Consider the following 57,671-nt stretch of genomic DNA (forward strand, 5'->3'; position numbering starts at 1 on the left):
GTTCCTAAGCAATACGAAAACATGTACTTCTCTTGGATGCGTGACGTTCAAGACTGGTGTATCTCTCGTCAGCTATGGTGGGGACACCGCATCCCAGCTTGGTACGACAACCAAGGCAATGTTTACGTAGGTCGTGACGAAGAAGAAGTTCGTAAGAACAACAACCTAGAGTCAGTCATTGAACTTCACCAAGACGAAGACGTACTGGACACATGGTTCTCTTCTGCACTATGGACGTTCGGTACTCAAGGTTGGCCTGAGCAAACTGACGATCTGAAAGTATTCCACCCTTCAGACGTACTAGTGACTGGTTTCGACATCATCTTCTTCTGGGTTGCGCGCATGATCATGATGACCATGCACTTCGTGAAAGATGAAAACGGCAAACCACAAGTACCATTTAAGACGGTTTACGTTACTGGTCTGATCCGTGACGAAAACGGCGACAAGATGTCTAAGTCGAAAGGTAACGTACTTGACCCAATCGACATGATCGATGGTATCGACCTAGAGTCTCTAGTAGAGAAGCGTTGTGGCAACATGATGCAGCCTCAGCTAGCGAAGAAGATCGAGAAGAACACTCGTAAGACGTTTGAAAACGGTATCGAAGCATACGGTACAGACGCACTACGTTTCACTCTTGCAGCAATGGCATCAACAGGTCGCGATATCAACTGGGATATGAAGCGCCTTGAAGGTTACCGTAACTTCTGTAACAAACTATGGAACGCAAGCCGTTACGTAATGATGAACACAGAAGAGCAAGATTGTGGCTTCCATTCTGCAAACGAACAGGGTGGTGAGATTGAATACTCACTAGCGGACAAGTGGATCGAGTCTCAGTTTGAACTAGCGGCGAAAGCGTTCAACAACCATATCGACAACTTCCGTCTAGATATGGCGTCTAACACGCTTTACGAATTCATCTGGAACCAATTCTGTGACTGGTACCTAGAGCTAACTAAACCCGTTCTATGGAAAGGTACTGAAGCCCAACAACGTGGTACTCGCCGCACACTAATCACGGTTCTTGAGAAGACGCTACGTCTGGCTCACCCAGTGATTCCTTACATCACTGAAACTATCTGGCAAAGCATCAAGCCACTGGTTGAAGGTGTGGAAGGCGAGACAATTATGCTTCAAGCACTGCCTCAATTCGACGAAGCAAACTTCAACCAAGAAGCGCTAGACGATATTGAATGGGTGAAAGCGTTCATTACCAGCATCCGTAACCTACGTGCTGAATACGACATCAACCCAGGTAAGCCGCTTGACGTTATGCTGAAAGCAGCAAACGCAGAAGACGCAGCGCGTCTAGAAGCAAACAAACAAGTACTGATGTCTCTAGCGAAACTAGAATCTGTACGCGTACTTGCTGCTGACGAAGAAACGCCAGCGTGTGCAACTGCATTGGTTGCTAAGTCTGAGCTTATGATCCCAATGGCGGGTCTGATCGACAAAGACGCTGAACTTGCTCGTCTAGATGGCGAAATCAAGAAAACTCACGGCGAAATCAAGCGTATCGAAGGCAAACTAGGTAATGAAGGCTTCGTAGCGAAAGCACCTGAAGCTGTTGTTGCTAAAGAGCGTGAGAAGCTTGAAGGCTACAAAGAGACACTAGCTAAGCTAGAAGAGCAAAAAGCGACAATTGCAGCGCTTTAATTCTCAAAGTCTGAATAAAAGAAAGGCAGCGAATATGCTGCCTTTTTTATAAGCACTACTCTCTAGCAGATTTAATTCGCTGTTCAGAATCCGGATGAGAGCTTAACCAACTCGGTATATCAACTGTATCCTGTTTTTGGAATAACTCGAACATTTCAGCCATTGGCTCACTTGAACCGTATAGCTGTATCATTGCCTGTTTAGCATATTCATCAGCTTCGCTCTCTGCCATCCTTGAATGACCGTTAGATATGATGAATACACCTATGCTGACAAGGTTATCGACAATTCCTGAACTTTCTCCGAATAGCATCACCACACCAACAGAGATAAGACTCGAGTGCACCAGCTTTTCCATCATATGACGATGATAAACATGACCAAGCTCATGCAAAATAATGCTATCTAGTTGTTGGTCATTTTCAGCAAGTTCAATCAACTCATCGAGCAGAACCACTTTACCACCCGGTAAAGCAAACGCATTAGCCCCCATATCAGATGAACGAAAGAGTATTTCAATCGTATACGGTAGCGCCTCTAGTTGTTGCAAATGTTGACTCACCCGCTGACGAATAACCTCTTGTTGTTTCTCAGGTAATTCACTGGGTAGCCAACGGCTCTCAAAGGCTTCTAGTACTTTATTGCCAAGAGAAACTGATATAGAGCTAGGGATCAATTTCGCGACTTTTTCACTCCCCCAAGGCAACGCATAATAATACCCACCCAATAAAACACTAATGCTAACAACCAAACCTATAAACCAAGCTATGATGCTGGATTCAAGTTTATCTGCCCTTCCAGATTTGCTGTTACGTTTTAGCCATTGACTCACTTCATCAGTACGCTCAGCAACAAACATCCAACCACTCGGGAAAATAAAACGAATAGGGAGATTACCCACTGGTACACTGATTTCCACATCTTGTTGCTGACAGCTGAATATATCGCCATTTACGTGTAGAGATAGGCAATTTGATTGGCTGACATCTAATTCAGCCTCATAGCGAATTGAGCTACGAGGTGGGAATGCTGTTCCTTGGACCCGCATTAACCGATCCCAATACCTATATCGAATGCCTCAGCTACTTCATCTGTAATCGCTGATTTGACATCTGAATCTTGATCAATAGAGGTAAGGAGTGACAAATCACCAATCACTTTGGTATTTTCTGCAAAATAATTCGTTGTCCGAACCATAACCCAAGGACGAGCGATCCCTAACGAGACAATTTGCAATAAAAAATTAGAAACGACCAGCCAGACATAACTGGCGATCGTAAGGCTCGAACTGAGCTGATAATTGTTTTCTGTATTTTGATCATGATTGACACATAGTTGGCCGAAAACATAATTACGAACACAAACGGTAGTATAGGCGCTTAATACAATAGATAAGGTGATTAAAGAAACATAGACAAAAACAAATACACCGCCACCAGCTAACGAGCTAAAATCACCACCTTGCAATGCATGAAAATCGATTCCATTCAGTACAGTTCCGAACATAACAATACAAAGTAAGATAGATGAAACCACACCAAATAATAGCGCCTTCAGGTACATTTTTATGAAAAATCCATTAGTTATCTCAGCACTGAGTTTCCAATCACCGTACTGATAACTATTGGCAAACAGCTTCTGTACACCAGCAACAACCCAACCATAAAGCACAGCTAAAAGGATTAAAGAGCTCGCCCCCAAAACAACCGCAGCGATGACAGATTGTGATGCAATGGTCACGACGATAAAAAAGTAGATCATCGCCACGATCAAAGCACTTAAGCCACGCCCTAATAACGTCACATAGGCCTCTTTTACTGTTGCTGTAAATGAAAAACGGACATTCCGATAACTTGTCATCGCGGCATCAAAACGCGCATTACTCCACAGCAACCACGGCAGAGCAACATAGAAAGCGAGTAAGAGCACCATACTAACCACGGGCGCAACACCATTAACCACAGACCAAATTAGTACGACGATAAGTGCGACAATACGACCTTTTAGAATTTGTATCGGCGTCGCGTGATATTCAAAGTTATCACCAGCAATGGACGTATTACCGTAAAAGTAACGCTTAGTTCGAACCTTAGCCCAAGCAGAATAAATACCGAGAGTTATGATCGAGAGAAGGATATTAACAATCCATATTCCAAAAAATTCACTACCTCGTCCATTAAACGAAACGGGGTTAACAGATGGTTTCTGACTCATACTTAAGATTCCTGACGTTAGATTATTAGTAGTATTAAAGTCTTAATTTCTTACACTTTTTCTATTTCGTCTACAAATGTAACAAGAATCGTATACAAGCATAGACATAGCTCACAACTAATAACTCAACTAAGAATCCATTGCTCTCTTCAATCATATCGAAGCATAAATCACACCACGCGATTCTGCTCTCTGCCTTCCATAAAAACCACGATATTATCCATAAGAATATCGGTTAAACGCTGAATTGCAGAATCACTCCCCCATGCGATATGAGGGGTTAACAATAAATTAGGCAAGTCGATATTCGCCAGCAGCGGATTTGTTTCATCTGCAGGTTCTTTGCTAAAAACATCGCAACCCGCAGCCCCGATCACGCCCTGTTTTAAAGCCTTTATTAACGCCCACTCATCCACCAAGCCCCCTCTCCCGGTATTGATTAAAATGGCATGTAAAGGCATCAGGTTAAGCTCTGCTTCACCAATCAAATTTTGTGTTTGCTCATTTAACGGACAATGCAGTGAGAGCACATCGGAAGTTTTTAATACCTGCTCAAAAGACAAGTATCCCTCACGAATTTGCGTGGCTCCCTTTCGCTCAGCAAACTGCACCTTCATGCCAACAGCTTTTGCCAACTCTGCAGTGGCTAAACCTAACGTACCGGAGCCAATAATGCCCAGTGTCGATCCCGCAATATCACCGATGGAATGAGTAAAGAAGCAAAATTGTTTGTTGCGCTGCCACTCTCCATTTTGAATGTCATTGTGATAGCCCCTTAAATTGCGTTTAAGAGAGAAGATCATCGCTAATACATGTTCTGGGACAGACTGAGTGGCATAACCTTGAACATTGGTTATGGCAATACCATTTTTTCCACAATAATCAATATCGACGTTATTAAAACCCGTTGCCGCAATCGCGATGAGCTTTAAGTCCGGTAACTGGGTCAAGATCGCTTGATCTAACACGACTTTATTGGTGATCACAATATCAGCACTTTGAAGGCGTTCGACGACTTGTGTTGAAGACGTGAAGTCATATTCAACCCATTGATGTTGGAAAGGCAATGGCGGGATAGGAATATGAGCAGGAATAGTCGCTCTATCGAGAAAGACGACGGTTGGGGAAAGCATAGGCAGCGACATAAGTTCTCCTTTCGCTGCCTAAGTGGAGTTCAGTTAAGGACGTGGCAGCGTTTTGTAATCCGGTAATTTTCGCACAGGATCGAAATAATCAAAGATCATCTCCTCAGCTTCAAGATAGAAGTCACAAGGAACAAAAATACTGCGAAGCCAATGGCTACGAGGGTGATAAAAACTCAGCTCTGCAGCATGAAGTTCAAGGCGATCCGAAAACTCATACGCTTCCCCTTCGGAATAGAATTCATCACCAACAATTGGGTGCCCTAATGCCTGCATATGAACCCGAAGTTGATGCGAACGCCCCGTCACTGGTAGCAAGCGAACAATCGTGGTTTTATCTTCTCGCTTCGCAACCTGAAACAGTGTTTTTGATGGTTTTCCATCGTCAAAGCAAACTTTTTGTTTGGGGCGATTTGGCCAGTCACAAATCAATGGCAACTCGATCACCCCTTCTTCTTGTTCCACATGACCCCAAACTCGCGCGTAATACACTTTATGAGTCAAACGAAACTGAAACTGTTTTTTCAACGCACTTTCTACATGCTTATTTTTTGCCAACACCATTAAACCTGACGTCGACATATCTAAACGGTGCACAACCTGAATATCTGGATAGGTTTCCCGAAGACGTGACCACATGCTGTCATAATGCTCAGGCGCACGTCCGGGTACAGATAACAGTCCGGAAGGCTTATTGACTGCAAGGATATGCTCATCTTCAAATACAATATCAACCCAAGGCTCACGGGGCGGGTTGTACTCTAGCATTGCCATTGTTTACTGAATCCGTTTTCTTTTGATATGACGCTACAGCCGTTAGAGACTGTAGCGTTTGGTCACCAAGCGTTAATTGTGCGATACGACGATCATGCGCAGCGAGTCCAGTTGATACTGAGCTTGACTAATGTAGCCTGTAAGCTCTTTAATTTGCGCATCAATTGCCTCGATCTCTTCGTCACGGATATTTGGGTTAACCGCTTTCAGAGCCTGTAAACGCTCTAGCTCAGCATTCAAGCTGACTTGCATTTCCTGCTGAGCCTGTTGGCGAATTGCTGCCACTTTATCAACAATCAACTTATCCCCTGCCGCAATCAATGCATGGACTTGGTTTTGTACCGATGTGACAAGCTTACTCGCAATATGACGACCTACTGGGCTAAGCTGACGGTTGAAATTTTCAAACTCCACCTGTTCAGACAAATCGTTTCCATTACCGTCCATCATTAAACGAATTGGCGTGGTTGGTAGGAAGCGACCTATACCACTTCGTTTAGGCGCCTGCGCATCCACTTTATAAACAAGCTCAAGTAACATCGTGCCAACAGGCAACGCTTTGTTCTTAAGTAGCGAGACAGCCGCCGCCCCAACGCCTTCACTCATCAACAAATCAATACCACCTTGGATCATTGGGTGCTCCCAACTGATCAAGTGCATATCTTCACGCGACAGTGCTGTTTCACGATCGAAAGTGATGGTCGCCCCTTCATAAGGCAGCCCTGGATAACTAGGTACCATCATGTGCTCAGATGGTGTAACCACTAGAGCATTTTCACCTTTATCATCTTGATTGAGACCGATGGTATCAAACAGACTAAGCGCAAAAGTGACGAGATTGGTATCGCCATCTGTCGCGGCAATTTTCTCAACAATCGCTTGCGCTTTTTCCCCGCCGTTAGAGTGCATTTCAAGCAGACGGTCACGTCCCTGCTCTAACTGCGCTTTCAATTCTTTGTTCATGACCGCAGACTGGGCGATCACATCATCAAGTTCAGCCGTATCACCTGAAGCCAGCATTTCGATCAATTGATCAGAAAACTTGTCGTAAACGGCACGTCCTGTCGGACAAGTTTCAGCAAACGCATTTAGACCTTCATCAAACCAGCGTGCTAAAATCGCCTGGGATGTCCCTTCAAGATAAGGGACATGAATGTCGATATCACGTTGCTGCCCGATACGATCCAAGCGGCCAATACGCTGCTCTAATAAGTCTGGATTGAACGGCAAATCAAACATCACCAGTTGATTCGCGAACTGGAAGTTACGACCTTCAGAGCCGATCTCACTACAGATCAGAACCTGAGCTCCCCCTTCCTCTTGCGCAAAATATGCAGCAGCTTTGTCACGCTCAAGGATCGACATACCTTCATGGAATACAGTAGCCCGAATGCCTTCACGTTCACGTAACGCTTGTTCAAGTTGCAATGCGGTGCTTGCTCGCGACGCAATCACCAAAATTTTCTCGCTACGTTTGTCTTTAATTTTCTCAAGCAGCCAGTTCACACGGCTATCAAATTGCCACCAGCTGGAATCTTCGCCTTCAAATTCTTGGAAGATCTCTTCTGGATATAGATTTTTCACGGCGCGCGCTTCTGCACTCATCTTACCGCCGATCATCCCAGAAACACGCATTGACGTGGTGTATTGCTGTGGGATTGGCATCGCGAGTAAATTCACGTTGCGAGTCGGGAAACCTTTAACCGCCGCACGCGTATTACGGAACAGAACTCGGCCCGTACCGTGACGGTCCATCAGGTTATCGATCAACTCTTGGCGAGCAGCCGCTTTAGCTTCTTCGTCACTATTACTTTCGATAATACGGAATAGCGGTTCGACATCTTGTTCAGACAGTAGCTCAGTGATCTGGTTTTTCGCCGTATCTTCTAACTTCTGCCCCGAGAAAAGAGCACTGACTGAATCAGCAACTGGAGCGTATTGTGCTTCTTCTTTAACAAACTCTTCGTAATCAAAGAAACGGTCTGAATCAAGCAGACGCAAACGCGCAAAATGGCTTTCACGCCCTAACTGCTCGGGTGTTGCGGTCAGCAGCAGCACACCCGGCGTGCGTTCAGCTAATCCTTCAATCACCTGATATTCACGACTTGGGCTTTCAGGGCTCCATTCGAGGTGGTGCGCTTCATCCACCACCAACAAATCCCATTCCCCTTCAAGGGCTTGTTCAAAGCGTTTGCGACTCTTACGCAGAAAGTCTAATGAGCACAGCACATACTGCTGCGTATCAAATGGATTATCTGCATCGGCAAAGGCTTCAATGCAGCGCTCTTCGTCAAAAATAGAGAAATGCAGATTAAAACGACGCATCATTTCCACTAACCACTGATGCTGTAGCGTCTCGGGAACCACAATCAAGATACGCTCAGCACGACCTGCCAACACTTGTTGGTGAATGATCATGCCTGCTTCAATGGTTTTACCTAGACCCACTTCATCAGCCAACAAAACACGCGGCGCATGACGACGCCCGACTTCATGGGCGATGTATAACTGATGCGGGATCAAGCCAGCTCGCATGCCACACAGGCCACGCATTGGGCTCTTATGTTGCTCATATTGATTAGTTAAAGCGCGGTAACGCAGAACAAAGTTGTCCATGCGGTCAATTTGACCGGCAAACAATTTATCTTGAGGCTTATTGAAGCGGATCTGGTTGCTCAGCATGATTTCACGCAGTGCAACCCCTTCTTCTTCGGTATCTTCTCGCTTACCCACGTAGGTAAACAAGCCATTGTCTTCCACCACTTGCTCAACGATCAGTGACCAACCTTGCTGGCTTTCTACCACATCTCCGGTATTAAAGGTCACTCGGGTTACAGGGGCATCATTACGTGCATAGACTCGGTTTTCTTCGGACGCTGCAAACATCAGCGTAACAGTACGAGCATCCAATGCTACGACGGTTCCTAAACCTAAATCGCTTTCCGTATCGCTGATCCAGCGCTGACCCAAAGCAAATGTCATGAATCGACTACCTCATTTGTTGGTTAGGGGAATAGTTCTTATCTTAGTCGCTCTCTGGCCACATAAAAGACAACCAGCATAAAGAAATTAATGACTGGTTATGGCTCAGAAAAAGGTCGCTAATATTACTTGAAGCCGTGACACAGGTCACGTACAAAGCCCGCAAAAAACGACAATTTTTTCTGCACCTTTCAGGTGACATCAAATTGTAAGAAAAACATGGCACTTCTAAGCAGGCGTGTTGTGAGAATGACTTATAATCGTAATAAGCGTGCAACAGAAAAGGTCAATAAAATGACCATGGCATAAAGGATGCATGCTTACCGAGAAGATCAACACGGGTTTGCAGAGGTAGTACAACCAGTCGATCTCCAACCGATAGCGTCGGCTACACCTGCAATCTAGCGCAGACCTCTCTGGCTTTGCGAAAGACTCGCTCTTACGTCTTGCACAGAGAATGCACGCCGCGAAACGGCAAGGAGATGCTTATGGGTGATACTGACCGGAAATTATTCGTACTGGATACCAATATCCTGCTGCACGAACCTCTCGCCATCTACTCTTTTCAGGAACACGATGTCGTCATCCCCATGACGGTTTTAGAAGAACTCGACCGAATTAAAGACAGCAAACGCGATGTCGCCAGAGATGCTCGCGTCGCTATTCGCGCCTTAGAAGCCCTATTTAAAGAAGCAACGCCGGATGAAATTTCGGAAGGGATCCCTATCTCACGTGAGAAAGAATCCGCAGGTCACATTGCAATCTTGGCAGACTTTGAACTGCAGGAAACAGTCAAAGCTTTTGCCGATAAAGCCGGTGACAACCGCATTCTCAACGCCGTGCTTTATTTGCAAAACAAACGAGCACCACGAGAAGTGGTACTGATCACCAAAGACATCAATATGCGGCTGCGCGCAAAAGGGGCAGGTGTTCGATATGTTGAAGACTATCGCACCGACCAGTTGATTGATGATGTGCAATACCTCACCAAAGGCTTTCAACAATGTGAAGGGAACTTCTGGAACAGTGTCTCCGAAGTAGATAGTCGCAACTTAGGTGGTGATACCTTCCACACCCTCTCACGAGAACCTTTTGAACCCACATACATCAACCAATACGTCATTGACGAGGAGAGTGACTTCGTTGGTCGGGTCGAAGCCATTAACGAAGACTGCATCACCTTAAAAGATCTCAGCCGTGAAAGAATGATGAACCGCCGGGCGTGGGACATTACCCCAAAAAACATCTATCAAGGTATGGCAATGGACGCATTGCTCGATCCTGAAATTGACTTGGTGATCCTAACTGGTGCTGCTGGGAGTGGTAAAACACTGCTTGCGCTGGCTTCTGCGTTGGAGCAAACCATCGAGAAAAACATGTTCGATAAGATCATTGTGACCCGAAATACCCCTGACATCGGTGAATCCATCGGTTTCTTACCCGGAACAGAAGAAGAGAAAATGCTGCCTTGGCTGGCAGCTGTCACCGATACATTAGAAGCGCTTCACAAAAACGATCACTGCACTGAAGGTTCGCTCAAGTACATCTGTGACAAAGCAAATATTCAGTTTAAGTCAATCAATTTCATGCGTGGTCGTTCTATCCAAAATGCCTTCGTGTTATTGGATGAATGTCAGAACCTCACCGCATCACAAATCAAAACCATCATTACTCGCTGTGGTGAAGGCACGAAGATCGTCTGTTCTGGTAACCTCGCCCAAATTGACTCTCACTACCTCACCCCCGTCACATCAGGACTCACCTACATGGTTGAGCGGTTCAAAAACTTCGAAGGGAGTGCCAATATTCACCTCAACGGCGTCGTTCGAAGTCGCTTAGCTGAATTTGCCGAAGAGAATTTATAGTCACAAAAGGCGAGATAAAATTCACATCTCGCCTTATTTTTAAAATAATTATTCACAAAATCTTCATTTTTATGTTTTACTAATGTCATTGACCGAACGAACTCAAGGATTGGAGCACACAATGGCTTTTAATTTACGTAACCGCAACTTTCTTAAGCTGCTCGATTTCTCACCAAAAGAGATCCAATTTCTCCTCGACCTTTCTGCTGATCTTAAGAAAGCAAAATACGCAGGTACTGAGCAGAAAAAACTGGTGGGCAAAAACATTGCTCTAATCTTTGAAAAAGCGTCTACCCGTACCCGATGCGCTTTTGAAGTTGCCGCTTTTGATCAGGGTGCTCAGGTTTCCTACATCGGCCCTTCTGGCTCACAGATCGGCCATAAAGAATCGATGAAGGACACCGCACGTGTACTCGGAAGAATGTACGACGGCATTGAGTACCGAGGCTTTGGTCAAGCTATTGTTGAAGAATTAGGAACTCATGCTGGCGTCCCCGTTTGGAATGGTCTCACCAACGAATTCCATCCAACTCAAATTCTCGCTGACTTTCTGACCATGTTAGAACATGGCCGCGGTAAGCAATTGCATGAAATTAAGTTTGCTTACCTCGGAGATGCCCGCAATAACATGGGAAACTCTCTTCTAGTTGGGGCTGCTAAAATGGGTATGGACATTCGCCTTGTCGCGCCTAAGGCCTACTGGCCGGAAGAAGAGTTGGTCACAACATGTCAGTCCATTGCCAAACAGACTGGTGCAAAAATCACTCTTACTGAAAACGTCGAGGAAGGGGTAAAAGACTGTGATTTCCTTTACACCGATGTGTGGGTGTCTATGGGTGAAGCGCCAGATGCTTGGGATCAACGTGTGGCTATGATGACGCCTTATCAGGTCAACATGGAGGTTATTGCCAAAACTGGCAATCCAAATGTGAAATTTATGCACTGCCTACCAGCTTTTCACAATGATGAAACTACCATTGGTAAAGAAGTGGCTGAAAAATACGGCATGAATGGGCTTGAAGTGACGGAAGAGGTTTTTGAATCGCACCACTCTATCGTCTTTGATGAAGCAGAAAATCGAATGCATACAATTAAAGCGGTGATGGTGGCAACACTTGGCAGTTAAGCCCCCTGAAGTAGCGCATAATTCCTTGATGTAATCGCTTGCGCTCACAAATCTTCGGCGTATAATGCTCGGCAATTTGTCTGGAGATAGTGAAACATGCCACGTCATTCGTGTTCTACAATGCGCTTTACCATTGATAAACGCAGTCGTTTATCTGCAAGCCATTTCGCTATTTCTATTGATTTCTAAAGCCTCCCATTTTGGGGGGCTTTTTTATTGCCTAAAGGGAAGATGATTATGACTAACTCGCTTTACCGCAAGCACATTATCTCAATACCAGAGCTTTCACGCCAAGAACTTGAATTGATAGTGGAAACCGCTGGTCAGCTCAAAGCAGAGCCCAAACCTGAGCTGATAAAAAACAAAGTCGTCGCGAGCTGCTTTTTTGAGCCTTCAACGCGTACCCGTCTTTCCTTCGAAACCGCCATTCAGCGCATTGGTGGTGACGTGATTGGGTTTGATAATGGTGGTAATACGTCATTAGCTAAAAAAGGAGAAACGCTAGCGGATTCAGTCCAAGTCATCTCCTCTTATGTTGACGCTTTTGTCATGCGTCACCCGCAAGAAGGGGCTGCTCGCCTAGCCTCTGAATTTTCAAATGGCGTCCCAGTAATTAACGCAGGTGATGGTGCAAATCAACATCCAACTCAAACGCTGCTTGACCTATTCTCTATCGCCGACACTCAAGGTCGTCTTGATAACCTGAACGTGGCGTTTGTCGGTGACTTAAAATATGGCCGCACGGTCCACTCGCTGACTCAAGCGCTGGCGAAATTCAATAATGTACGTTTCTTCTTCATCGCCCCAGAAGCCCTTGCGATGCCAGATTATATCTGTGAAGAGCTAGATGAGTCAGGCATTGAATATAGCCTGCACACAGACATGGAAAGTGTCATTCCGGAACTGGATGTCCTTTACATGACACGCGTACAAAAAGAGCGCTTTGATGAGTCTGAATACGCTCACATCAAATCGGCATATATCTTAACGGCGGCACTCTTAGAGGGTGCACGTGAAAACCTGAAAGTGCTACATCCACTGCCACGAGTTGATGAAATCACAGTAGATGTTGATAAAACACCACACGCTTACTACTTCGAGCAAGCCGAAAACGGCGTGTATGCGCGTGAAGCCTTATTGGCTCTTGTACTGAATGAATCTTTGTAATTGGGAGAAGGAACATGACTAAAGAAACGCAATTGCAAGTTGAGGCAATTAAAAACGGCACCGTCATTGACCACATTCCAGCGCAAATTGGGATTAAAGTACTCAAGCTGTTTTCGATGCACAAATCCGAGCAACGTGTCACGGTGGGGCTAAACCTACCGTCATCTGCACTTGGCCATAAAGATCTATTAAAAATAGAGAACATTTTTATTAGTGAGGAGCAAGCGAGCAAACTGGCGCTGTATGCTCCGCATGCGACCGTGAATCAAATCGAAAACTATGAAGTAGTGAAGAAACTGGCTCTTGAACTGCCAGAACAAATTAATAACGTGTTCGAATGTCCAAACAGCAACTGTATTACCCACGATGAGCCAGTGGAAAGTAGCTTTAAAGTGTTTGAGAAAAAAGACAACATTACCCTTAAGTGTAAATACTGCGAGAAGGTATTCTCTCGTGAAATCGTCACTGAACGTTAAATAAAAATGCTTTGTCAAAAGCCTGAAATACCTCGCTATGGCGAGGTATTTTGCCCTTTACCTTATAAAAAATTGAAGGCACACTGGCTCTCCTAACCTAATCCGCGAATCAGTCATTTCACTGGTTACGCTAACAAGATGGAATATAACAATGACTAAAGTACTTCACACAGAATCTGCTCCAGCAGCAATTGGCCCATACGTACAAGGTGTGGATCTTGGCAACATGGTACTGACTTCGGGCCAAATCCCAGTAAACCCTGCTACTGGTGAAGTATCTGCAGACATCGCAGAGCAAGCACGCCAATCTTTAGAAAACGTAAAAGCAGTGGTAGAAGCATCTGGCCTAAGTGTTACTGACATCGTGAAAATGACGGTTTTCGTTAAAGATCTCAACGACTTCGGCACCGTTAACGAAGTGTATGGAAAGTTCTTTGATGAGCATAATGTGGCAAACTACCCTGCTCGCTCATGCGTTGAAGTTGCTCGTCTACCGAAAGATGTCGGTATCGAAATTGAAGCTATTGCTGTGCGTAAATAATGGCAATAGATTCAAAAAAGGCGAGCATGTGGCTCGCCTTTTTTATACCAAATCAATTACTTAAAACCTTTCACTTTCTTAATTAAGTCATAAGCACTTTGAATTTCCTGAGATTTTTCCTTAGCCACATTCATCATTTCTGGCGGTAGCCCCTTCGCCATCAGTTTGTCTGGATGATGCTCGTTCATCAGTTTGCGATAAGCCCGTTTCACATCTTTCGCATCTGCACTCTCTTCTATACCTAACACTTTATAGGCATCGGACAGCTGGCTGGCTTGAGACGCCTGTTGCCAACCCGACGAATGACCGCCAGAATGCGAGCCGCCAGCATGTTGGCCACCAAAACCGCCGCCGCCATGTTGAAAACGAAACGCCGCTTCTTGCATACGCAAACGCTGCTCTAGTTGCTGGGATGAAAAACCAAGTCCACGTGCGATGCGGTGCAAGAGATTGCGCTCACTTGGATGAACATCACCATCAGCAAACGCAGCCGAAATCTGTAACTCTAAAAAGAACTGCATTAAGTCAAAACGACCACCCGATGAAATACGCACGCGCTCAAGCACCGTATCCAAAGGAAAGTCTGAAGACTTCCCTTCACGAAAAGCATCTTGCGCAGCACGGCGTTGCTCTCCTTGAAGGTTCATGCGATCCATCATGGTCGATGCCAATTGGATCTCTTCTTTGGTGACCTGCCCTTTTGCTTTAGCAACATGCCCCATCACCGCAAATGCCGCTTTAAAGAACTCTTCTTGACGCTCCGCCTGAGATGGCCCACCAAATAGGAAACCAAAAAAGCCACCAAGAATTTTGCCAAAAATATGCATTATGTGTTCTCAATCTCTGAATTTTTTCATCGTTCTGCGGTCTGATAGTGCCGGAAGCTTTAATTTCCTTTATGATAGAGACCGTTTTATTTAACATTCGGTCACTCGTTCACCGAATGTATCAAGTTCAACAGGATAGTAAAACTCGATGTCACGTTTCTCCCGCACCTTGTTAGCCGCTTCAATCAGTGCCGCTTTTTTTGTGCCTCAGACTCAAGCCGAAGCTGTATTCGATGATAGTGTGCAGGAACTGCCCGCTATAGATCAATGTTTGATCAACGAACCTGAGCCCGAAAATCCAAATCAACAGCCAATTAACGTTGAAGCAGACTCTCTCGAAGCCATTAATGGCGATAAAGCTACTTACAGTGGCAATGTTGTTGTGGTTCAAGGCAAAAAGCGTATGCACGCTGACAACGTTACCTTGCACCAGAAGGAAAATATTGTCGTTGCTGAGGGCAATGTTCAATTTAGTGATGGTGAAGTCAAGACCATCTCTGATAAAGCAGTAAATAACCTCAACAATGATAATGTGACGCTCGAGAATACCGATTATAAGTTCCTGTGTGAACCGGGACGTGGTGAAGCTGTCTACATTTCTAAGACAGGTAAAGCTGTGTACGAAATTGAGGATGGCTCGATTACTTCTTGTCCTGAAGGCAATAATGCATGGCGTATGCGCGCCTCAAGCATCGACATTGATCAAGACGAAGAGCAAGCCACGTTCTACAACCCACGTTTTGAAATTCAGAATGTACCGGTATTCTACCTGCCTTACCTTGTTGTTCCTGTGGGGGATACACGTAAAACGGGTTTCCTTTATCCAACCGTGTCTTACGGCTCTAAAGACGGCTTTGAACTCGATATCCCGGTGTACTGGAACCTCGCGCCAAACTACGACTTGGAAACAACGTTCCGTTATATGGAAAAACGAGGCGTGCAACTCGATAGCACCTTCCGTTACCTAACGTCGTTCGGCTCTGGTACTCTTGATGCCGAGTACTTACCTGACGATAAGAAATACCCAGAAAAAGGGGATCGTTGGGGCTTCCAATACAAGCACAATGGTATTTTCCAGCAAGCATGGAAATTTGAAGTTGATTACTCCAAAGTCAGTGACATTCAATATTTCACCGATATTGACTCTCGTATTGGTAACCGTGAAGACGGCCAATTAATTCAAGAAGCCCGAGCGACTTACCGCTCGCAATCCTGGGATGCGTCATTACTGACGCGAGATTTTCAGGTGTTGACGAACACGGGCAACCTGCCATATCGATTGTTGCCGCAGCTCGAATTCAATTACTACGCACCAGAGCTGATGCGCTACCTTGATTTCGATATGATCAGCCATATTTCACGTTTTGATACTGACGACACATCTAAGCCATCAGCCACTCGTGTACATGTTGAACCGGGTATTACCATTCCTATTGGTACAACTTGGGGCACTTGGACTACCGAAGCTCGCTTACTAGGTACCTATTACCAACAAGACCTGGACGGGCTTGATCTCTCATCGTCGCAATTTGAAGGCTACAATCTCAAAGAGACCACTTCACGAGTGATCCCTGAGTTTCGCTCCCATGCTGGTATTGTATTAGAACGTGATACCACCATACTGGATAACTACACTCAAACCCTTGAGCCACAAGTTCAATATCTGTTTGTACCAGAGCAAGATCAAAGTGATATCTACCTCTACGATACCACGTTGCTGCAAACCGATTATTACGGTCTTTTCCGCAGCCGAAAATACAGTGGTGTTGACCGTATCGCTTCTGCAAACCAATTTAGCTACGGTGCTTCCAGCCGTTTCTTTGATGATCAATACAAAGAGCGTTTGAATATCTCCTTTGGTCAGATTTTCTACCTCAACCGCGATGATAACTCACCGTCAGATGCTTCGGGAGAGAGTAAAAACTCTAGCTATTCTGCTTGGGCAGTGGAGATGGACTTCAACTACGATGACTATCTGTTCTATCACGGCGGGGTTCAGTACGATATCGACACCAGTGCGATGCAACTGGCGAACAGTACCTTGGAATACCGATTTAATGGTGGCTATCTACAAGGGAACTATCGTTACGTCACGCAAGACTATATTGAAGAAACCGTCAATTTTGATACCAGTTCAATCACGCGCGAAGGCATCTCTCAAGCAGGCTTGTTAGGTGCTTATCAAATCTCTCGCCATTGGAATGCCAGTGCGCAGTACTATCACGATTTGACCACAAACGAAGCCTTAGAATGGCTAGCTCGTCTCAACTACACTTCTGATTGCTGGTATATCGGTTTTACCTACAGTAATCAGTTAAGAAGCTGGGATGGCGACTTTATTCATTCAGATAACGCAACGCCTGTTTATGAGAACAACTTCAGCGTTAACTTCGGCATTGTCGGTTTTGGTACCAATATTGGTGCAGGCTCAGACGCAGCAGGGACTGGTAGCGCAGGTAATTCACTCGGTTATGGCCGACCATTCTTCTTAAATAACTAATAAATTCGATCCGTTGGAAACAACTCTAACGGATCATTTTAAATAATAGGAACATCGATGAAACTGTGGAAACAAACATTATTAGCTCTGACAACAGTATGCACATTATCTGTGGCACATGCTGCGCCAGTAGAGCTAGATAAAGTTGCGGTAATCGTCAATAAAGGAGTGGTATTAGAAAGTGATATCGACTCTGCAATCAAAACCCTAAAAGCTAACGCCAGAAAAAATGGGCAAGCACTGCCTGAAGCCTCTATTTTAAAAGAGCAGGTGACTGAAAAACTGATCATTGATGCTATCCAGCAACAAGAAGCAGAGCGTATTGGTGTGCGAATCGATGATAACCGACTCAATGCTGCCATTGCTGAAATTGCAAAAAATAACAAGCAATCTATCGAACAACTGACGACATCTATCGCTTCAGAAGGCTTAAGCTATGCTGAGTTTCGCGAGCAAATCCGTAAAGAAATTGCGGCTAGTGAAGCACGTAATGCCTTGGTTCGTCGCCGTATTAATATCCTTCCTGCTGAAGTAGATAACCTAGCAAACATTTTGGCACAAGAGACCAATGCAGCGGTTCAATATAAAATCAGCCACATTCAGATCCGTGTTGAAGACGGTGATGATAAGTCAGCGGTAGAAGCCCAAGCCCAAGAGCTGGTTAAAAAGCTGAAAAAAGGCGCCGACTTCAGCACCATGGCTTATACCTATTCAAAAGGTCCCAAAGCTCTGCAAGGTGGAGATTGGGGCTGGATGCAAAAAGAAGAGATGCCAACCATTTTCGCTGATCACATTAAGCTTCAGAATAAAGGCAGTATTATTGGCCCATTCCGCAGTGGTGTAGGTTTCCACATTCTTAAAATTGATGATGTGAAAGGGTTAGAAACCGTTGCAGTAACTGAAGTCAATGCGCGCCATATTTTGATCAAACCGACCGTTATTTTAAGTGATGAAGGCGCAGAAAAAGAGTTGAAAGAACTCACTCGTCGCATTAAGTCAGGCAAAGCAACCTTTGGTGAGCTGGCACAACAATACAGCCAAGACCCTGGCTCTGCTGCGCAATACGGCGAACTAGGTTATCAGACCGCGGACCTTTATGTGCCTGAGTTTAAGCACCAAGTAGAAACCTTACCTGTTGGCCAAATCAGTGAACCATTTAAAACCGTTCATGGCTGGCACATTGTTGAAGTAATGGGACGACGTCAGGTTGATCGCACAGATGCTGCCCTAAAAAATAAGGCCTACCGTATTCTGTTTAATCGTAAATTCAATGAAGAAGCCAGTGCATGGTTACAAGAGATCCGTGCCAGTGCCTATATTGAACGCCTAGAAGGCCACGGCGATGAGCAGTAAACGGATTATTGTCACGGCAGGTGAGCCTGCCGGTATTGGCCCCGATTTGGTGCTTGCACTCTCTAAAGAGAGTTGGCCTCACCAAATCGTTGTTTGTGCAGATAAAAACATGCTGTCTGAGCGCGCTAAACTGCTCGGCATTGATGTTACATTGATTGATTACAATCCAGCACAAGCCGCTTCCCCTCAACAAGCGGGTTCTTTAATTGTTGAACACATTGCGATGGACGCGATTGCTGAAGCCGGCAAGTTGAATGAACAAAACGGCCATTACGTACTTAAAACATTAGAAAGAGCCGCATTAGGCTGTATGAATGGTGAGTTTGATGCTATTGTCACCGGCCCTGTTCATAAAGGGGTAATTAACCGAGCAGGGGTCGCATTTAGTGGCCATACTGAGTTTTTTGCAGAGAAGTCAAATACTCCTCTGGTTGTGATGATGCTTGCAACAGAAGGGTTACGTGTTGCCTTGGTCACAACGCATATTCCTCTAGCCTACGTCTCAAAAGCTGTCACACAAGAGCGCTTGGGAAATATCATTCATATTCTCCACCAAGACTTAGTAGAGAAATTTGCGATTCCAAAGCCAAAAATCTACATATGTGGCTTAAATCCACATGCAGGTGAAGATGGTTGTCTAGGTATGGAAGAAATTGAAACCATATCGCCAACACTCGAGACACTACGTCAAACAAACGGTTATGATCTACAAGGCCCTTTGCCTGCCGATACGATTTTTAACCACAAATATCTGCAAGAAGCAGATGCAGTATTGGGTATGTACCATGATCAGGTGCTACCAGTGCTAAAATATAAAGGCTTTGGCCGCTCAGTGAATATCACGCTCGGCTTGCCATTTATCAGAACCTCTGTCGACCATGGCACCGCCTTAGATTTGGCAGGTAAAGGAACGGCAGATACCGGAAGCTTCAGGACGGCACTAAAATACGCTATTGACTTAGTTGATAACAAAGCTAATTAATTCAGAGAATACTATGAGAAACGATGTCCATTTAGGGCACAAAGCGCGTAAACGTTTTGGTCAAAACTTCTTAAACGATCCTTATATCATTGATGGTATTGTGTCATCGATTAATCCAAGACCAGGACAAAACCTTGTTGAAATTGGTCCTGGTTTAGGGGCGATTACTGAGCCTGTAGGACGTGAAGTCGATAAGTTCACTGTCATCGAGCTGGACCGAGATCTTGCAGAGCGCCTACGCAACCATCCTGAGCTTGCCGACAAACTGACTATTCATGAAGGCGACGCTATGCGCTTCGACTTTACGCAACTGGTAAAGCCAAACAACAAGCTGCGTATTTTCGGTAACCTGCCTTACAACATCTCCACACCACTGATGTTCCATTTGTTTGAATATCACAAAGATATCCAAGACATGCATTTCATGTTGCAAAAAGAGGTGGTGAATCGTTTAGCAGCAGGACCAGGTAGCAAGGCTTATGGCCGCTTAACAGTCATGGCACAATATTACTGTAAAGTGGTACCTGTTTTAGAAGTACCGCCTACGGCATTTGTACCACCACCAAAAGTTGATTCTGCGGTAGTCCGCCTTGTGCCTTATGAAGAAGTTCCACATCCTGCGACAAGTCTGAACTGGCTTGATCGAGTATGCCGTGAAGGGTTCAACCAACGTCGCAAGACAGTGAAAAATTGCTATAAGTCACTTATTGCTGAAGAAGTATTAGTTGAGCTTGGCATTAATCCAACGATGCGCCCAGAGAATCTAACTCTAGAGCAATTTGTTGATATGGCAAACTGGTTAGATGCTAATCATAAATAGCCCCTCGCTCAACGTGACTTAAATGTAAAAGGCAGTGGTGAAAACCACTGTCTTTTTTCCAGGTAGAAGGATTGCTTTATGGATATCTCTCAACCTTGTATTAAAATACAAGTTCACAGCAAGTATCTCGCAGAACAATCAGATCCAACTCTTAAGCGCTACGTTTTCGCCTACATCATTACGATAAAAAACTTGAGCCAAGAAACAGTTCAACTCATTAGTCGCCGTTGGCTCATCACAGATGCAAATGGAAAACAAAGCACTGTCGAAGGCGACGGTGTTGTTGGGCAACAACCTTTTATTTCCGGCAACGATGAATACACCTACAGCAGTGGAACAGCCTTGGAGACTCCCGTTGGTGTCATGCAAGGACACTACATGATGCTCGACGAAAAAGGCCGTGAGTTCATCGCTGACATTGAGCCATTCAGATTGGCTGTCCCTAATATTCTTAATTAATTGGAGTGATTTGTGGCTAACTACATTGTCGGTGATATTCAAGGTTGTTTTGATGAACTTCAGTTGCTCTTAAAACAAGCAGATTTCGACCCAAATAGAGATACGCTCTGGGTCGCGGGTGACTTAGTGGCAAGAGGAAATAAATCCTTAGAAACGCTGCGTTTTATTAAGTCACTTGGTGCAAGTGCCAAAGTTGTTCTTGGCAATCATGACCTACATCTTCTTGCTGTCTCACTCGGTATTCACCGAGTAAAGGACAAAGACAAAACCGCTCCAATTTTAGATGCAGCAGACAAACATGACTTACTTGAATGGTTGAGGCATCAGCCGCTTCTTCAAGAACATGATGAATTTGTGATGTGTCACGCTGGAATATCTCCGCAATGGAACTTAGACACGGCCCGCAGCGCAGCGCGAGAAGTCGAAGCTCTTCTGCAGAGTGAACAATGGATTTGGTTAATTGAGAACATGTACTGTAACCAACCAGATCGATGGGAAGAGGATCTAGCAGGAATAGCGCGCTACCGATACATCATCAATGCATTCACTCGAATGCGCTTTTGCTTTCTTGATGCCCGCTTAGATATGGAGTGTAAGCTGCCACCACAGCAACTCACCGATCATACACTGATGCCATGGTTTCAACTGCCACAACGCATTCCACTCGAAAAGACCGTATTATTTGGTCATTGGGCTGCACTTGAAGGTTATCAAAACACTGAAGTAATAGGCTTAGATACTGGCTGTGTTTGGGGAGGCGATCTTACCATGCTGCGCTGGGAGGATAAGCAGTACTTTGTGCAGCCAGCTGCCTAGAGAAATAATAAAGGGTTGCTCAACCACATCAACCCTTACTGTTCACGCCACTCTCAACGAGAAAACTCGTCTTACTTCTCTAAGATGACAAAACGCATATCGTAAGCATTTTTATCATCGGCACTATATGTTTCAGAGTAGCTTTCTTTAAAGTCAGTGCCCCACTGTGGGAACTGAGTGTCACCGTCGAGATTCGCATTTATGTGGGTCAGATAAAGCTTATTTGCCATAGGTAGACAGGCTTGGTAAATCGCCCCACCACCAATGATCATCAACTCTTCGATTTCTCCCACCGCTTGAATTGCTTCATCAATGGATGTCACACACGTCACCCCATCAATTTCCAATGCAGCATCACGACTTAATACGATATTCATCCGTCCTGGCAGAGGGCGACCGATTGATTCATAGGTTTTCCGTCCCATCACTACAGGCTTCCCCATAGTGCAACGTCTAAACCATTGAAAGTCTGCCGGTAAATGCCATGGCATTTCATTATTTTTGCCAATAATTCGATTGTCTGCCATCGCGGCAATCATACTGATGATCATTTCTCTTTCCTGTATAAATCCATCAAACAATAGGACGACGGCGATAGAATAGCAGCCCTGGCATCGCTAAACCAACTGCTAAACCAGCAATAATAAACATCGCTTTAAGAAAGTTCTCAAACAGCATCGCAACCAACTCGGGGTTATACCCTTGATGATTTAACTCTACTAAAGCAATCATCGCTTTAAACGCAAAAACCCCCGGGACCATTGGGATCAATGAAGCTACTGTGAACACTTTAGGGTGTGCAAGAAAACGGTGTGACCAATGAACGCCAATCATGCCAACCACCGTCGCAGCAAAAAATGTCGCCCATTCAATTGGGATGCCAAAATGCATCATCAAGTAGCGAGAGCCGTGCCCTAATGCCCCACCAATCGCACAATATTTCAGAGCATTTTTCGGCACATTGAACACCAAAGCAAAACCAACGGCAGGGATCGCGGCAAATAACATGTCATTTATTAGGCCAAATAGAAGCGCCATCATTACCACCCCCACACACCAACAAGGCTCATCGCCGCCACAATCCCTAAGCAAGTTGCTAAGGTAAGTAGACTTGCCATGACAAAACGAGCAATTCCCATATTGATATACCCTTTGAGCATGTCGGCAACAGAGTTAATTAACGGAAAGCCCGGGACAAGCATTAACACGGAGGAGGCCATCACCACAGAAGGTGAATTCCCAATGTGATAGATCACCGCTTGAGCAGAAATAATCGTGGTCACAAAAGCAGTGGCAGCAAAATTCAGTAGTGGGTTAAAGTGTCGATGACCAATCTCTTGTCGAACAACCATGCCACATGCCGACGCAAGAAATGTCATGCCAAACACACTCCAGTCCCCTCCAGCTAAACGGCTAAATGCTGCGCAAGACAAACCGATCATCAAGACCACCAACCACCGGTTGTAGCGCTCTGGACTGATCTGATTCAGCTTATGTTGTGCCATTGAATAATCAATAATCCCCCGCTCCAACATAATGCAAATACGTTGAACCTGAGTGATCACTCGCATGTTGATCCCACGATCTGGGCTACGTCTTGCTGTAGTGATGCAATGACCATCATTGACGGTCGTTACAACCAGTGAACTGGCGGAGAGCGACACCTCAACTTCGTCCATACCACTGGCGATACCGATCCGGCGCATAATATCACCTACTAGTGTACTTTCTGCGCCATGAGCTAATAACATTTGGCCCGATTGAGCAATAAAACGCGAGACTGCTCGCTGCTGTGAAATCATGATCCTTCCTAACTCCTTTAAGAATCTTGATATTTTGATGCAAATTGTTGAATAAAGTTTTGATACAAACGAAAAAGAGCCGCAAAAATGCGGCTCTTTTATTCATAGTGATTAATCACGGACATAGATAACGTGGCCGTCATCTTCTTCATCGTCCCAATCATCCCAGTCATCATCATCTTCAGTGATCACGTCATTACCTGACATGGCATCTTTATGGTAGTCATCCCACATGAAGTTTACTTTATCTTCTTCAGCAACTTCTTCCTCTTCGCGAGGTAGGTTTTCCATAAAGTCAGCAAGCTTATAACAAAGCTCTTTTGTGCCTTGCTTGTTCACTGCTGAAATCTTGAAATATTCATCTTCCCAACCAAGGGCATCAAGAATACCTTGAATGATTTCATCCGCTTCATCTTCTGGCATCAAATCTACTTTATTGAATACCAACCAACGAGGTTTATCGGCTAACTTCTCACTGTATTGCTCTAACTCATCAATGATCGTTAGTGCATTCTCAATCGGATCCGTTTGATCGATTGGCATGATATCGATCATATGCAGCAACACGCGACAACGCTCAAGGTGCTTCAAGAAACGAATGCCAAGGCCAGCACCATCTGCAGCACCTTCGATCAAGCCAGGAATATCCGCAACAACGAAGCTTTTCTCTGGAACCACACTCACAACACCCAAACTTGGGATAAGAGTGGTAAATGGGTAATCAGCAACTTTAGGTTTAGCTGCTGAGACCGCACGGATAAATGTCGATTTACCTGCATTAGGTAAACCCAGCATACCCACATCTGCTAGTAGCAGAAGCTCTAGGCGCAGCTCACGCACTTCACCTTTGGTACCCATCGTCTTTTGACGTGGTGCTCGGTTTACAGAAGACTTAAAACGCGTGTTACCTAAGCCATGCCAGCCGCCTTTCGCGACCATCATTTTTTTACCGTGCTCAGCGACTTCCGCTACGATTTCATTTGTGTGGATATCAACAGCACGTGTACCTACAGGAACACGAAGTACTTTGTCTTTACCACGCTTACCAGTACAGTTACCACCGCGGCCATTCTCACCGCGTTCCGCTTCATAGAAGCGCTGAAAACGATAGTCAATTAGAGTGTTAAGGTTTTCATCAGCTTGGATGTAAACATCACCACCATCGCCGCCATCACCGCCATCTGGGCCACCTTTGGCAACAAACTTTTCGCGCCAGAAACTAACAACACCGTTACCGCCATCGCCAGCCTGAACTTTAACTACCGCTTCATCAACGAATTTCATCTCTTACTCCGCCCTTTTGCTATTTACATAGCTGCGTTGCAAATATCATCTCAGCTCTCCCTATCTCATTAGGAAAAGTGAATGATATAAATTCTAGCAGATCCCACTTTCAGATCGATCACCTTGATCCTTGATCGTCCTGCTACTTGGAACAAATATTGAGGGACTCTTATCAGAGTGCCTTAGTATTGGTTCTTGCATAAATAAAAAACCCTGCCGAATCGGCAGGGCTTTTGAATTCAGCTAGAAACGTAAAATTACTCAGCTTCGATGCTTACGAATTTACGGTTCTTAGGACCTTTTACTTCAAACTTAACTTTACCGTCAGTTAGAGCAAATAGAGTGTGGTCTTTACCAAGGCCTACGTTGTTACCAGCGTGGAATTTAGTACCACGTTGACGAACAATGATGTTACCTGCAAGAACAGATTCACCACCGAAACGCTTAACACCTAGACGTTTGCTTTCTGAATCGCGGCCGTTACGAGTAGAACCACCAGCTTTTTTGTGTGCCATTGTTAAACTCTCCTAATCGATTAAGCGTTGATGCCAGTGATTTTCACTTCAGTGAACCACTGACGGTGACCCTGTTGCTTACGAGAGTGCTTACGACGACGGAACTTAACGATTTTAACTTTATCGCCACGACCGTGTTGTACTACTTCAGCAACCACTTTGCCGCCCTCAACAAGAGGAGCGCCAACTTGAATGTCTTCACCGTTAGCTACAAGAAGAACTTTATCAAATTCAACTGTTGCACCAGTTTCAACGTCTAATTTCTCTAAACGAAGAGTTTGACCTTCGCTTACACGGTGTTGTTTACCACCAGATTGGAAAACAGCGTACATATCTTACTCCGCTTTTTCCGCACAGCCTTATGCATAATTTTTGTGCATCTTGGGTGTGCGCTAAACTAATCATCAATAGGGCGCAGATTCTACAGAAAGCTCGACCCCATGACAAGCCATATTTTGAAAAAATTGGCGAAAAGCTAATCGCCAAAGAAAAGTGCGGCAATCATGCCCTTTAACAATGTATTAATCAACGTTTTTTAGTGTATTATTCAGTAACTAAAGAAGATAAGAATACCTGACAGGTTCTAACCTCAGCCGGAAGTACAATGGATTTTAAAGCTATCCAAGCGCTTACTGCCGATGACATGGCAAAAGTGAACGAAACAATTCAAGCCCAACTCAATTCTGATGTATCTCTAATCAATCAACTCGGTTTTTACATCGTCAGTGGCGGAGGCAAACGTCTTAGGCCTTTATTGGCAATACTCTCTGCTCGAGCATTAGGCTATCAAGGCACTCATCACACTACAGCGGCTGCCTTTATAGAGTTCATCCATACAGCAACCCTATTACATGATGATGTTGTCGATGAATCTGACATGCGTAGAGGCAAGGCGACCGCTAATGCTGCTTTTGGTAATGCAGCTAGTGTATTAGTTGGAGACTTCATTTATACCCGCTCATTCCAAATGATGACAGAATTAGGATCGCTCAAGATCCTTAAGCTGATGAGTGATGCAGTAAATGTCATAGCAGAAGGTGAAGTGCTGCAGTTAATGAACTGCAATGATCCAGATACGACTGAAGAAAGTTATATGCAGGTGATCTACTCAAAAACGGCTCGTTTGTTTGAGGCGGCAACACAAATTGGTGCCATCTTGACTGATGCTTCTGATGAGGTGGAGCTAGCACTGCAAAATTACGGAAAATACCTAGGTACTGCATTCCAACTGATCGATGATGTGATGGATTACACATCTGATGGCGATGAGATGGGTAAAAATGTCGGGGATGATCTGGCAGAAGGGAAACCGACACTGCCTCTTTTATATGCGATGCAAAATACATCAGCAGGGAATGCAGCAATGATCCGTGAAGCAATTGAAAAAGCCAACGGTATGGAACGCTTGCATGATATTCTAGTCGTAATGGAACAAACAGGTTCACTAGAATACACTCGTCAGAAAGCCTATTTGGAAGCCGATAAAGCAATTGCTGAGCTCAAAGTATTACCAGAGTCAGATTATAAAGAGGCATTAATCACTCTGGCGCACTTAGCTGTCCATCGTAGTAAATAGTCTCCTCTATTATTAATAGCGAAGTAACCTCTCATGGCTACCGCTTCTATATGACTTAATACAGAAAAGCCGACCATTAGGTCGGCTTTTTAGCTATTGGGCTGTCATAGGCGTATTACTTCGCGAACTCTACACCAATCTCGATATCACCAGTCAATGTCGTCAGCATGCCATCAAGCGCAGCCTGCTCATAAGTACTTAGCTCACCATAGCTTAATACTTCTTCGACACCATCTTTACCAAGCTTCACAGGTTGCGCAAAGAAAGGAGCGTGTTCACCCGCACCTTCTACATAAGCACATTCAATCACACCTTCTTCACCTTGTAGTGCTTTAACTAAAGCAAGTCCAAAACGACAAGCCGCCTGACCCATTGATAGAGTTGCACTACCGCCACCGGCTTTTGCTTCAACCACTTCCGTGCCTGCATTCTGGATACGCTTAGTCAGTGCTTCAACTTCTTCAGCAGTAAACTCTACACCATCTACCTGTGATAGTAGTGGAAGAATTGTCACACCTGAGTGACCGCCAATCACAGGAACACGGATGTCACCTGGATCCTTATCTTTCAACTCTGCTACAAATGTTTCAGAGCGAATCACGTCCAGTGTGGTGACACCAAATAGTTTACGCTTATCGTATACACCTGCTTTCTTTAATACTTCAGCAGCAATTGGCACTGTTGTATTCACTGGGTTAGTAATAATACCAACACAAGCAGTTGGACATACTTGAGCAATTCTTTCCGCAAGAGATTTTACGATGCCAGCATTTACATTAAATAGATCCGCACGATCCATGCCCGGCTTACGAGCAACACCAGCAGAAATAAGTACAACATCTGCACCTTCTAGCGCTGGAGTCGGATCTTCACCAGCGTAACCTTTGATCGAAACTGGTGTTGGGATATGGCTAAGATCAGCAGCAACACCCGGAGTCACAGGTGCAATGTCATATAACGCTAGATCAGAGCCAGCAGGTAAACGGTTTTTAAGTAACAGAGCTAGGGCTTGACCGATGCCACCAGCGGCACCAATAACGGCTACTTTCATCGTAGTTCTCCTTGAGATGGATCTCTCTTATAAGTAGTAGGGTAATTTTTAATCACGTACACCCAACGCTATAGTAATCACAACTTGATTACAATCAATTAACGTCAGCTTTGCGACCTCGCGCAACTCAATGAATACGTGCCACAATACGACGAGCATTATCACCTGATTTATCTTTACTGACAAAGAGTTAAGTAATGATAAAACTCATTTTTCGCAATTGGTTTACAGTGATGCCGTAGACAGATTTCAGCCTATGGTTTGGCGGTTGATGCATAGCTATGCGAGAATATTCACTTCGTTATATCAATTACGGTTGAAACAGAACCATGCGCAATTCAGAAAAACAAGATAACCTAGTTCGCGCTTTCAAGGCCCTACTAAAAGAAGAACGATTTGGCTCTCAAGGCGACATTGTTGATGCCTTGAAGAACGAAGGCTTTGAGAATATCAATCAGTCAAAAGTTTCTCGCATGCTCACTAAGTTTGGCGCAGTACGTACTCGTAATGCCAAAATGGAAATGGTTTATTGCCTACCGGCAGAGCTTGGTGTTCCAACAGTATCAAGTTCATTACGCGAGCTAGTGTTGGATATTGATCACAATGATGCACTCGTTGTCATTCATACCGGACCGGGTGCCGCTCAACTTATCGCTCGTTTACTTGATTCGTTAGGTAAAGCAGAAGGGATTTTGGGTGTTGTTGCGGGGGACGATACTATTTTCATTACCCCAACCATGAATATTACAACTGATCAGCTTTTCAGTTCGGTGTGTGACCTGTTTGAATACGCAGGATAACACTCCAACTCTTCATTTCATTTATGGGTCACGCCAATATAATGACGTGACTCATATCACATCTTCAAAAAAACCTCTCTTTGATAGCCATTAATAATTAACCAATTGTTTTTAAAGAACTTTAACAAGCGACCTTGCTTTAGGTTAATGATGTATAATTAGACAAAATCGCTACAATTTTTAACAAAAATATAATTATGTGCCGATTTTTTGGTATTATTCAGCCACTTTTTCAACATACGGATTGAAAAAGATGCCGTTTCCGAGAGAGGAAACTCCCACAGCAACTACACTTGCTATGGGGTTAAGAATGAATAAAGGAAGGGAAATTCATGGCATTTAACAAACTTATTAAAGTAGGCGCAATCGCTGCAGCGGTAATGGGTGCAGGAGCGGTAAACGCTCAGGAATTCATCACTATCGGTACTGGTTCAGTGACCGGAGTCTACTACCCAACTGGTGGTGCAATCTGTAAATTGGTCAACAAAGGCCGCAAAGAACACAATATCCGTTGTTCTGTGGAGTCGACTGGTGGTTCAATCTACAACGTAAATACTATCCGTGCTGGTGAACTGGATTTTGGTATCGTACAGTCTGACTGGCAATATCATGGGTATAACGGAACAAGTAAGTTTGCAGAACAAGGCCCGTATAAAAAGCTTCGTGCAGTATTCTCATTGCACACTGAACCATTCAACATCATTGCACGTGCAGACTCAGGCATTGAAAATGTTGCTGACCTGAAAGGTAAACGTGTCAATATCGGTAACCCAGGCTCAGGCGACCGCGCAACCATGGGCGTTGTCATGGATTCGATGGGCTGGACAAACGAAAGCTTCAAACTGGCTTCTGAGCTAAAAGGCTCTGAGCGCTCACAAGCATTGTGTGACAACAAAATTGATGCATTCATCTATATGGTTGGTCACCCAAATGGTTCGATCAAAGAAGCAACAACTTCTTGTGACGCGAAACTTGTTTCTGCCACAGGCCCACAGATCGACAAGATCGTAGCAGACAACCCATACTACGCTTACAGCACAGTTCCAGCAGGCATGTACCGCGGTACTGATAAAGATGTGAACAGCTTTGGTGTTGCAGCAACAATGGTAACGACTGCAGATGTCTCTGACGAAGTGGCGTACAACGTCGCTAAAGCTGTATTCGAAAACTTCGATACGTTCAAACGTCTACACCCAGCATTTGCAAACCTGAAAAAAGAGGACATGGTGAAAGCAGGTCTTTCTATCCCTCTTCACCCAGGTGCAGAGAAATACTACAAAGAAGCAGGCCTTCTTAAGTAATCTCATAACGCAAGGAAGCAAATGCTTCCTTGCGTAGTTCTCCCACTCAGGGATGAGCTTAACGACATATCTCATATGGCTTCATGTTTGATAGCCACCATCGAATATTTCTAAGAAAAAGCTGAAATTGAGCATTCTTTCAACTGAACTACACTGAAAAGATGCCAAGTAAACAGCAGCAATAAACACAACAGAGCCACATATAACAAGGATAAAGTACATGTCGCAGACAACAACTCCGTCGCAAGATGTGCAAGAAATGGTAGCTCAGGCAGATACTGGCGCACGTAATCCACAAGGAATCCCTGGTCGTATCCTGTGGTTTGTACCACTCTGCTGGTCATTGTTCCAACTTTGGTACGCCTCTCCATTACCATTTATTTTCAATTTTGGTGTCCTAAATGACACAGAAGCGCGAGCCATTCATCTTACATTTGCCGTTTTTCTCGCCTTCACCGCATACCCAGCACTGAAGCACTCTGCGCGCGATCATATCCCCATTATTGACTGGGTACTCGCATTCGCAGGTAGTTTTTCTGCCGCCTATATTTACATTTTCTATGCTGAATTGGCTGGACGTTCAGGTGCACCAACTACCCCAGACATCGTAATTGCTGTCATCGGTATGGTGTTGCTCTTGGAAGCAACTCGACGTGCATTAGGTCCTCCTTTAATGGCGGTGGCAGCAGTATTCCTTCTGTATACCTTTGCCGGCCCTCACATGCCTGATGTTATTGCACACAAAGGGGCAAGCTTAAATAAAGCGATGTCGCACCTATGGCTGACAACGGAAGGGGTATTTGGCGTTGCACTTGGGGTTTCTACATCATTTGTGTTCTTATTCGTTTTATTTGGTGCAATGCTAGAACGCGCTGGTGCAGGCGCTTACTTCATCAAAGTCGCTTTTTCACTTCTTGGCCATATGAAAGGTGGTCCAGCAAAAGCAGCCGTTGTGGCTTCCGGGCTTTCAGGTTTGGTTTCTGGTTCATCGATTGCAAACGTCGTTACCACCGGCACATTTACCATTCCATTAATGAAGCGAGTCGGCTTCCCCGGCACCAAAGCCGGCGCTGTTGAAGTCGCCGCATCAACCAATGGTCAGCTTACACCACCAATCATGGGGGCTGCCGCTTTCCTTATGGTTGAGTATGTCGGAATATCATACGTTGAAGTGATCAAGGCTGCGCTGTTACCGGCACTTATCTCCTACATCGCTTTGATCTACATTGTTCATTTGGAAGCGTGTAAAGCGGGTATGACCGGGCTTCCTCGTCGCCACAATCCAACACTTATCCAAAGCCTGCTTTCGTTTACCGGAACCATTTTAGGCTTGTGTATCATCAGTGCACTGGTCTACTACGGTGTCGGCTGGACCAAAGATGTCTTTGGTGATGCAGCAACATCAATTGTTACCGTTGCCCTACTCCTTGCCTATGTGGGTTTAATCAAAATATCAGCAAACCATACAAAAGATGGGGCAATTGAGATAGATGCAGAACTCACTGAGGTACCAGATCCAGGCCCAACAATTAAATCTGGTCTTCATTACCTACTGCCAATCGTGGTTTTGGTGTGGTGTCTGACCGTCGAACGTTTCTCTCCCGGTTTATCGGCATTCTGGGCAACCGTCTTTATGATTTTTATTTTGCTCACCCAGCGTCCACTAATCGCCCTATTATCCAAAGAAGGGAAGTTAGCTGAGCAAACTAAAGCCGGCTTTGTCGATCTCGCGGAGAGCTTAGTGTCTGGCGCACGTAACATGATTGGTATTGGTGTTGCTACTGCAGCAGCAGGCACTGTGGTTGGTGTTGTAACATTGACGGGCATTGGCCTTGTTATGACTGATTTCGTTGAGTTTATCTCCGGTGGCAGTATCTTCCTGATGTTGCTCTTCACCGCAGTGATCAGCTTGATCTTAGGTATGGGTCTGCCGACAACTGCCAACTATATCGTGGTTTCGACGCTTATGGCCCCGGTCATTGTTACTCTAGGGGCTCAGCATGGTCTGATCATCCCTCTGATCGCAGTACACCTATTTGTGTTCTATTTCGGGATCCTAGCTGATGATACACCTCCCGTCGGCCTTGCCGCCTTTGCCGCCGCAGCAATCGCTAAGTCCGATCCAATCCGAACGGGTATCCAAGGTTTTACCTACGACATTCGTACGGCTATTTTGCCATTTATGTTCATTTTCAATACCCAGCTACTCATGATGGGGATTGATAGTTGGTGGCACTTAGCTCTTACGGTGATCTCCTCCATTATAGCCATGTTGATCTTTTCCGCCGCCACACAAGGCTGGTGGTTTACTAAAAATAAATGGTGGGAAACTCTCTTACTACTGGTACTGACGTTCTCCTTCTTCCGACCAGGTTTTTGGTGGGACATGATCTATCCAGCCAAAAACCTTTTACCAGGTGTTGAGATAGCGCAAGTTACCGAAACCCTCGATGTAGGACAATCTCTTGAACTGCGTGTGGCAGGAGAAAACCTCGAAGGGGACTACGTTGAAAAAACAGTACGATTGCCATTCAGTGATGAGGCAACAAGTGCGGATCAACGCATCGCTTCGATGGGCCTCATGCTAACGGAGAATGAAGGAAGAATGATCGTCGATATGGTTGAGTTTGGTAGCCCAGCAGAATCATCTGGAATTGACTTTGATTGGGAAATCAAGTGGATAGTACAGAAAGCAGAAAGGCCAATGAAAGAATGGGTCTTTATCCCTGCGTTATTGATTTTGATCACCATGGGACTCAACCAGAAACGACGAGCTCGAAAGGAACAATTGAGCGCGTAACAGAGCCATGTCTCACCACCAATTTACGGTGGTGAGACTACACTTACTAAAGGATGCAAAAGGAAGGTTTCCTTCCTTATATAACAAAGAGAAAACAAATGTATAAGCAGATCCTTGTTCCTGTCGATCTAAACGATCAAGGCTTTTCAGATAAAGCGGTGAAACACGCTGTTTGGCAAGCAAAACATTCAAATGCAGAAATCCATTTGCTGACGGTACTGCCAGGTATTCACATGTCGATGGTCGCTACATACTTTCCAAAAGATGCAGCACTAAAAATGAAACAAGACGTACAGAATCAATTGAAGAAGTTTGCTTCTTCTCATATTGATGAAAATGTAATTTACAAAACGCATGTTGCTGAAGGAAAACCATATAGCACCATTTTGGAATACGCTGAAAAGTTAGGTGCCGATTTGATTGTAATGCCAAGCCACAAGCGTTCTAAGCTTGATAAGGTGGTACTAGGCTCAGTCGCCAGTAAAGTCGTGCAAAACTCGCCAATCAATGTTTTTGTCGTCAAACCTCAAGGCTAAACCAAAACAAATAAAGGCACCATACGGTGCCTTTTCAATAGGTATTGCCTATTAAAGATATCGATAACAGCCATTTCCATATATGAGAATAATTCTCAATAATAACCTCATCGAAGACAACACGATTAGGTTACACCATGAAAAAGACACTCAATTTTGCCGCTATCCACTTTACTATTACCTTCACGGTTGCGTATGTACTAACCGGTGACCTCATTATCGGTAGCCTAATTGCGATGATCGAACCTATGGTGAACACCGTCGCTTTTTATTTCCACGAGCAACTCTGGAGTAAAGCTAAACCCCTTCAAAATTTGGCTGGTTCAGCAAAAGTGAAAACAGGTAGCTTTGCTATTGTTCACTTCTCTGTCGCTTTTGGCGTGGCATACCTGATGACTGGGGATCTTTTTGTTGGCGGTATCATGGCGTCCATTGAGCCTGCAATTAACACTTGTGCCTACTATTTCCATGAGAAAATTTGGCAACGTAAGCACCCACAATCACCAATGCCTATCACATGCAGCCATTAAGTCACAATGGATAATGAATCACACAACAGTCTTCGCTCAATCCCACATTAAAATGTCGCTCTTGCCCATCAAGAGTGACATCTAATCGATACAAGGAATCGGGAGATGGTTCTTTGGCATTGAAATAAATAGGCGCTTCGATTTGAAAAAGTGCGCTAGCCTGATTAGCACGCACATCAATAGGCAAGTGATAAGTCATTCCATTGAATTTCACCGACGCAGAAACCAAACCTGGTGAGTAGGTGGTGTAATGCAAATCGACTAAGAACTCACACCCACCGCCATGGTGCCAGATCTGCTCAGTCGTGACATGTTCTAACCTTATGTGGCGGATACATTGTAAATACGGAGCTTGCCAAATACCCATTCTCGACTCAGAACCCGTATCACTCCACTCACCTAGCAAGCACAACTTGTCTTGCTCCTCACTTGCTTCGATCAACCAATCTTCTTCCTCTTCAATAAAGAGAATTTCAAAACGGTTGCGCCCCAATTGAAGGTAAGGACGAATATCTTTACGGTATTCATTTTGACTGCCATCGCAATCAAAAACAGCAACACCATTAACGCGAACTTCAGCATGATAAGCAATTCCGGCTAGTACCAGATCAATCGCAGCAAAGCTGAGCAACGTATCGTCTACCTCAATGTCATGCATTAAATGCCATTCTTGCGCAGCAACCTCTGCTTCACTCACAGTATCTGGGAGGATTTGACTCAATGGCGCAGGAAAAGTCAGATCTCCTTGAGGGAGAGATAGGTCGGTTAAGGGGGAAAGTTGCCAAAGGCCAGCAAGAGATAATTGCATGATAAAAAATTGAGCTAGATCAAAGATGGGCTATTATATTGAATCAATGAGCATATAGGTAGCCCTATTATTCCATTGATGGTAGTAACACAATCCACGCACAAAAAAACCAGCCGAAGCTGGTTTTCTAATTCGTTACGAAGGCTTATTCTTCGTCATCTTCTTCTGGGTACAAGGCATCTTCGCCACTGTACACCTCTACACTTTATTTATTTAAATTAGTATGAGAACCCTTTCTTAGAAAGACTTCTCATACCATTCTCACCTTTTTACTCAATTCAAGGTTATAACTTATAAAAGGTGTGAATCTTTCTATTAGAATTCTCACCTTTTATCATTAATTGTGAAAAAGAATATCCTCGAACTGTTCTAGCAACTCATCAAGGACATCGTCAGTATCAGAGACATTTTCTTTAAGGCTCTTTTCTACAAACTGTAGAGAATCCTCTTCAGTGCAATCGGATTTTTCCTGCCCACGGTTCTCCTTCTCCCCTTTCAAATCATTACATTGAGTCTTTAAAGCAAGGCTTTCCTTGTTCTTTATACCAACGTTTCAATTCTTCAATCACTGCTTCTGGTGAATCTTCTCTGTCATCTGGAGGATAAAAAATTAAATCACTGCTTTCAGGGTGAGCTACTAGCTCAATGAAATCATTAACCCACTGTTCAATCTCCTCCTCTGAACCATTACATTCATATATATCTTTCGTAAAATGTAAAAATTCTCTCTCGGTATAGTCAGAAATTGACCTTTTCTTTTTCATATCTAACACCTTAATTTTTATGTATTTTTTTATGATTCTTGGGAGTGACAACTCTCAAGTTATCAATATCATATACAGCGCCACCATGTTGAATTTCATTTACATGGTGGATTTCAAACTTTCTTATTTTTCCGTAATGCTCATTCTTTGGAGCAAATGGGGCATTGCCTTTCCTTATATGCGCTTTACTCGCTCCCTTAAATTGAGACATTAGCTCTTCATTTTCTGCAATACTCAACCAAAATGCCTTCCTAAACGCATCAAAGTTACTGAACTCTTTACCTCTCAACTTATCAGCAATTTGTGATGGAACTGGTGAACCTAACCCCTCACTAGCTTTCTCTAGCCAAATCCCTGCAATGTCTTCGCCATTCCCTGTTACTACCCCTGATTCATCACGCGCAGTCTTTCGGAACACCAAATAAAGAGGAGGCAATCCTGCATCAGCAGGGAAAGTGACAATATATTCAGCTAGATCTTCTTCTGGGTAGAGAACCGTGCCAATTTCTTGCTCATGCTCTTCAATTGGACGAACCCAGATATTGTGAACATCCAGTTGATCATTCTCGGGTAATACTGTATCGGGGGTGAGGACATCTGTTGAACCGTCAGGTGTCCAGGTGATTGTGATGCCGTTATCCAGCTCAGCAATAAAGTTTTGACCTTGCTGCACAGCATCACGCTTCGCTACACGATCACCGTATGCGCTACCTTCGCCCGTTTTAATACCCACAATTTGCTGCTTGCCATTTTCATCGGTGTACATATTGAAACGGACACGCATCGTAGTGGTATCACTCCTAGCAAGCTCAGGGTTGCCATCAAGTGTTCCATCCCCAAGCTGAGAAGGCCATAATGCAGTAATCAAACCTCCGCCAACTCGCGCAAAGCTGCTTAGTGCTTCACCTGAGATGCTCCATTTCCCTAACGTAGAGGCGGTATTGGTACTGACAATACCAAGATTAGAGCCTGCTGTACTTGCAGGTAACGCCAAAAATGCCAGCTTGCCATAATCAGTTGCTTTCGATTCCGTAGACAATATTTTCAAGTTAACTACAGGGATGTCTTTTTCGACCAACCTTTCGTTACTAATTGAGACTATTGACGTATCAGCTAAACAGTGGCCTGTATAGCCATAAAATGTATTCAACGGTTGGTTAAATCGCTTAGGACTCTCTGGTGGTATCTCATAAACGGATTCCTTTTCAACGCGTTGAGGTTGCGGCTTCTGTACATTCAGCGATGCGCCTACCGATAAAGACATCGGGTCTGCATCATATTGCGGATTAAGATCCAACAAAGCTTTCGGGGCTAGTCCATACTGGTTGGCAATCTTCGCCCACGTTTCTCGTGTTCCTGTTTCGGGATCGGTTTGGACAATATGATTAACTGGCTCTGGTTGCTTTTGTTCGGCTGGTTTCGCTGCTTCAGTTCGTTTAATTATGGGGTGTTTGGTCGCCTCAAGTAGCTGAGGGATATCTAACTTTACCCCATGCTCGTTCAACCAATCGTCGGTCAAACTATCTAACTCATCGCGAGTAATTTGTCTTTCTAGATAAACGAGATACTGATTTTCGACAACTTTACCCCCAAGCTTCCAAAAGACCAGAATCGCTGTTTGATCTGTGTTGTAACCTCTTTCTGGATCAAGACGCTGGTGCCTGCTTAGGGTGGCATAAAAACTCCAACGTTTATCACCCTGTAAACGGTACTCTTGTACCAACTGGTTGTCGTGGAAGTGATAATAAAAGCCTTCGGTAGGGAACCCTAATCGTTCGCCCAATTGCACGGTAGGAGTCACGGGAATAAACCCTTCATTAGCAACTTGTGCGCCGATATTCCTGACTTTGACGGAATGTGTAGGAGAAATTCCCATAGGACAAGAAGCAACTTGAGCGACAAGTCGTTTAGGCTCATCAAATGCTGTCTGTATAGTGTAGCGGGTGCCATGTTCTGTCTTTGTTTCAGCCCAGCGCCCTAGCTCCACTTCATTCTCTGTTTTGGTCAAAATAAAGTGGCAATTACCCACTTTACGTACTGAATCTTGAGAGCACGCAATTTCAAAGCTGTATTCATACTTTAGCTTCGGTGGTTCATCTGAGTAATCAGGTCTCGGAGGCTCTGGAATATACGTTGGCATCGGCAACGGAGGATGTAGGCTTTGACTTCGACTGTAGCCAGCGCTACTTCCACTCATTCGAGTTCTAGCAAGCAATGCGTTTTGAGCAGCAGGCTCAAGGTTATCTGTAGCTTGAGAGTTCAAAGCCCACGTTCTGGCTTCGCCCATAGTACCTGACTCAGAGATCAGCATCGGTGTTGAAGGTGAGTCCGTCAGTAAAACAAGGTGTCCTTGCTTTAGCTGCTCCATGAAAGCTTTAAACCCCATGCCTGATGGAATTGCCGTCTTCAACTCGCTTTCATTGAGTTCATTAAAGCTACCTTCAACTTGTCCAAACTCATAATCCATTAACTCTGTAATACGAACTGTTCTGTAACTCACCAATATCACCTAAGCTCAAGTGCATTATTTCTTTGTGGTTATTTTAACCAAGCAACAATATTTATCGCACTGTTTCATAAGGAAAATAGTTGAACTAGAATCACATTAACCTGTAATAACCGCTATATCGTGTGAAAATAAGCTAACAATTATCGACCTATAGCAATCTCGAACTTCGTAAACAACGCTATTGGTCGAGATTCCATTCCCCTCACATCCAGATAAGCAAAGCCCTTAGATGAAAGAGCTTCGAAAGTATCAGTAACATCCTTGATACTGCGCCCACTCATTTCGGCAAGTTCATCAAGACTGTTTGGCTTTTCGCGAGCAATCAAATTCAACAGTTCAACATTTTCGTTAGACAACAGTTGTGAAAGCGCAGCCAGTGACTCAAACAAAAATTTTGGGTAAGGTTCTTCAGGCGTCACTTTTCCTTCTGCAATACGAATCATACGCTTACGAGCAAGCTCTTCTGATAGAATGCCGATTTTTGCTTCCATACCATCCTCACTCCTAATAGTTGCATCTAAATCGACTGAATAATCACCGACGATCACATCTAATTCTTTTTTCATTTCTTGGGAAGGAGCAATCAACAGAAGTGGTTCTTACACGAAGTTTCTGTTAGATCACGGCTCTTTTCCTTTTCGCGCTTCATTGCTGGCTACTCCCGTTTTTTATTGACGCAATCACTTTTAATAAATCGGTCGTGATTGCTGGGCATTTGTCGTTCATGAAAACCGTTACTTCATCACCAAATTTCATCGTTACGATTCCATTTTTATCGACACTTAACAACGCGAAAGACTGCTTCAAGTCGAGAGTCGTGTTACTTCCATTTGTTGTGGTTTCAGCCATATTTCCCCTCACAGCTAACGAGTATGTTTACAATATGGGTAACAATTGTTACCCCAGACGTTTACTTAATTGTTCTGTTTAATTTTTCAACGATTTCAGTGGCATGTTGAAATATTGCGTCCTTTACTAACGCGAACTCCTGTCCAGGGAATCTTTTGTCTATAGAACTCAGAGCGCTACTAAATTGAGCGAGAAAGACATAGACGATTTCATGGTAGTTCGCATTGCTAATACAAAACTGACTCGCTGTCTGCTCTATATGCCGTAAGCAAATCTTGCTGATATGGTATTTGTATCCTCGTGATGCTTGCAGTCCCATTGCTAGTTTTAGCTTGCGCTTATTTAAGCCCCTATTACCGACAGCGGGGTAAGCTGATAGCAAATCGTAGAAAGGTGTTAGTTGATAGTGTCCGCTAGGATCAATATGCACGGAAAAATTCTTGAGATGACCGTCAGTGGCACCAAGAAGGTATTGTAAAATCATAAACTTAAAAAAGTCATGATTGTTCGCCTTGCTTTGCGCAGAGAAACTTAAAACATCAACAATTTTGGAGACACCGAGGTTGTTCTCCGATTGATATTTTAGATGTTCAGGTACACCGAAAATCTGGCAGAAATCTTCTTGGTGTCTACGAGTCACAACTTCATGACCAAAACATCGGTCGAACCGTTTTACTGCAAGGGCTTTAGATCCTGATTCAGTCGTTATTATCTCCATATCGGGCACTTTAAAACCAAGTTCCTTCGCTATTTGAGTACAGATGAATTCATTCTCAACACTGCTGCTCATATCTAGAACTGAGTTGCTTTGCGCAATTGCATTCATTGGGTATTTGATAATGTGACTACTTAGTGATTTCTCTTGAGGTACATACCATTTACCGTTCAATCTAGTTAGCGTTGTTTTTCGCTGTGTTCCCGAAATACAAGGTCGATAATCCCCAAAAAATGGAAGAAATGACTTACGCTGGGTAACTAGTTCATTTAATTCACTTGCCGAGATCTCTCGATATTTCCATCCTATCTTTGGCGGCTCCCTGCTCTCAGTAAATGAAATGCCGCCCGTGCAATCGTGACCAAATTTTGAGAGTAAGGTGAATACATCGTTGGATTGCACTCCCATTGAATGAGCAAGGCTTAATCGTTCTTCCATTAAATCAGGAAGAAGATTATTCATGAAATTCAATACATTAAATGATGAATTTTCTCCCATTCTTAACGGTAGGCTCAACGAGATCGGATAGGATGAATGATATGCTAGCCATTGTTCAGAATATGAAAATGACAAGTTGTTCTTCGACCGTTGAACAAACTGCCCCACGAGCATGTTGTTATTTGTGGCATGTGCGTAAACTATAGGATTATGCAAATTAGCTCCCACTTTCTTCTAGTTGGGCTGTGTTTTTGTAGAAGGTAATTGCATTTTCTACTGCCAGCATTTCGGCTTTGAGATCCAATCTACGATTGTCATGCTCTGAGATGTATTGCTCTATGCATGGCCTAAGCTCTGAGTATTGCGCACACAAACGATTGAAATGCCTCCATGCCCTGCTATGAAGAGAATAGGACTCTGACAGCTCTGACTGTTTATCTTGCAAAATCGTCAAGAGACTTTCTTTCTTGAGAGAAAGATAATTGGAATCCTCACTGTAATTGTCGTAATCAACAACCTCCCAGTCGGTATGGTTAAACATAAAACCTTTGGAAAACAACTCATCTCCATGCTTATCGAAACCGCACGACAGGACTGCACCGATAAGCGACATTTCCTTCAATTTTTTTTCGACGTATTCATCCGATAAGTACTCTTTCTCATCACCGTCTAATGGAAACGACTTTAAGTCATTGGCAGAGAAATGTTCATTGTAATAAATGGCGAGAAATAACTCTTTTCTGATCTTTACCTTCATGTGTTCAAAAAACGGCCTTTATTGATGATTTTGAGGATTATAATCCGTGGAGTTATATGCCGCAACTGTGCAATTGTTCAACAAATTAATTTCATAAATAAAAAACATGAACAAGAAGCTTGCAGTACTTGTGGGCAAACGCATTGCAAAAATGAGGAAATCTAAAGGGTTAACTCAAGATAAACTCGCGTTGTTCGCAGAAATAGATAGAAGTTATGTAGGACGCATTGAGCGCGGTGAAGTCAATATCACGATTGAGAAGTTGTATGAAATTGCGGAGACCTTGGGCTGTGATGCCAAGGAGCTTCTCCCCTAAAACACGGTTAATTTTCATCAACCACGACAAACAATGTACATCTACTAGGCAGCACGCTAGGCGTATGTTGCATATTACGGTAAAATTTCCCCACTAAATTTCGCATGGCAAACAAGAACATGGCTAAGAAACCAGCAGTAAAGAAAAACGAAAAATCATTTGAAGAAACACTCTGGGATGCAGCCAACAAGCTACGTGGTAGTGTTGAATCATCCGAATACAAACACATCGTATTAAGCCTGATATTCCTCAAGTTCATCAGTGATACCTTTGAAAAACAGCGTCAAAAGCTAATTGATGCGGGGCTAGAAAAACACATTGATATGGTTCCAGCTTACACCAAGGACAATGTGTTTTATCTACCTGAAGAGAGCCGTTGGAGCTTTATTCAGAAAAACGCTAAACAAGAAGATATTTCGCTTTAAGTACCATCGAAAAAACCAACAAAGCACTGCAAGGCGCATTGCCTGACAATTACTTCTCCCGTCTTGGTTTGGATGTCAGTAAGCTAGCTGCATTGATTGATGTCATTAACAACATCGATACCTTAGCGAATCCGCACGAAGATGTAGTGGGTCGTGTCTACGAATATTTCTTGTCTAAATTTGCGATTGCAGAGGGTAAGGGTAAAGGCGAGTTCTATACACCAAAGAGCATCGTTAACCTAATCGCAGAACTGATTGAGCCATACAAAGGTAAAATCTATGACCCTTGTTGCGGTTCGGGCGGTATGTTTGTTCAGTCAATGAAGTTCATTGAGAACCACAAAGGCAACAAGAAAGACGTTTCTGTATATGGTCAAGAGTACACAGGCGCAACCTACAAACTAGCGAAAATGAACCTCGCTATTCGTGGTATCTCTGCCAACCTTGGCGCAGCCGCCAAAGACACCTTTGCCAATGATCAGCACGAAACCCTAAAAGCTGATTTTATTATGGCAAACCCACCATTTAACCAGAAAGATTGGCGAGCTTCCGATGAGCTGGTTGATGATCATCGTTGGGATGGCTACGAAGCACCACCAAGCAGTAATGCCAACTATGCTTGGATTTTGCATATGGTTTCCAAGCTGTCTGAAAATGGGGTCGCTGGTTTTATTCTGTCAAACGGTGCGCTATCAGGCGATGGGACAGAAAAAGCCATTCGCAAAAAGCTGATTGAAAATAATTTGGTTGAAGCGGTAATTATTCTGCCTCGCAGTATGTTCTACACCACCGATATCAGTGTCACCTTGTGGATACTTAACAAAAACAAAAAAGCGCATACAGTTCCGCACGAAGATGTCACTCGCAATTATCGTGATCGTGAAGAAGAAATTTTGTTTATGGATCTTCGTCAACGTGGTGAACCATTTGAGAAGAAGTATGTTCAGTTCTCTGAGCAAGATATTCGAGACTTTGCTGATACGCTTCATACTTGGCAGCAAGAAGGGGCGGAAGATAAGTACAAGGATATTGCAGAATATTGTTACTCGGCTAAGAAAGCTGAGGTTGCAGCCAAGGATTACTCGCTTGTCCCTAGTAAGTACATTGAGTTCATTAACCGAGATGAGAACGTTGACTTTGATGAAAAGATGGAAAGTCTAAGAAGTGACTTTAGTTCTCTTTTATCAAAAGAAGAACAATCTAAGAACGACTTACTAAATGTTTTTAAAGAGCTGGGCTATGAAATCAAACTATAAAAAGCTAGGTCAGTTTATTCGGGTTGTTGACTCAAGAAATAAAGAAAACCGTAAGGATAACCTACTTGGTGTATCAACCCAGAAGGTGTTTATTGATTCTGTTGCTAACACTGTAGGAACTGACTTTAAAAAGTACAAAATCGTCAGAAAACATCAATTCACTTACGTACCTGATACGTCTCGTAGAGGAGATAAAATCGGTATCGCAATGCTTGAGTCATTAGATCAGGCGTTGGTATCCCAAGCTTATACCGTATTTGAGGTTATAGACTCAAATCTGCTAGACCCAGAATATTTGATGATGTGGTTTAGGCGACCTGAATTTGATCGCTATGCTCGATTTAAGTCTCACGGTTCAGTTCGTGAAATTTTCGATTGGCAAGAGATGTGTGATGTTGAATTGCCAGTCCCATCTATCGAAGAGCAGCGTGAAATCGTGCGTGAATACAATGTGGTGAATGACCGTATTGCACTCAACGAACAACTTACTCAAAAGCTAGAAGATACCGCTCAAGCAATTTACAAACAGTGGTTTGTTGATTTTTCTATACCTGATGAATCAATCGTCTTGGCAGAAACAAAAAACTTAGACTTTCCAAAAATACCAGAAGGTTGGGAGATCAAGCGTATTGATGAGTTGGCAAACAAAATAGGTAGCGGTTCAACACCAAGAGGTGGTAAAGGCGCATACAAATCCCAAGGTATTTCTCTTATCCGTAGTATGAATGTACACGATTATCAATTTGTGTACGAAGATCTTGCGTTCATTGATGACGTTCAAGCTAAAAAGCTGGCGAATGTAGAAATTGAACCTAGAGATGTACTTATCAATATTACGGGAGTTTCTGTTGCTCGCTGTTGCGTTGTGCCAAATTCGGTATTACCCGCCAGAGTAAACCAACACGTGATGATAATTCGACCAAACCTAGAGATGTCCTATTACTTGCAGTGTGCCTTAGCTAGTTCGAGCTATAAGTCTAGATTGTTAGGGACCAGTGAAGGTGCTTCCACTCGACAAGCTCTAACAAAGGCAGATATTGAAGAGTTTTTGGTTTTAGTTCCATCTGAAGGTGTGCTTGCAAAGTTTGAGGGTATCGCTGAAGTAATCTTTTCAAAGATTGCAGCCCTAGCCCAAACTTCGCAAAAACTGAAAGAGCTAAGATCAATTATATTAAGTAAATTAGCAACGAGTTGAACGAAATGAAATTCACAGAAGAAAGGCTAGAACAAGCCATCATTGAACTGCTAGGGAAAGAAGGCTACCAACATACTCGTGGTGAAGCGATTGAGCGAGCACCTGAAGAAGTGCTGATTAAGTCCGATCTTCGTGAATTTCTAGCCACACGTTACCAAGCGGAAGGCATTACAACGTATGAGATAGAGCAAATTATCCATAAGCTTGAGTACCTTCCTGCTTCGGATCTCTACGATACCAACAAAGCCATTATGAAGTTTGTCTCTGATGGTTTTTTGCTCAAGCGTGAAGATGCAAACCAGAAAGACTTATACATTCAGCTTATCGACTACGTTGACTTAGAGAACAACCGCTATCGCATCGTCAACCAAATGGAGATACAAGGCTATGAGCAGCGTATCCCTGACGGCATCTTGTACATCAATGGTTTGCCATTGGTGGTGTTTGAGTTTAAGAGCGCGATTCGTGAAGAAGCGACCATTTATGATGCGTATAAGCAGCTTACCACTCGTTATGACCGAGACATTCCTGAGCTATTTAAATACAACGCCTTGTGCGTGATTAGTGATGGTGTGAATAACAAAATGGGGTCTTACTTTGCCCCATACGAGTTTTATTACTCTTGGCGCAAAATTACGGGTGCAGAGAAGCTAGATAAAGACGGTATTGATTCACTGTTTACAATGATCAGCGGTTTGTTTAACAAAAAACGACTCACTGATGTTATACGTCACTTTATCTACTTTCCTGATACTTCAAGCAAACAAGAAAAGATTGTTTGTCGTTACCCTCAGTATTACGCAGCAACCAAGCTTTTCGCCAATATCAAACAACATATGAAGCGCTTTGATGAGCACGGTAAGCTGGTGAGTGGTGATGGTAAAGGTGGTACGTATTTTGGCGCAACTGGTTGTGGCAAGAGCTACACCATGTTGTTCTTATCTCGCCTACTGATGAAAGATGTCGAATTAGGTAGCCCAACCATTATTCTCATCACCGACCGTACTGATCTGGATGATCAGCTTTCAGGTCAATTCACCAATGCAAAGGGTTATGTGGGTGATCAAAACATCATAAGCGTAGAGAGTCGTGCTGAACTTCGTGAACACTTGAAAGGGCGTAAAAGTGGTGGTGTATTCCTGACTACCATCCATAAATTTACCGAAGATTTGGAGTTGCTGACTGAGCGAACCAACGTCATTTGCATCTCGGATGAAGCTCACCGCAGCCAAACCAATTTAGAACAAAAAATTACCGTTACTGAAGACGGTGTGAAAAAGACTTACGGCTTTGCTAAGTATCTTCACGACTCTTTACCAAATGCTACTTATGTCGGTTTTACAGGTACACCGATTGACGCAACGCTGGATGTTTTCGGTGCAGTTGTCGATAGCTACACAATGACAGAATCGGTTTTTGATGAAATTACCGTTCGTATCGTTTATGAAGGTCGAGCAGCAAAAGTGTTGCTTGATGGTCGCCAGCTTGAAGAAGTCGAAAAATACTATAAAGCCTGTGAAGAAGCAGGAGCAAACGAATATCAAATAGATAAAAGCAAAACGGCTATGGCAAGTATGTCTACCATACTGGGCGACCCAGATCGCATTAAGGCCATAGCAAAAGACTTTGTTGAGCATTATGAGAAGCGTGTTGAAGAAGGCACTACTCAAAAAGGCAAAGCAATGTTCGTTTGTAGCAGTCGTGAAATCGCTTATCAGTTCTACAAAGAACTGATTGTGCTTCGTCCTGAGTGGGATGAGGTAAAAGTATGTGAAGATGGTGCAACTTTATCGGAAAGTGATAAGAAAAAAGTGAAGCCGATGGAACGAGTCAAGATGATTATGACTCGTGACAACGATGATGATAAAGAGTTGTGGAATAAACTCGGTAGCAAAGAGTATCGTAAAGAGCTGGATCGTCAGTTTAAAAATGGCAAATCGAACTTCAAAATCGCGATTGTCGTGGATATGTGGTTAACAGGCTTTGATGTGCCGTTTCTCGATACCATCTACATAGATAAGCCATTACAAAAACATAATCTGATCCAAACCATTTCGAGAGTAAACCGTAAATTTGAAGGTAAAGAGAATGGTCTGGTAGTCGATTACATTGGCATTAAAAAACAGATGAACCTTGCTCTTTCCCAATACACAGCAGGGCAAGATCAGAACCTAGAAGACATTAAACAGTCGGTCATTATCGTTAAAGATCACCTGAGTCTGTTAGATGGGTTATTCCATAAGTTCGATTCAAAGCCATACTTCAATGGCACTCCCCTAGAGCAGTTACATTGCTTAAATGCCTCGGCTGATTTTGCACTTAGAACCAAGAAGTTTGAAAAGACGTTTATGGATCTGACTAAGCGCCTCAAATCGGCTTATGACATTTGTGTGGGAAGCAGTGAGCTGACTAAAACCCATAAAGACAAGATTCATTACTATCTAGCCGTTCGTACCATAGTATTTAAAATCACCACTGGCGGTGCGCCAGATGTAGAGCAAATGAACCGCAGAGTAAGGGATTTGGTTAAAGATGCTCTTATCAGTGATGGAGTCGAAGAGATCTTTAAGCTGGGTGAGAAAGACGGTGGCGAGATTGATATTTTTGATGATGATTATCTCGCCAAACTGGAGATGGTGAAGCAGCCCAATACGAAACTTCAACTGCTTCAGCAAATGCTTGCTAAGGCGATTGGTGAGTTTAAAAAGACCAATAAAGTGAAAGGTGTCGATTTCACCAAGAAAATGAATATGTTGGTTGAAAAGTACAATGAGCGTGACGAAAAGGATGTACTTCGCTCGGAAGTCATTAATGATTTTTCAGATGAAATTATCAACCTTTATAATGAACTACGTGCTGAAATGGCATCGTTTGGTGAAATGGGGATAGATTTTGAAGAAAAAGCGTTTTACGACATACTCATTTCACTGGCTCATAAGTACGACTTTACCTACCCAGAAGATAAGCTGCTTGAACTGTCAAAAGAGGTAAAAAAAGTCATTGATGATAAAGCCAAATATACCGATTGGAACAAGCGAGACGATATCAAAGCTGAACTGCATTTCGACTTGATTATCTTACTTGATGAGTGGGGCTACCCACCAATCGACCGTGATGAGGTGTATAAAGAGATTTTTGAGCAGGCAGAGAACTTTAAGAGAAACAATCCTAACCGCATCAGTAACGATGATCGACCATCAGAACCAATTCCGATGCTACTAGGAGATAAAAAACTCTATCGCGCTTCTCAAGTTGCTCGACTTTCTAATGCTCAAGAACTAGCCACGATTACGTTCAAGGCGGAATTGCCCTATGAGAGGGATTTTGGTTCGCTTTTCACTACGGGATATTACAGTGAGCTTAAAGAGTTAGGTATTGTTTCTTCATTGGTGCTAGATACCACAATGACCGCTTTGTCAGAGCTTGAACAAGCTACAAAGGAGCTAGAACTACCTTTGTATGATGGAGAGCGTAGTGGGATTGTCTGGGCGTTACAGTCTGCTAGAGATGGAAGTATATATGACGAGTTTATCGCTTATGCTGTCGAAGTCGCGGGAGACGAGAATTTTCGTACATACATTGAAAGTGCTATTTATGATGCCGCAAAAGCTTCATTTTGGGCATCATTCGTTTTAATACCCAACATCATACGCAAAAAGTACCAAAAACGTTGTGAAGAAAAAAATGCTCAGGCAGAGATCGATGAGGCCATCGCCAATAGCCCGAATGTCGTTGATTTTAGGAAACATAGTAAATGGAAGAACAACTCGAATAATTCCATTCATTAACAGACAATGGTAAAAACTTTATGACTATTCCCAAGCACAATGAAACTTAATGCCTTGGAACTTGATTAAAGACTAAATTGTTTGAGTTGAGTTGGTCGATACAAAAAGCCTTTGACACTGTCGAAGGCTTTTCTAACTAAATCTGATTATGAGCGGCATAGTATCTTAGTTGTAATATGTTTTATTGTGATACTTTATCCAGCTACTATTGGAAGCGTAATCGCTTTGTACGTGACCAGCACTGTAAAACCAAGCAATACGATAGCGAAAACCATAGTCGCTACTAGCTTGAGCCACACTCTCAGTTTTCTTGTATCTAAGCCCTGCTCTAATGTTCCAAGCTCATCCTTTTGCCCTGATTCAAGCTCATCACCGAGACGCTTGAAAAGATCTTTATATTCATTCTCAGTAGCACTTAATGTCGCAAACTGACCTAACAGATTCCAACAGACCACGACAACCAGGAAAAACACCATCAAGCAGTACGAGATATTCTTAAAAAATTGAAGGCTTTCTATCGAGTCTGTTGCTTGCATTTGCGAAGTAGCAAACCATACACCCAATGGAATCGAGAATGTTTTGGTGGCAACTTCATCAAACACTTTATTTACTTTATCTATGTACTCTGTTGCTTTCTCTCGATACTCTTTACGTACTTTATCAAATGAATAGTTTCGAACATATTGCTCATAACTAACTAATAATTTACTTGTAAATGCATTGAAATTGTTAACTAGATGAGACAATCTCGACTTAGGGTCAAGATCACTTAATAGGTTGTAAAGAGCCTCGCGAACTAAACTGTTCATCGCCTCTTTGTGCTGGTCTTTACCTAGCAACTCATCATAAAAACCAATATCAATATCTGCACTAAGCACAGAGCCATCAACAGACAAAGTTATGTCTAGTGGTTGACCACATAAAATAGTATATATGTTGCCTTTGTTTACATGGGCAACATCCTTAATTAAGTTACACACTTTTGAAACATTTAGATAAGTTGTGAACTTGGCATTTGTAGAATCTTTCGTGAGAATCTCGTTGAGATCGCTGATATAGACTGCCTCAACAGGATTGAGCAGATAATCTGTATAGTTTGTTAAATCAGCCCAAGTAGAGCATATAAAGTGATCTTTGTTTTGAGCTGATTGTTTGCTTAATTCGATCTTAGCTCGATTACACACATTGTAGTGCTTATCAGTAATCTCATTGTTTACTGTTAAATCAACCTTTCTAGTATCGTCTTTATAAATACTAAATGAAGCCGAGCACAGCCCGACTTCATTCAACCGCTTAAGCTTGTCAACAATATCTGCGTTAAAGTCTACAAAACCAGACACGTCGTTACCGTCAACAACCACATCGGTCATCAACTCTCTTATCGACTTGTATAGCTTTAATGTCTCAATATTCATAGCTAGTCATTGTCTTTAGCTTCTCGCTGAAGGTCTATAATGCTCTGTTTCAATGTCTCTGGTATATCAGTAAAAATCAACTGTTCATTTTCAAATGTAACGGTCTTACCAAGCAACTCGTTGTCAAAGCTAATTGATACACCTTTACCACGGCCACTTAAGCGAACATAACGTTTCAACTCTGCTGAACTAATCGCTATTTGCTCGCTTAATTGATGTTCGTCATTACGAGCAATAGCTAAGAAATCGTCAGTTGAATCAGGGAAAACTGCATTAGCGACATGTGTTAGGAGCACTTCTTTACCCGCTTTCTGTTGCTCTTGGATAAAGCTATGAGCACTATCTAATTTTGATTGTGTCTCATCACTACCTAAGCCTAGCTCAGAAGAATAAGTTTTGATCGCTGTTTTTAAAGCACTCGTTTCACGAGTTGCGGCTTGTTTATCACGCTGACACCCAATAAAAGACTCAAAGTAATCGCGCATTTCAACAGAACGACCTGTTTTGAACTTGATATAGCGAGTACTCAAGCCCTCGTCCCAGTCAGTTAAGTTGATAGATGCGCCTAAGTGTAAGCGGTTAAGGTCTATGATTGTAGCTGAACTTAAATCAAGATCTTTACTTGCGTTAATACCGTCAATTCGATTTAGTACGGTAATCGCTAACAATGTGTTCTCACGATACTCATACATGTAAAATGCCAGTATACCACCTTTGACACTTTGGAGCTTAGGCTCACGGATAATATCAGCAAATCGCTCAGCCATGTCCTTGGTAGTTTCAACGAAGGTTTTCTCTTTGTTTTGTAGGCGCTTTAACTGCTGCTCGAAAGCTGGTTCAAGCGTCGAATCACCATCTACGCCAAACTCACCAATATTAAGCGTTGATTGAGAAAACAACTCAATTAGTTGTTCAGTTAGCTTGCTTCCTAAGCCTTCAATCGAATTTTCTTCATCACGCAGATTTGTTACTACTGGATCACCATCGTTCTTACGTGTAACTTCATGAAGAATTACGTTCTTTATTGCCATGCTCTAGCCTTCATATAAAAACATTATGCATAGAGTACAGTAACCTAGTATTTCCAATGAAGAATTTTGTTTGATGAAAGCAGCTTAGATCTCAATAATTTAATTAATATGGGACAACACAGTTCATATTGAACATCCACCGACTACCTAGACACACTTTTGCTTTGCCCAAACATAGCTTACCCGCCAACATCAACCTAGAGCTTAGATTCTAAAATGTTTTCATCCAATAGTGAGCTAGGATACTAGCAGGGAGACCGTAAGTTCTAGTCGTGACGAACAAGATCAAGAATCAGCTTCTACACATGGTCAGACATATTGTCGAACGACAATATGAAGCAACAACTAATTAGAATATCTCTGAAACAACCCAAAAATCAAAGTAACCAGTTGATATTTAAGCTATCTTAAACATGACAATCTTACAGTGACATCTTGAAAACCAATGTCTTTTGCTGCCTTTATTGCAGCATCATAACTTTTAAACGCTTTTGCTTCTTCAGAAGCCCTCTGGCTACTCAAAACAGCATTATCAGCTTGTTTCTTGCCAATTAAAGTTAAATTGTACCCTTGGCTCATAAGAGCGTCTGTAATACATGCTTGTTTAAAGCATCCTGCGTCGAATTTTATCTTGGCTTCTTTGATTTGCACTTTACCCCCTCTCTTTAATCAAATTCAAAATTTGATTAATCATTTTTAAAATTTGATTACCGCGTTGATTTTTAACTTCATTACATGAATGCGTGTTTACGTTAAGTGGCTTGACTACCAGTCAAAAAACAACATTTACCAAATAGCAGCAAAAACTGGCAGTTAAGACTTTTTGTGATGCTCGAACTCCACAACTTCGGCAGAAAGCTGCTCCTGAAGTTCGTATACACGAAACATTAGTGACTTATTTAATATTTCGAGTTTAGTATTGATAGCAAGCGCCTCATCTCGCTCCCGCCGATACTCGATCTTTAGTTCCTTTTCACGATTTAATTCGGCTCTGAGTCTATTAATTTCACTCATATCCACTGACTCCGAAGCTATTTGCTCCGATTGTCTAGGATCATCCAGGGAAGCGTTGTATTTTTCGATTGCTGGGTTAGCGACCTTTTCAACAAAATCCTTAAACTTATGGATATAGCTTCGCCCTAAACCCGCTTCATTGTTAATTTTATTAAGCGTTAGGCGACCCTTTACCTTTGTTCTCAGAGGCTTACCACCTTTACCTATCAGGCGGTCTAATGCCCTTTGGAGCTTTTCCTCAGCGGAAAGAGATTTCTCTTCTTGTACCAGCTTTTTTAGTTCTTCTTGGCTCATAATATCGGCTCCATCTCTTAACTAGCGCTATTAAAGATGATTTCATCGTTAAATGGCGTGTAAGGGATTTCGTGCGCCTTAAGCGTCAGTTCTTCCACTTGAATTTTCTGTTTTAAACCAGTTAGAATCGAGCTTTTCAGTGGATCGCCAGTGTTCAGGTTCGTAAACTTAGCAATCAGTCGATCTCGTTGTTTAGCAATCACTTTAGCCCCTTTATCCGAAACCACCTTGTGAGCACACTCTTTGACTTCTGCACGAAATGCCAAAGTTCCACACACTCGGTCACAAGAACCATTAGTACAATAGGCACCACTAGGGAGTTGCATAATATGGAAGTTGCCGCGACGAACGTTTTCCTCAATTTCCTCACGAGTCATGAAGATACTTTCTCCAGCCTCTAACTTCATCATTCGTTCTTGCATGATTTCTTCACCTTTCGCGCCACTCAAGTGTTCACTTTGGTTAAAGATTTCATCAAAAATATCAACACCTAAGTCAATACCTGCCTCCTTTAGCTCTTCAAGGATGTCTTCATCCATCAGCAGATCATTCATCTGCGCAAGTTCAGCGTTATTGGCATAGTAGCCTGACATATTAATATTTTCGTGCTTAAACTGAAATTTAATTCCAGAGGCCGTACCAAACCCGTACCGAACAAAAAATACCGCAAACGTTCGTCTAAAGTCGTGAGAAGACAAGCCTGAGTATGTGCCGCCAACTTTTAGCTCTCCCTCTCTCGATGGATTGAGCATATTAAATTCTTCAACATCCTCAATCGTTGCTTTGTAATCTAAATTTTTGATAAATTTTCTCAATGCATTCGCAGGGTCGAATATATAAACATCGCTGCTCTGAACTATTGCTTTCGCCACTAAAAATGATGACTTAAGTTGTTTTCTCAAGTGTTTAACTTTTTCGGGAGTATAACCTCCAGTTAGTCCTTGCCGTTCTTTTTCATCAACTTTTTGTTGATAAAGCAAACGAGTAGACTCCATCATGTCATAGGCTAGCTCTAGGGCGACCTCAGCTACGGGATGCGATTGCCATGTAACTAATGTGGGTTTTGCGTTACGCCCCTTGGTTGTTTCTCCTTTAAGAACAGTTACCTTTTTACCGTTAACTTTTACGTCACCAACACTATTTTTATTGAAGGAAACAGCCTCACCAATTCGAACACCTGAGAACCCTTGTACAACTATCAAACAACTAACCAATATATCTGACAAAGCTGCTCCCGTTAAATCAACTTTGAAGTCAGGTATATCATGTACAATACCCCTCATAGCGCTAATGATTCTTTGAGAAATAGCTATAGGTGTCATTGATAATTCACGACCAGAGCCACGACCTTTCGTAAAAAATTTTTCCCCAGATTTTAATCGCGTATTAATTTCATACGCTTCCCCCATGACAGCTGATATCTCATGACGATACGAATGATATTTTTCAACAGTTTCTAGGGCATGACTTATTATTCGCTGATACAAGCGATGCGGGAGCGCAACGTGCTGCTTTGATTCATTGCTTCGTGCACATTTCCTAATTGCCTTTGCATCGACATACAAACCTAATTCATTACACTCTGTCAGTTTATTTAATGCAGAGAGAACCTTTTCAACGCTGATCTTGCCTAGGTTTCTTTGTTTTAATTGACGAAGGAACTGCTTCCATTCTCGACTTTTTTCTAGGTTATGCCACTTTGTGCTCTCCAAACAGTCTGCTATATGCTGTAGAGCTGTTTTCATTCCGTCCATCATATTCACTGATAATGGCGATAAATTCTTTTTCTTTGAATAGTGATAAAACTTATATAATGCATCCTGTATTCCAGCAACATACTCTGATTTTGTTGCAGTAAACCTCAGTATCAATTGATAAGAAACACCCACAGTATGCGATGGAGAAAAATCCCACACCTCAACGTGGTATGGCTTATCCATGGTATCGAGTTTATCTAACTCTTCCATTAAGAAAGCCGTTGGAGACTTCTGAAAAGGCGTTAGTGAAGTAACGTTATTGTGGGTGTTGCGTTTGTGATTATTCATGAAAATGCTTCCAGTAAGTCCATTAGGCTATATCCATCACTGTAAAGCGGGTGTGGGGATTCGCTATGTTTTTCCTGAGCTTGGGCATAATTATTAGGGGAAACCGCTTTAAATCGCGTTAAAATCGATTCTATGGTGTTGCACAACTTGTGAAATTTATCCGTTGGTAGGCTATTAATTGCTGGATAATCCTTCATTTGCTGTAACGTGTCATTGAAGGACATCATCAGCCAAATATCTTCTACTTCAGACACCAATCGATGAAACTCACATTCAAAACAGCCGAGAAAGTCAGTACATTTTTTCTCTTCTGGCTGCTTAATACCCATTTTTTCTAAATTTTTCTTAACGGTATTTGCTGCGCCTTTCGTAGCATCTTTACAGCGAACACCAAGTGGAGTTTGCGCGTCATTTTCCCGTTCTTCTTTGCGTAGCCGCTTATAATCATAATCACTCAATACATCGGCATAGCTGTACTTTGCCTGGCTCGCTGCCTCATGAGGATCCGTTCCATTTTTCACAACGTCATATAGAGCTTCATTTGACGCAGCAAGATTACGTTTATGGTCACTTTCGTTGCCATGAGCATAACTAGCCTTAATCGTTTTAACATCGTTATTCGCCGACATCGAGACTAGGTAAATATCCGAAGTCACCTTCATTAACGTGTCGATCTTGGTTTGGCGCAATATCGACGGATTGATATGGGCAAACCCTAATTTTTTCGTAAGCAAATTAACCCCGTTTTGAGGCGCGGTTTGCCCCGCATCAACACATCCTTTTATTTCACCTGACTTCATAAAATAAGGAAAAACCCAATCAGTGCTTGACTCCTTCTGAAGCGCTTTAGAAACTTCCAACCATTGATGAAAGAACTCTTGAGTCTTTTTATGAAAACCCATTGAGGTATCAAAGCCTAGGTGTTTGGCGCGGGCTTTGGTCATATCAAAGTACACCTTTCCATGGAACTCTTGTGTAAACCTCACATCGCTAAAACGCAGGTTTAAGAGTGGATTAGTATTCTGCCCAGTAAAACAGTAGGCCAGCATAGCAGCCAATCTACAAAAATGGTTACGTGCCGAATTTTCTGTTACCACTGCTATCTTAAAAGCTCTCTTATAACTGCTTTTTTGCCTTCGGTTCCAGCCCTGATTTTTAGCTACCTTGTTAAACTTCTTTTCATCCCAGAAAGGATGAATATCAGGCTTAGTCCCCTCTACAAAGTGCCTTCTAAATTGACCAAACGCGGCAATAAAGCATCGAAGTAACGGTTTTAACTCACCAACAACATCAATTCCTTTATGAGATTTAGCACTTTGACGCGCCCTTTTCACTGACTTTAGCGCCTTTGCTTCAGTGCTACGGTTCAGAGTTCTCAGAAAGAAGCTCAACATATCCCTTGCGTTTGACCAGGTAGCTGGCTGTTGCTCACCACGGTTACATTTGTCTTGGTGGTAATCCATGAAAGCGCTGTATAGATCGGGATGAAAATAATCACCATCAACAGGCTCTTTTTGGGTATTATCAAGCCATCGAATATACAGCTTAAGTTCGGAAAAATGCCCTTTCTTAGTGCGATTGAAATCTGTTTTTAACAACAGGTATATATCCCGAGCAAATTGCTCTCTGCCCGCAACTGGGATGTAGTCCACCCCATTTTTTTTTTGACCATTTGCGAGGTAGTTAGGTGCACCTTTATAAAAAAGTTGGTCTATATAGGCTGTAACCCCACCACACTTCAGTTTTAATTCTGACAAATGGAGCGGCTCAACCGTAGCGGAGGGGGACCCATAAAAGTCATCGTCAAGTCCAACGAATTTAGAACGAGTTTTACGACTCATTAAGATGCCTCATTTTTATAAGTTTTTTCGACCTCAGGGAGGTTATCCAACTCATCTTCCTCATCGAACACACCGAGATAATCCAGTACATCCTCCCAAATTTCGTCACCTGTTGGCTGCTCTTGAGCTACTTTTAAGTAAAGCAACGTGGTAGATAGGTCTTCATGCCCAAGAAGTGCCGACACTCGTGCTAGCGCATCGTCAGCGTTCATTTTTTTCAACAACGTCCGAAAAATAGAAACAGCAAAAGTAGCGCGAAGATTATGAACTACTGCATCAATATCATTGACCAGATTCATCCTTGCGGTTTTTCTTACCTCATTCCATCGAGTATTGATTTCTTCCAATTTCTTAAAAAACGGAACACCTGAGTTGCTAATAAAAAGATATTTCTTCGCCTCATCAACACCATCAACACCATCAAAGTACGCATCATTGCCAGCTTCTCTCTCAACCAAACACCTCTCTCTAAATTTCTCAAAACGATTTTTATATCTTTCAGAATGGCTATATTGGTAAAGCTCAAGCATCAATGAGCTAGGGATAATTGTACGGCGAGATTTATTATTATAGCCGCCACTAGGATCTTTAGTCAGAGAGCCATATTGGTCACCAACACCAAGCCTCATCATAACGCCTTCCGCATTAGGACGAATAATTTGGCCTAGATGTAAACTCGCCCCCTCCTCCTTGCGCAGACCTGTATAACGAAGAAGGCGAAACAGCAAACAATACTCCTCAGGCAGACTTACTAGCTTTTCGTCACCCTTAACGTTCTTGAGCACTCGTTTAGTCTGAACAAGAATGTTTTTAATTGCCTTCCATTCACTATTGGCAAGCGGCTTTAACTCACGTCGAGCATTAGGTAGCCTTCCACCATCATTTTGCTTAGATTTTGCGAAACTTAATCGAAGGTCGGTAGTTTGCACCTCTTTACGCTTATGAGCCTTCATGTTAGTGCCGCTGTTATCGATATCAATCAGGAAGGTCTCAAATTCAAATGGTGGGTTATTAAATTTCATGCCCTGCCTGAGATGGTACTTGTAAAAATCAATCATTGAACGCACGTATGACATTGCAGTAGTTTTAGATAATCCTGTGCCATCGAGAGTAGTCCTTTGGACAGCATTTCTATACATAGTGGTGACACGCTGGTTTTTTCTAAGAGAAAAACTATCCCACGCAGGGCGGGGAGGGTCGATTAAAGGATCGTAATCTTCGTTATCATATTTAGCGTCCCATTTTGCCTGAGCATCTAATATAAACCTGAAAAAGTGAACGAGAGCTTTAGAAGCTTGCTGAGCGTCTTCTTTGTCATCGACAACGTGTTTTGCAAGGATGAACTCATTTACGTAATTCATTGGTTCGTAGGAAACCAAATCTCCTTTAACGAAAATTGGATTACCATGTTCATCTTTAATTGGTTTATCGTTCTCATCTAGCAGATTTACTTTCTCGTAACCAACTAGACTCAGGAAGATAATCTTCTTGATGTGCGTATGATTACCTTTGTTTGGAGAGTATTCGTATTGAGGCTCACCATTTTCATCAATGAACACTGATGGTTTTCGATAAGTGAAGTGCTTTATTGTTTTTGTCTTGATGTCGTAAATAATATCAGTCACTTGAATATCACCAATTCATTCTCTAGTCATCACTCACCATATCACACCTTTTCACCATTAAAAGTGTATGGTTAACAGAAATCAAAAAAGAGTTAAAAAAAAGCCTCACCATGTGGTAAGGCTCTCATAAATTCTCACTTTTACTCTTCATCAAAATCGTCTGGGTCTTCATACTCATCAGAATCGTAGGGGTGTTCATAATAAGTGCCCCAGCCATCGTAAATGATGTCGTATTTCTCTGCGAGATTGATTAGCTTCTCGACTTGTTCATCAATCACTTCTGCTTTTAGCGCAGACTGCATTGTTGCATCACAACACAGGAGTTTGTTACCGTCTTCATCTTCTGTCTCTTCCGCTTCCAACACTTCAAAACCCATTTTGAATGCTTCAACAACCGCTTTCTCCAGCGTATCAAAGTCTTCCGCAAATAGGTGATGCTCAATCTCATAGAGCGCATCAGGATCACTGCCATCTTCAAGCAGAGCCTGGATAATATCGCGAGTGTCTTCTTTTTGAATCTCAATTAATTCTTCGACTGATAGATACTCATCTTCGTGAGACATAAGTGTTGCTCCGGATAGGGTCAGGTTGATCATTATTCGACGCGTCGAAATATGGCATGGATCGCGGCAAAATTCCACCATAACCCTGCCGTGAATAGATCTTTTCTGATCCTAAGCGGCGA

At 43.1% G+C, this 57,671-nt stretch carries 49 protein-coding genes and 1 pseudogene (1 of these 50 only partly in view); 22 read left to right on the forward strand and 28 right to left on the reverse strand.

Annotation, left to right across the window (positions count from 1 at the left end; all coding sequences use genetic code 11):
• Positions 1-1,662, forward strand: partial view of a valine--tRNA ligase gene (locus tag ACQEXS_RS15510; protein ID WP_427014435.1) — the 3' portion only. Its footprint begins 1,212 nt before the window's first position; the window shows 1,662 of its 2,874 coding nt (coding positions 1,213-2,874); its start codon lies beyond the left edge, outside the window; the stop codon is at positions 1,660-1,662.
• 55 nt (positions 1,663-1,717) lie between these two features.
• Here the strand turns inward: ACQEXS_RS15510 and ACQEXS_RS15515 are convergent, their stop codons facing one another.
• The 5 genes from ACQEXS_RS15515 to rapA all read right to left on the reverse strand — a co-directional run bounded on the left by ACQEXS_RS15515 (position 1,718) and on the right by rapA (position 8,774).
• Positions 1,718-2,710, reverse strand: a complete 993-nt coding sequence (locus ACQEXS_RS15515; RefSeq protein ID WP_427014436.1) for a M48 family metallopeptidase — start codon at positions 2,708-2,710, stop codon at positions 1,718-1,720.
• On the reverse strand, positions 2,710-3,876 hold the full coding sequence (locus ACQEXS_RS15520; RefSeq protein WP_427014437.1) for a YjgN family protein: 1,167 nt from the start codon (positions 3,874-3,876) through the stop codon (positions 2,710-2,712). Before ACQEXS_RS15520 ends, ACQEXS_RS15515 begins: the two co-directional genes overlap by 1 nt.
• 170 nt (positions 3,877-4,046) lie before the next feature.
• On the reverse strand, positions 4,047-5,009 hold the full coding sequence (locus ACQEXS_RS15525) for a D-2-hydroxyacid dehydrogenase (RefSeq protein ID WP_427014501.1): 963 nt from the start codon (positions 5,007-5,009) through the stop codon (positions 4,047-4,049).
• 45 nt (positions 5,010-5,054) lie between these two features.
• Entirely contained in the window at positions 5,055-5,792 is a 738-nt protein-coding gene (gene rluA, locus ACQEXS_RS15530; RefSeq protein WP_427014438.1) for a bifunctional tRNA pseudouridine(32) synthase/23S rRNA pseudouridine(746) synthase RluA, read from the reverse strand.
• A gap of 72 nt (positions 5,793-5,864) precedes the next feature.
• Positions 5,865-8,774 carry an RNA polymerase-associated protein RapA gene (rapA, locus tag ACQEXS_RS15535; RefSeq protein WP_427014439.1) on the reverse strand — a complete coding sequence of 970 codons (2,910 nt, stop codon included), beginning with the start codon at positions 8,772-8,774 and terminating at the stop codon, positions 5,865-5,867.
• Positions 8,775-9,262: 488 nt separating this feature from the next.
• Between rapA and ACQEXS_RS15540 the strand changes: the two genes are divergently transcribed.
• The 5 genes from ACQEXS_RS15540 (at position 9,263) to ACQEXS_RS15560 (ending at position 13,949) form a co-directional block, all read left to right on the forward strand.
• Positions 9,263-10,639, forward strand: a complete 1,377-nt coding sequence (locus tag ACQEXS_RS15540; RefSeq protein WP_427014440.1) for a PhoH family protein — start codon at positions 9,263-9,265, stop codon at positions 10,637-10,639.
• 121 nt (positions 10,640-10,760) lie between these two features.
• Positions 10,761-11,765: an ornithine carbamoyltransferase gene (locus ACQEXS_RS15545; protein ID WP_367988108.1), complete on the forward strand. Its 1,005-nt coding sequence runs from the start codon at positions 10,761-10,763 to the stop codon at positions 11,763-11,765.
• A 237-nt stretch (positions 11,766-12,002) separates the two neighbouring features.
• Complete coding sequence (gene pyrB, locus ACQEXS_RS15550) at positions 12,003-12,932, forward strand: aspartate carbamoyltransferase (RefSeq protein WP_427014441.1); 930 nt, start codon at positions 12,003-12,005, stop codon at positions 12,930-12,932.
• Between the two features lie 14 nt (positions 12,933-12,946).
• Positions 12,947-13,408, forward strand: coding sequence for an aspartate carbamoyltransferase regulatory subunit (gene pyrI / locus ACQEXS_RS15555; protein WP_367988106.1), 462 nt, complete (start codon positions 12,947-12,949; stop codon positions 13,406-13,408).
• A gap of 151 nt (positions 13,409-13,559) precedes the next feature.
• Positions 13,560-13,949 (forward strand): RidA family protein, encoded by a 390-nt coding sequence (locus ACQEXS_RS15560; protein ID WP_038175327.1) that lies wholly within the window; start codon positions 13,560-13,562, stop codon positions 13,947-13,949.
• Between the two features lie 56 nt (positions 13,950-14,005).
• Here ACQEXS_RS15560 and djlA read toward each other — a convergent pair whose 3' ends face one another.
• On the reverse strand, positions 14,006-14,776 hold the full coding sequence (gene djlA / locus ACQEXS_RS15565; protein ID WP_427014442.1) for a co-chaperone DjlA: 771 nt from the start codon (positions 14,774-14,776) through the stop codon (positions 14,006-14,008).
• Between the two features lie 148 nt (positions 14,777-14,924).
• Here djlA and lptD point away from each other — a divergent pair, with 148 nt between their 5' ends.
• From lptD to apaH, 6 genes are all read left to right on the forward strand, one after another.
• Positions 14,925-17,276 (forward strand): LPS assembly protein LptD, encoded by a 2,352-nt coding sequence (gene lptD, locus ACQEXS_RS15570; protein WP_427014443.1) that lies wholly within the window; start codon positions 14,925-14,927, stop codon positions 17,274-17,276.
• A 57-nt stretch (positions 17,277-17,333) separates the two neighbouring features.
• Positions 17,334-18,629: a peptidylprolyl isomerase SurA gene (surA, locus tag ACQEXS_RS15575; protein WP_427014444.1), complete on the forward strand. Its 1,296-nt coding sequence runs from the start codon at positions 17,334-17,336 to the stop codon at positions 18,627-18,629.
• Entirely contained in the window at positions 18,619-19,611 is a 993-nt protein-coding gene (gene pdxA, locus ACQEXS_RS15580) for a 4-hydroxythreonine-4-phosphate dehydrogenase PdxA (protein ID WP_427014445.1), read from the forward strand. The genes surA and pdxA overlap by 11 nt, the downstream gene beginning before the upstream one ends.
• 13 nt (positions 19,612-19,624) lie before the next feature.
• The gene (gene rsmA, locus ACQEXS_RS15585; protein WP_427014446.1) at positions 19,625-20,431 is read left to right on the forward strand and encodes a 16S rRNA (adenine(1518)-N(6)/adenine(1519)-N(6))-dimethyltransferase RsmA; all 807 of its coding nucleotides are present in this window, start codon (positions 19,625-19,627) and stop codon (positions 20,429-20,431) included.
• A 78-nt stretch (positions 20,432-20,509) separates the two neighbouring features.
• A complete protein-coding gene (gene apaG / locus ACQEXS_RS15590) occupies positions 20,510-20,890 on the forward strand; it encodes a Co2+/Mg2+ efflux protein ApaG (RefSeq protein WP_427014447.1) in 381 nt (126 codons plus the stop codon).
• Positions 20,891-20,902: 12 nt separating this feature from the next.
• Entirely contained in the window at positions 20,903-21,706 is an 804-nt protein-coding gene (gene apaH / locus ACQEXS_RS15595) for a bis(5'-nucleosyl)-tetraphosphatase (symmetrical) ApaH (RefSeq protein WP_427014448.1), read from the forward strand.
• Between the two features lie 71 nt (positions 21,707-21,777).
• On the opposite strand, the gene folA is transcribed toward apaH, so the two are convergent.
• From folA to rplU, 6 genes are all read right to left on the reverse strand, one after another.
• The gene (gene folA / locus ACQEXS_RS15600) at positions 21,778-22,257 is read right to left on the reverse strand and encodes a type 3 dihydrofolate reductase (protein ID WP_427014449.1); all 480 of its coding nucleotides are present in this window, start codon (positions 22,255-22,257) and stop codon (positions 21,778-21,780) included.
• A gap of 22 nt (positions 22,258-22,279) precedes the next feature.
• Positions 22,280-22,747: a threonine/serine exporter family protein gene (locus ACQEXS_RS15605; protein ID WP_374144798.1), complete on the reverse strand. Its 468-nt coding sequence runs from the start codon at positions 22,745-22,747 to the stop codon at positions 22,280-22,282.
• On the reverse strand, positions 22,747-23,508 hold the full coding sequence (locus ACQEXS_RS15610) for a threonine/serine exporter family protein (RefSeq protein WP_427014450.1): 762 nt from the start codon (positions 23,506-23,508) through the stop codon (positions 22,747-22,749). The genes ACQEXS_RS15605 and ACQEXS_RS15610 overlap by 1 nt, the downstream gene beginning before the upstream one ends.
• Positions 23,509-23,619: 111 nt before the next feature.
• On the reverse strand, positions 23,620-24,792 hold the full coding sequence (cgtA, locus tag ACQEXS_RS15615) for an Obg family GTPase CgtA (RefSeq protein WP_427011539.1): 1,173 nt from the start codon (positions 24,790-24,792) through the stop codon (positions 23,620-23,622).
• Between the two features lie 257 nt (positions 24,793-25,049).
• Positions 25,050-25,307 carry a 50S ribosomal protein L27 gene (gene rpmA, locus ACQEXS_RS15620; RefSeq protein ID WP_004401772.1) on the reverse strand — a complete coding sequence of 86 codons (258 nt, stop codon included), beginning with the start codon at positions 25,305-25,307 and terminating at the stop codon, positions 25,050-25,052.
• A gap of 20 nt (positions 25,308-25,327) precedes the next feature.
• A complete protein-coding gene (gene rplU, locus ACQEXS_RS15625) occupies positions 25,328-25,639 on the reverse strand; it encodes a 50S ribosomal protein L21 (protein ID WP_006074830.1) in 312 nt (103 codons plus the stop codon).
• 272 nt (positions 25,640-25,911) lie between these two features.
• Between rplU and ispB the strand changes: the two genes are divergently transcribed.
• Positions 25,912-26,883, forward strand: a complete 972-nt coding sequence (ispB, locus tag ACQEXS_RS15630) for an octaprenyl diphosphate synthase (protein WP_427014451.1) — start codon at positions 25,912-25,914, stop codon at positions 26,881-26,883.
• A gap of 115 nt (positions 26,884-26,998) precedes the next feature.
• Here the strand turns inward: ispB and mdh are convergent, their stop codons facing one another.
• Positions 26,999-27,934 (reverse strand): malate dehydrogenase, encoded by a 936-nt coding sequence (gene mdh, locus ACQEXS_RS15635; protein ID WP_427014452.1) that lies wholly within the window; start codon positions 27,932-27,934, stop codon positions 26,999-27,001.
• 329 nt (positions 27,935-28,263) lie between these two features.
• On the opposite strand from mdh, the gene argR reads away from it, so the two are divergent.
• The 5 genes from argR to ACQEXS_RS15660 all read left to right on the forward strand — a co-directional run bounded on the left by argR (position 28,264) and on the right by ACQEXS_RS15660 (position 33,901).
• The gene (gene argR / locus ACQEXS_RS15640; RefSeq protein WP_367988091.1) at positions 28,264-28,734 is read left to right on the forward strand and encodes a transcriptional regulator ArgR; all 471 of its coding nucleotides are present in this window, start codon (positions 28,264-28,266) and stop codon (positions 28,732-28,734) included.
• Between the two features lie 332 nt (positions 28,735-29,066).
• A complete protein-coding gene (locus ACQEXS_RS15645; RefSeq protein ID WP_367988090.1) occupies positions 29,067-30,035 on the forward strand; it encodes a TAXI family TRAP transporter solute-binding subunit in 969 nt (322 codons plus the stop codon).
• A gap of 220 nt (positions 30,036-30,255) precedes the next feature.
• Positions 30,256-32,835: a TRAP transporter permease gene (locus ACQEXS_RS15650; protein ID WP_427014453.1), complete on the forward strand. Its 2,580-nt coding sequence runs from the start codon at positions 30,256-30,258 to the stop codon at positions 32,833-32,835.
• A 98-nt stretch (positions 32,836-32,933) separates the two neighbouring features.
• A complete protein-coding gene (locus tag ACQEXS_RS15655) occupies positions 32,934-33,371 on the forward strand; it encodes a universal stress protein (RefSeq protein ID WP_367988088.1) in 438 nt (145 codons plus the stop codon).
• Positions 33,372-33,508: 137 nt separating this feature from the next.
• On the forward strand, positions 33,509-33,901 hold the full coding sequence (locus ACQEXS_RS15660; RefSeq protein ID WP_427014454.1) for a DUF2061 domain-containing protein: 393 nt from the start codon (positions 33,509-33,511) through the stop codon (positions 33,899-33,901).
• A gap of 1 nt (position 33,902) precedes the next feature.
• On the opposite strand, the gene ACQEXS_RS15665 is transcribed toward ACQEXS_RS15660, so the two are convergent.
• The 7 genes from ACQEXS_RS15665 to ACQEXS_RS15695 all read right to left on the reverse strand — a co-directional run bounded on the left by ACQEXS_RS15665 (position 33,903) and on the right by ACQEXS_RS15695 (position 40,741).
• Positions 33,903-34,709 carry a glycosyl hydrolase 2 galactose-binding domain-containing protein gene (locus ACQEXS_RS15665; RefSeq protein ID WP_427014455.1) on the reverse strand — a complete coding sequence of 269 codons (807 nt, stop codon included), beginning with the start codon at positions 34,707-34,709 and terminating at the stop codon, positions 33,903-33,905.
• Positions 34,710-35,212: 503 nt separating this feature from the next.
• The gene (locus ACQEXS_RS15670; RefSeq protein ID WP_191116604.1) at positions 35,213-35,473 is read right to left on the reverse strand and encodes a bacteriocin immunity protein; all 261 of its coding nucleotides are present in this window, start codon (positions 35,471-35,473) and stop codon (positions 35,213-35,215) included.
• A 10-nt stretch (positions 35,474-35,483) separates the two neighbouring features.
• Positions 35,484-37,940 (reverse strand): T6SS effector antibacterial DNase, encoded by a 2,457-nt coding sequence (locus ACQEXS_RS15675; RefSeq protein WP_427014502.1) that lies wholly within the window; start codon positions 37,938-37,940, stop codon positions 35,484-35,486.
• A gap of 182 nt (positions 37,941-38,122) precedes the next feature.
• Positions 38,123-38,473, reverse strand: a complete 351-nt coding sequence (locus ACQEXS_RS15680; RefSeq protein WP_427014503.1) for a transcriptional regulator — start codon at positions 38,471-38,473, stop codon at positions 38,123-38,125.
• 154 nt (positions 38,474-38,627) lie between these two features.
• The gene (locus tag ACQEXS_RS15685; protein ID WP_000852433.1) at positions 38,628-38,831 is read right to left on the reverse strand and encodes a hypothetical protein; all 204 of its coding nucleotides are present in this window, start codon (positions 38,829-38,831) and stop codon (positions 38,628-38,630) included.
• A gap of 61 nt (positions 38,832-38,892) precedes the next feature.
• Positions 38,893-40,212 (reverse strand): HipA domain-containing protein, encoded by a 1,320-nt coding sequence (locus tag ACQEXS_RS15690; RefSeq protein ID WP_427014456.1) that lies wholly within the window; start codon positions 40,210-40,212, stop codon positions 38,893-38,895.
• Positions 40,202-40,741, reverse strand: a complete 540-nt coding sequence (locus ACQEXS_RS15695) for a hypothetical protein (protein WP_031418250.1) — start codon at positions 40,739-40,741, stop codon at positions 40,202-40,204. The genes ACQEXS_RS15690 and ACQEXS_RS15695 overlap by 11 nt, the downstream gene beginning before the upstream one ends.
• A gap of 106 nt (positions 40,742-40,847) precedes the next feature.
• On the opposite strand from ACQEXS_RS15695, the gene ACQEXS_RS15700 reads away from it, so the two are divergent.
• The 4 genes and pseudogenes from ACQEXS_RS15700 to ACQEXS_RS15715 all read left to right on the forward strand — a co-directional run bounded on the left by ACQEXS_RS15700 (position 40,848) and on the right by ACQEXS_RS15715 (position 47,721).
• Positions 40,848-41,057, forward strand: a complete 210-nt coding sequence (locus tag ACQEXS_RS15700; RefSeq protein WP_427014457.1) for a helix-turn-helix domain-containing protein — start codon at positions 40,848-40,850, stop codon at positions 41,055-41,057.
• A gap of 104 nt (positions 41,058-41,161) precedes the next feature.
• Positions 41,162-42,738: pseudogene (locus tag ACQEXS_RS15705) on the forward strand (N-6 DNA methylase).
• Entirely contained in the window at positions 42,722-43,933 is a 1,212-nt protein-coding gene (locus ACQEXS_RS15710; RefSeq protein WP_072161398.1) for a restriction endonuclease subunit S, read from the forward strand. The pseudogene ACQEXS_RS15705 and the gene ACQEXS_RS15710 overlap by 17 nt, the downstream one beginning before the upstream one ends.
• 5 nt (positions 43,934-43,938) lie before the next feature.
• Positions 43,939-47,721 (forward strand): type I restriction endonuclease subunit R, encoded by a 3,783-nt coding sequence (locus ACQEXS_RS15715; protein ID WP_427014458.1) that lies wholly within the window; start codon positions 43,939-43,941, stop codon positions 47,719-47,721.
• 194 nt (positions 47,722-47,915) lie between these two features.
• Here ACQEXS_RS15715 and ACQEXS_RS15720 read toward each other — a convergent pair whose 3' ends face one another.
• From ACQEXS_RS15720 to rraB, 8 genes are all read right to left on the reverse strand, one after another.
• Positions 47,916-49,091 (reverse strand): hypothetical protein, encoded by a 1,176-nt coding sequence (locus ACQEXS_RS15720; RefSeq protein WP_157052397.1) that lies wholly within the window; start codon positions 49,089-49,091, stop codon positions 47,916-47,918.
• Positions 49,092-49,138: 47 nt separating this feature from the next.
• Complete coding sequence (locus ACQEXS_RS15725; RefSeq protein WP_053410595.1) at positions 49,139-50,167, reverse strand: nucleoid-associated protein; 1,029 nt, start codon at positions 50,165-50,167, stop codon at positions 49,139-49,141.
• 402 nt (positions 50,168-50,569) lie between these two features.
• Entirely contained in the window at positions 50,570-50,818 is a 249-nt protein-coding gene (locus ACQEXS_RS15730; protein ID WP_427014459.1) for a hypothetical protein, read from the reverse strand.
• Positions 50,819-50,980: 162 nt separating this feature from the next.
• Entirely contained in the window at positions 50,981-51,475 is a 495-nt protein-coding gene (locus ACQEXS_RS15735; protein WP_053410596.1) for a hypothetical protein, read from the reverse strand.
• A gap of 17 nt (positions 51,476-51,492) precedes the next feature.
• Positions 51,493-53,520, reverse strand: coding sequence for a hypothetical protein (locus tag ACQEXS_RS15740; protein ID WP_053410597.1), 2,028 nt, complete (start codon positions 53,518-53,520; stop codon positions 51,493-51,495).
• Positions 53,517-55,361: a hypothetical protein gene (locus ACQEXS_RS15745; RefSeq protein WP_053410598.1), complete on the reverse strand. Its 1,845-nt coding sequence runs from the start codon at positions 55,359-55,361 to the stop codon at positions 53,517-53,519. Before ACQEXS_RS15745 ends, ACQEXS_RS15740 begins: the two co-directional genes overlap by 4 nt.
• On the reverse strand, positions 55,361-56,986 hold the full coding sequence (locus ACQEXS_RS15750; protein WP_427014460.1) for a site-specific integrase: 1,626 nt from the start codon (positions 56,984-56,986) through the stop codon (positions 55,361-55,363). Before ACQEXS_RS15750 ends, ACQEXS_RS15745 begins: the two co-directional genes overlap by 1 nt.
• A 140-nt stretch (positions 56,987-57,126) precedes the next feature.
• A complete protein-coding gene (gene rraB, locus ACQEXS_RS15755; RefSeq protein ID WP_427014461.1) occupies positions 57,127-57,549 on the reverse strand; it encodes a ribonuclease E inhibitor RraB in 423 nt (140 codons plus the stop codon).
• Positions 57,550-57,671 lie beyond the last annotated feature (122 nt).

The organism is Vibrio sp. TRT 17S01 (assembly GCF_050113695.1).
GTDB lineage: Bacteria > Pseudomonadota > Gammaproteobacteria > Enterobacterales > Vibrionaceae > Vibrio.

Coding starts and splice junctions, on each gene's coding strand:
- mdh (WP_427014452.1), bottom strand. CDS start 27,934: ATGAAAGTAGCCGTTATTGGTGCCGCTGGTGGCATCGGTCAAGCCCTA.
- ACQEXS_RS15670 (WP_191116604.1), bottom strand. CDS start 35,473: ATGAAAAAGAAAAGGTCAATTTCTGACTATACCGAGAGAGAATTTTTA.
- lptD (WP_427014443.1), top strand. CDS start 14,925: ATGTCACGTTTCTCCCGCACCTTGTTAGCCGCTTCAATCAGTGCCGCT.
- rplU (WP_006074830.1), bottom strand. CDS start 25,639: ATGTACGCTGTTTTCCAATCTGGTGGTAAACAACACCGTGTAAGCGAA.
- ACQEXS_RS15650 (WP_427014453.1), top strand. CDS start 30,256: ATGTCGCAGACAACAACTCCGTCGCAAGATGTGCAAGAAATGGTAGCT.
- pdxA (WP_427014445.1), top strand. CDS start 18,619: ATGAGCAGTAAACGGATTATTGTCACGGCAGGTGAGCCTGCCGGTATT.
- pyrI (WP_367988106.1), top strand. CDS start 12,947: ATGACTAAAGAAACGCAATTGCAAGTTGAGGCAATTAAAAACGGCACC.
- ACQEXS_RS15520 (WP_427014437.1), bottom strand. CDS start 3,876: ATGAGTCAGAAACCATCTGTTAACCCCGTTTCGTTTAATGGACGAGGT.
- ACQEXS_RS15525 (WP_427014501.1), bottom strand. CDS start 5,009: ATGCTTTCCCCAACCGTCGTCTTTCTCGATAGAGCGACTATTCCTGCT.
- ACQEXS_RS15515 (WP_427014436.1), bottom strand. CDS start 2,710: ATGCGGGTCCAAGGAACAGCATTCCCACCTCGTAGCTCAATTCGCTAT.
- pyrB (WP_427014441.1), top strand. CDS start 12,003: ATGACTAACTCGCTTTACCGCAAGCACATTATCTCAATACCAGAGCTT.
- rluA (WP_427014438.1), bottom strand. CDS start 5,792: ATGGCAATGCTAGAGTACAACCCGCCCCGTGAGCCTTGGGTTGATATT.
- surA (WP_427014444.1), top strand. CDS start 17,334: ATGAAACTGTGGAAACAAACATTATTAGCTCTGACAACAGTATGCACA.
- ACQEXS_RS15655 (WP_367988088.1), top strand. CDS start 32,934: ATGTATAAGCAGATCCTTGTTCCTGTCGATCTAAACGATCAAGGCTTT.
- djlA (WP_427014442.1), bottom strand. CDS start 14,776: ATGCATATTTTTGGCAAAATTCTTGGTGGCTTTTTTGGTTTCCTATTT.
- ACQEXS_RS15695 (WP_031418250.1), bottom strand. CDS start 40,741: ATGAAGGTAAAGATCAGAAAAGAGTTATTTCTCGCCATTTATTACAAT.
- ACQEXS_RS15645 (WP_367988090.1), top strand. CDS start 29,067: ATGGCATTTAACAAACTTATTAAAGTAGGCGCAATCGCTGCAGCGGTA.
- ACQEXS_RS15685 (WP_000852433.1), bottom strand. CDS start 38,831: ATGGCTGAAACCACAACAAATGGAAGTAACACGACTCTCGACTTGAAG.
- ACQEXS_RS15540 (WP_427014440.1), top strand. CDS start 9,263: ATGGGTGATACTGACCGGAAATTATTCGTACTGGATACCAATATCCTG.
- ACQEXS_RS15545 (WP_367988108.1), top strand. CDS start 10,761: ATGGCTTTTAATTTACGTAACCGCAACTTTCTTAAGCTGCTCGATTTC.
- ACQEXS_RS15700 (WP_427014457.1), top strand. CDS start 40,848: ATGAACAAGAAGCTTGCAGTACTTGTGGGCAAACGCATTGCAAAAATG.
- folA (WP_427014449.1), bottom strand. CDS start 22,257: ATGATCATCAGTATGATTGCCGCGATGGCAGACAATCGAATTATTGGC.
- rpmA (WP_004401772.1), bottom strand. CDS start 25,307: ATGGCACACAAAAAAGCTGGTGGTTCTACTCGTAACGGCCGCGATTCA.
- rraB (WP_427014461.1), bottom strand. CDS start 57,549: ATGTCTCACGAAGATGAGTATCTATCAGTCGAAGAATTAATTGAGATT.
- argR (WP_367988091.1), top strand. CDS start 28,264: ATGCGCAATTCAGAAAAACAAGATAACCTAGTTCGCGCTTTCAAGGCC.
- ACQEXS_RS15560 (WP_038175327.1), top strand. CDS start 13,560: ATGACTAAAGTACTTCACACAGAATCTGCTCCAGCAGCAATTGGCCCA.
- apaG (WP_427014447.1), top strand. CDS start 20,510: ATGGATATCTCTCAACCTTGTATTAAAATACAAGTTCACAGCAAGTAT.
- ispB (WP_427014451.1), top strand. CDS start 25,912: ATGGATTTTAAAGCTATCCAAGCGCTTACTGCCGATGACATGGCAAAA.
- ACQEXS_RS15680 (WP_427014503.1), bottom strand. CDS start 38,473: ATGGAAGCAAAAATCGGCATTCTATCAGAAGAGCTTGCTCGTAAGCGT.
- ACQEXS_RS15745 (WP_053410598.1), bottom strand. CDS start 55,361: ATGAGTCGTAAAACTCGTTCTAAATTCGTTGGACTTGACGATGACTTT.
- rapA (WP_427014439.1), bottom strand. CDS start 8,774: ATGACATTTGCTTTGGGTCAGCGCTGGATCAGCGATACGGAAAGCGAT.
- ACQEXS_RS15660 (WP_427014454.1), top strand. CDS start 33,509: ATGAAAAAGACACTCAATTTTGCCGCTATCCACTTTACTATTACCTTC.
- ACQEXS_RS15725 (WP_053410595.1), bottom strand. CDS start 50,167: ATGGCAATAAAGAACGTAATTCTTCATGAAGTTACACGTAAGAACGAT.
- ACQEXS_RS15715 (WP_427014458.1), top strand. CDS start 43,939: ATGAAATTCACAGAAGAAAGGCTAGAACAAGCCATCATTGAACTGCTA.
- ACQEXS_RS15720 (WP_157052397.1), bottom strand. CDS start 49,091: ATGACCGATGTGGTTGTTGACGGTAACGACGTGTCTGGTTTTGTAGAC.
- ACQEXS_RS15710 (WP_072161398.1), top strand. CDS start 42,722: ATGAAATCAAACTATAAAAAGCTAGGTCAGTTTATTCGGGTTGTTGAC.
- ACQEXS_RS15610 (WP_427014450.1), bottom strand. CDS start 23,508: ATGATTTCACAGCAGCGAGCAGTCTCGCGTTTTATTGCTCAATCGGGC.
- ACQEXS_RS15675 (WP_427014502.1), bottom strand. CDS start 37,940: ATGGATTATGAGTTTGGACAAGTTGAAGGTAGCTTTAATGAACTCAAT.
- cgtA (WP_427011539.1), bottom strand. CDS start 24,792: ATGAAATTCGTTGATGAAGCGGTAGTTAAAGTTCAGGCTGGCGATGGC.
- ACQEXS_RS15605 (WP_374144798.1), bottom strand. CDS start 22,747: ATGATGGCGCTTCTATTTGGCCTAATAAATGACATGTTATTTGCCGCG.
- ACQEXS_RS15740 (WP_053410597.1), bottom strand. CDS start 53,520: ATGAATAATCACAAACGCAACACCCACAATAACGTTACTTCACTAACG.
- rsmA (WP_427014446.1), top strand. CDS start 19,625: ATGAGAAACGATGTCCATTTAGGGCACAAAGCGCGTAAACGTTTTGGT.
- ACQEXS_RS15735 (WP_053410596.1), bottom strand. CDS start 51,475: ATGAGCCAAGAAGAACTAAAAAAGCTGGTACAAGAAGAGAAATCTCTT.
- ACQEXS_RS15665 (WP_427014455.1), bottom strand. CDS start 34,709: ATGCAATTATCTCTTGCTGGCCTTTGGCAACTTTCCCCCTTAACCGAC.